The organism is Gilliamella sp. wkB72, assembly GCF_001693745.1.
Classification (GTDB): Bacteria; Pseudomonadota; Gammaproteobacteria; order Enterobacterales; family Orbaceae; genus Gilliamella; species Gilliamella apicola_E.
The window spans coordinates 1-57,671 of sequence record NZ_LZEI01000001.1; the positions used below are offsets into that span (position 1 = coordinate 1).

Annotated in this window: 51 protein-coding genes, 2 rRNA genes and 1 pseudogene; 39 read left to right on the forward strand and 15 right to left on the reverse strand. The window is 35.7% G+C overall.

The genetic code is table 11. The features are described from left to right. From A9G07_RS00005 to A9G07_RS00045, 9 genes and pseudogenes are all read left to right on the forward strand, one after another. Positions 1–911, forward strand: a 23S ribosomal RNA gene (locus A9G07_RS00005); the annotation flags it as partial. 153 nt (positions 912–1,064) lie between these two features. Continuing rightward, a 5S ribosomal RNA gene (gene rrf / locus A9G07_RS00010) occupies positions 1,065–1,180 on the forward strand. A 79-nt stretch (positions 1,181–1,259) separates the two neighbouring features. Next, positions 1,260–1,826, forward strand: a complete 567-nt coding sequence (locus A9G07_RS00015) for a pseudouridine synthase (protein ID WP_065733537.1) — start codon at positions 1,260–1,262, stop codon at positions 1,824–1,826. A 153-nt stretch (positions 1,827–1,979) separates the two neighbouring features. After that, positions 1,980–2,903 (forward strand): annotated as a pseudogene (gene ftsY, locus A9G07_RS00020) (signal recognition particle-docking protein FtsY); the annotation flags it as partial. A 9-nt stretch (positions 2,904–2,912) separates the two neighbouring features. Continuing rightward, positions 2,913–3,572: a cell division ATP-binding protein FtsE gene (ftsE, locus tag A9G07_RS00025; RefSeq protein WP_065733538.1), complete on the forward strand. Its 660-nt coding sequence runs from the start codon at positions 2,913–2,915 to the stop codon at positions 3,570–3,572. After that, the gene (ftsX, locus tag A9G07_RS00030; protein WP_065733539.1) at positions 3,572–4,540 is read left to right on the forward strand and encodes a permease-like cell division protein FtsX; all 969 of its coding nucleotides are present in this window, start codon (positions 3,572–3,574) and stop codon (positions 4,538–4,540) included. Before ftsE ends, ftsX begins: the two co-directional genes overlap by 1 nt. A 162-nt stretch (positions 4,541–4,702) precedes the next feature. Then, positions 4,703–5,563: an RNA polymerase sigma factor RpoH gene (rpoH, locus tag A9G07_RS00035; RefSeq protein WP_065733540.1), complete on the forward strand. Its 861-nt coding sequence runs from the start codon at positions 4,703–4,705 to the stop codon at positions 5,561–5,563. Positions 5,564–5,732: 169 nt separating this feature from the next. After that, positions 5,733–6,314 (forward strand): DUF2975 domain-containing protein, encoded by a 582-nt coding sequence (locus tag A9G07_RS00040; RefSeq protein WP_065733541.1) that lies wholly within the window; start codon positions 5,733–5,735, stop codon positions 6,312–6,314. A gap of 75 nt (positions 6,315–6,389) precedes the next feature. Beyond that, a complete protein-coding gene (locus A9G07_RS00045) occupies positions 6,390–6,599 on the forward strand; it encodes a helix-turn-helix domain-containing protein (RefSeq protein WP_065733542.1) in 210 nt (69 codons plus the stop codon). Positions 6,600–6,603: 4 nt separating this feature from the next. On the opposite strand, the gene A9G07_RS00050 is transcribed toward A9G07_RS00045, so the two are convergent. Continuing rightward, positions 6,604–7,293, reverse strand: coding sequence for an aspartate/glutamate racemase family protein (locus A9G07_RS00050; protein ID WP_065733543.1), 690 nt, complete (start codon positions 7,291–7,293; stop codon positions 6,604–6,606). Between the two features lie 204 nt (positions 7,294–7,497). Here A9G07_RS00050 and A9G07_RS00055 point away from each other — a divergent pair, with 204 nt between their 5' ends. Genes A9G07_RS00055 through cobB form a run of 3 tightly spaced genes read left to right on the forward strand, consistent with a single transcriptional unit; the run spans position 7,498 to position 9,871 of the window. After that, positions 7,498–8,337, forward strand: a complete 840-nt coding sequence (locus A9G07_RS00055) for a VanW family protein (protein ID WP_065733544.1) — start codon at positions 7,498–7,500, stop codon at positions 8,335–8,337. Next, positions 8,321–9,133, forward strand: a complete 813-nt coding sequence (locus A9G07_RS00060; RefSeq protein ID WP_065563838.1) for a hypothetical protein — start codon at positions 8,321–8,323, stop codon at positions 9,131–9,133. Before A9G07_RS00055 ends, A9G07_RS00060 begins: the two co-directional genes overlap by 17 nt. Positions 9,134–9,178: 45 nt before the next feature. Further along, entirely contained in the window at positions 9,179–9,871 is a 693-nt protein-coding gene (gene cobB / locus A9G07_RS00065; protein WP_065733545.1) for a Sir2 family NAD+-dependent deacetylase, read from the forward strand. On the opposite strand, the gene mtgA is transcribed toward cobB, so the two are convergent. Further along, entirely contained in the window at positions 9,868–10,560 is a 693-nt protein-coding gene (mtgA, locus tag A9G07_RS00070) for a monofunctional biosynthetic peptidoglycan transglycosylase (protein WP_065733591.1), read from the reverse strand. The two genes, cobB and mtgA, sit on opposite strands and share 4 nt — an antisense overlap. A 44-nt stretch (positions 10,561–10,604) precedes the next feature. Next, positions 10,605–11,099, reverse strand: coding sequence for a molybdopterin-guanine dinucleotide biosynthesis protein B (mobB, locus tag A9G07_RS00075; RefSeq protein ID WP_065733546.1), 495 nt, complete (start codon positions 11,097–11,099; stop codon positions 10,605–10,607). Between the two features lie 62 nt (positions 11,100–11,161). Here mobB and A9G07_RS00080 point away from each other — a divergent pair, with 62 nt between their 5' ends. Then, on the forward strand, positions 11,162–12,193 hold the full coding sequence (locus tag A9G07_RS00080) for a threonine aldolase family protein (protein WP_065733547.1): 1,032 nt from the start codon (positions 11,162–11,164) through the stop codon (positions 12,191–12,193). A 115-nt stretch (positions 12,194–12,308) separates the two neighbouring features. Here the strand turns inward: A9G07_RS00080 and mobA are convergent, their stop codons facing one another. Then, positions 12,309–12,902 carry a molybdenum cofactor guanylyltransferase MobA gene (gene mobA / locus A9G07_RS00085; RefSeq protein ID WP_065733548.1) on the reverse strand — a complete coding sequence of 198 codons (594 nt, stop codon included), beginning with the start codon at positions 12,900–12,902 and terminating at the stop codon, positions 12,309–12,311. Positions 12,903–13,131: 229 nt separating this feature from the next. Between mobA and A9G07_RS00090 the strand changes: the two genes are divergently transcribed. Then, positions 13,132–13,401: a YihD family protein gene (locus tag A9G07_RS00090; RefSeq protein ID WP_065563832.1), complete on the forward strand. Its 270-nt coding sequence runs from the start codon at positions 13,132–13,134 to the stop codon at positions 13,399–13,401. Between the two features lie 14 nt (positions 13,402–13,415). Next, positions 13,416–14,159 (forward strand): DsbA family protein, encoded by a 744-nt coding sequence (locus A9G07_RS00095; RefSeq protein WP_065563831.1) that lies wholly within the window; start codon positions 13,416–13,418, stop codon positions 14,157–14,159. A 76-nt stretch (positions 14,160–14,235) separates the two neighbouring features. On the opposite strand, the gene A9G07_RS00100 is transcribed toward A9G07_RS00095, so the two are convergent. Next, entirely contained in the window at positions 14,236–16,203 is a 1,968-nt protein-coding gene (locus tag A9G07_RS00100; RefSeq protein ID WP_065563830.1) for a MacB family efflux pump subunit, read from the reverse strand. 1 nt (position 16,204) lies between these two features. Further along, entirely contained in the window at positions 16,205–17,395 is a 1,191-nt protein-coding gene (locus tag A9G07_RS00105) for an efflux RND transporter periplasmic adaptor subunit (protein ID WP_081303302.1), read from the reverse strand. A 578-nt stretch (positions 17,396–17,973) separates the two neighbouring features. Here A9G07_RS00105 and A9G07_RS00110 point away from each other — a divergent pair. Continuing rightward, positions 17,974–18,228 carry a YfhL family 4Fe-4S dicluster ferredoxin gene (locus A9G07_RS00110; RefSeq protein WP_065733593.1) on the forward strand — a complete coding sequence of 85 codons (255 nt, stop codon included), beginning with the start codon at positions 17,974–17,976 and terminating at the stop codon, positions 18,226–18,228. On the opposite strand, the gene ispH is transcribed toward A9G07_RS00110, so the two are convergent. The 6 genes from ispH to folE all read right to left on the reverse strand — a co-directional run bounded on the left by ispH (position 18,225) and on the right by folE (position 24,865). Then, complete coding sequence (gene ispH / locus A9G07_RS00115; protein WP_065563829.1) at positions 18,225–19,175, reverse strand: 4-hydroxy-3-methylbut-2-enyl diphosphate reductase; 951 nt, start codon at positions 19,173–19,175, stop codon at positions 18,225–18,227. The two genes, A9G07_RS00110 and ispH, sit on opposite strands and share 4 nt — an antisense overlap. A 1-nt stretch (position 19,176) precedes the next feature. After that, a complete protein-coding gene (lspA, locus tag A9G07_RS00120; RefSeq protein WP_065733549.1) occupies positions 19,177–19,641 on the reverse strand; it encodes a signal peptidase II in 465 nt (154 codons plus the stop codon). 102 nt (positions 19,642–19,743) lie between these two features. Further along, a complete protein-coding gene (gene ileS, locus A9G07_RS00125; protein WP_065733550.1) occupies positions 19,744–22,551 on the reverse strand; it encodes an isoleucine--tRNA ligase in 2,808 nt (935 codons plus the stop codon). A 38-nt stretch (positions 22,552–22,589) separates the two neighbouring features. Continuing rightward, positions 22,590–23,528, reverse strand: coding sequence for a bifunctional riboflavin kinase/FAD synthetase (ribF, locus tag A9G07_RS00130; RefSeq protein WP_065733551.1), 939 nt, complete (start codon positions 23,526–23,528; stop codon positions 22,590–22,592). 165 nt (positions 23,529–23,693) lie between these two features. After that, on the reverse strand, positions 23,694–24,191 hold the full coding sequence (locus A9G07_RS00135) for a hypothetical protein (protein WP_065563825.1): 498 nt from the start codon (positions 24,189–24,191) through the stop codon (positions 23,694–23,696). A 17-nt stretch (positions 24,192–24,208) separates the two neighbouring features. Further along, positions 24,209–24,865 carry a GTP cyclohydrolase I FolE gene (gene folE, locus A9G07_RS00140; protein ID WP_065733552.1) on the reverse strand — a complete coding sequence of 219 codons (657 nt, stop codon included), beginning with the start codon at positions 24,863–24,865 and terminating at the stop codon, positions 24,209–24,211. A 205-nt stretch (positions 24,866–25,070) separates the two neighbouring features. Here folE and polA point away from each other — a divergent pair, with 205 nt between their 5' ends. From polA to A9G07_RS00200, 12 genes are all read left to right on the forward strand, one after another. After that, positions 25,071–27,845, forward strand: a complete 2,775-nt coding sequence (gene polA / locus A9G07_RS00145; protein WP_065733553.1) for a DNA polymerase I — start codon at positions 25,071–25,073, stop codon at positions 27,843–27,845. A gap of 231 nt (positions 27,846–28,076) precedes the next feature. Next, entirely contained in the window at positions 28,077–29,501 is a 1,425-nt protein-coding gene (gltX, locus tag A9G07_RS00150) for a glutamate--tRNA ligase (protein ID WP_065733554.1), read from the forward strand. A 44-nt stretch (positions 29,502–29,545) separates the two neighbouring features. Next, a complete protein-coding gene (locus A9G07_RS00155; RefSeq protein ID WP_065733555.1) occupies positions 29,546–31,132 on the forward strand; it encodes an intermembrane phospholipid transport protein YdbH family protein in 1,587 nt (528 codons plus the stop codon). An 18-nt stretch (positions 31,133–31,150) separates the two neighbouring features. Further along, the gene (locus A9G07_RS00160; RefSeq protein WP_065733556.1) at positions 31,151–31,336 is read left to right on the forward strand and encodes a YnbE family lipoprotein; all 186 of its coding nucleotides are present in this window, start codon (positions 31,151–31,153) and stop codon (positions 31,334–31,336) included. 120 nt (positions 31,337–31,456) lie between these two features. Then, complete coding sequence (locus A9G07_RS00165) at positions 31,457–31,795, forward strand: YdbL family protein (RefSeq protein ID WP_065733557.1); 339 nt, start codon at positions 31,457–31,459, stop codon at positions 31,793–31,795. 158 nt (positions 31,796–31,953) lie between these two features. Continuing rightward, positions 31,954–33,627: an asparagine synthase B gene (gene asnB, locus A9G07_RS00170; RefSeq protein ID WP_065563818.1), complete on the forward strand. Its 1,674-nt coding sequence runs from the start codon at positions 31,954–31,956 to the stop codon at positions 33,625–33,627. A gap of 312 nt (positions 33,628–33,939) precedes the next feature. Continuing rightward, complete coding sequence (locus A9G07_RS00175) at positions 33,940–34,920, forward strand: D-isomer specific 2-hydroxyacid dehydrogenase family protein (RefSeq protein ID WP_065733558.1); 981 nt, start codon at positions 33,940–33,942, stop codon at positions 34,918–34,920. Positions 34,921–34,968: 48 nt separating this feature from the next. Beyond that, complete coding sequence (locus tag A9G07_RS00180; RefSeq protein WP_081303305.1) at positions 34,969–35,787, forward strand: PTS mannose/fructose/sorbose/N-acetylgalactosamine transporter subunit IIC; 819 nt, start codon at positions 34,969–34,971, stop codon at positions 35,785–35,787. 38 nt (positions 35,788–35,825) lie between these two features. Further along, positions 35,826–36,686, forward strand: coding sequence for a PTS system mannose/fructose/sorbose family transporter subunit IID (locus A9G07_RS00185; RefSeq protein ID WP_065563815.1), 861 nt, complete (start codon positions 35,826–35,828; stop codon positions 36,684–36,686). Positions 36,687–36,712: 26 nt separating this feature from the next. Continuing rightward, positions 36,713–37,210 carry a PTS system mannose/fructose/N-acetylgalactosamine-transporter subunit IIB gene (locus A9G07_RS00190; RefSeq protein ID WP_065563814.1) on the forward strand — a complete coding sequence of 166 codons (498 nt, stop codon included), beginning with the start codon at positions 36,713–36,715 and terminating at the stop codon, positions 37,208–37,210. Positions 37,211–37,226: 16 nt separating this feature from the next. Further along, positions 37,227–37,670, forward strand: coding sequence for a PTS sugar transporter subunit IIA (locus tag A9G07_RS00195; protein WP_065733560.1), 444 nt, complete (start codon positions 37,227–37,229; stop codon positions 37,668–37,670). A 126-nt stretch (positions 37,671–37,796) separates the two neighbouring features. Next, positions 37,797–38,738: a hypothetical protein gene (locus tag A9G07_RS00200; protein WP_141677432.1), complete on the forward strand. Its 942-nt coding sequence runs from the start codon at positions 37,797–37,799 to the stop codon at positions 38,736–38,738. A 72-nt stretch (positions 38,739–38,810) separates the two neighbouring features. On the opposite strand, the gene satP is transcribed toward A9G07_RS00200, so the two are convergent. Then, entirely contained in the window at positions 38,811–39,383 is a 573-nt protein-coding gene (gene satP / locus A9G07_RS00205) for an acetate uptake transporter (RefSeq protein ID WP_065733562.1), read from the reverse strand. 228 nt (positions 39,384–39,611) lie between these two features. On the opposite strand from satP, the gene dnaK reads away from it, so the two are divergent. Together dnaK and dnaJ are read left to right on the forward strand one after the other, a co-directional pair. After that, the gene (dnaK, locus tag A9G07_RS00210) at positions 39,612–41,525 is read left to right on the forward strand and encodes a molecular chaperone DnaK (protein WP_065733563.1); all 1,914 of its coding nucleotides are present in this window, start codon (positions 39,612–39,614) and stop codon (positions 41,523–41,525) included. 126 nt (positions 41,526–41,651) lie between these two features. Further along, the gene (gene dnaJ, locus A9G07_RS00215) at positions 41,652–42,788 is read left to right on the forward strand and encodes a molecular chaperone DnaJ (RefSeq protein ID WP_065563809.1); all 1,137 of its coding nucleotides are present in this window, start codon (positions 41,652–41,654) and stop codon (positions 42,786–42,788) included. A gap of 199 nt (positions 42,789–42,987) precedes the next feature. Here dnaJ and grcA read toward each other — a convergent pair whose 3' ends face one another. Further along, positions 42,988–43,371: an autonomous glycyl radical cofactor GrcA gene (gene grcA, locus A9G07_RS00220; RefSeq protein WP_065563808.1), complete on the reverse strand. Its 384-nt coding sequence runs from the start codon at positions 43,369–43,371 to the stop codon at positions 42,988–42,990. 167 nt (positions 43,372–43,538) lie between these two features. After that, positions 43,539–44,105, reverse strand: coding sequence for a DJ-1/PfpI family protein (locus A9G07_RS00225; protein ID WP_065733564.1), 567 nt, complete (start codon positions 44,103–44,105; stop codon positions 43,539–43,541). Positions 44,106–44,348: 243 nt separating this feature from the next. On the opposite strand from A9G07_RS00225, the gene A9G07_RS00230 reads away from it, so the two are divergent. From A9G07_RS00230 to A9G07_RS00270, 9 genes are all read left to right on the forward strand, one after another. Then, entirely contained in the window at positions 44,349–45,869 is a 1,521-nt protein-coding gene (locus A9G07_RS00230) for an MFS transporter (RefSeq protein WP_065733594.1), read from the forward strand. 38 nt (positions 45,870–45,907) lie between these two features. After that, positions 45,908–47,047, forward strand: a complete 1,140-nt coding sequence (gene bglB / locus A9G07_RS00235) for a beta-galactosidase BglB (RefSeq protein WP_065563806.1) — start codon at positions 45,908–45,910, stop codon at positions 47,045–47,047. 95 nt (positions 47,048–47,142) lie between these two features. Then, on the forward strand, positions 47,143–47,832 hold the full coding sequence (gene ung / locus A9G07_RS00240; RefSeq protein ID WP_065733565.1) for a uracil-DNA glycosylase: 690 nt from the start codon (positions 47,143–47,145) through the stop codon (positions 47,830–47,832). Then, positions 47,829–48,827, forward strand: a complete 999-nt coding sequence (gene gntR, locus A9G07_RS00245) for a gluconate operon transcriptional repressor GntR (RefSeq protein ID WP_065733566.1) — start codon at positions 47,829–47,831, stop codon at positions 48,825–48,827. Before ung ends, gntR begins: the two co-directional genes overlap by 4 nt. Positions 48,828–48,975: 148 nt before the next feature. After that, positions 48,976–49,602: a uracil phosphoribosyltransferase gene (gene upp / locus A9G07_RS00250; protein WP_065563803.1), complete on the forward strand. Its 627-nt coding sequence runs from the start codon at positions 48,976–48,978 to the stop codon at positions 49,600–49,602. A 98-nt stretch (positions 49,603–49,700) separates the two neighbouring features. Then, complete coding sequence (locus A9G07_RS00255) at positions 49,701–50,939, forward strand: uracil-xanthine permease family protein (RefSeq protein ID WP_065733567.1); 1,239 nt, start codon at positions 49,701–49,703, stop codon at positions 50,937–50,939. A 536-nt stretch (positions 50,940–51,475) separates the two neighbouring features. After that, positions 51,476–52,888 (forward strand): hypothetical protein, encoded by a 1,413-nt coding sequence (locus tag A9G07_RS00260; RefSeq protein ID WP_065733568.1) that lies wholly within the window; start codon positions 51,476–51,478, stop codon positions 52,886–52,888. A gap of 821 nt (positions 52,889–53,709) precedes the next feature. Further along, on the forward strand, positions 53,710–55,209 hold the full coding sequence (locus tag A9G07_RS00265; RefSeq protein WP_065733569.1) for a hypothetical protein: 1,500 nt from the start codon (positions 53,710–53,712) through the stop codon (positions 55,207–55,209). Positions 55,210–56,189: 980 nt separating this feature from the next. Beyond that, the gene (locus A9G07_RS00270; RefSeq protein ID WP_065733570.1) at positions 56,190–57,521 is read left to right on the forward strand and encodes a hypothetical protein; all 1,332 of its coding nucleotides are present in this window, start codon (positions 56,190–56,192) and stop codon (positions 57,519–57,521) included. Positions 57,522–57,671: the final 150 nt, after the last annotated feature.

A 57,671-nucleotide genomic window follows, 5' to 3' on the forward strand; every position in this document is an offset into this window, starting at 1 on the left:
CTGTCTCCACCCGAGACTCAGTGAAATTGAACTTGCCGTGAAGATGCGGTGTACCCGTGGCAAGACGGAAAGACCCCGTGAACCTTTACTATAGCTTGACAGTGAACATTGAGCCTTAATGTGTAGGATAGGTGGGAGACTAAGAAGTGTGTACGCCAGTATGCATGGAGTCGACCTTGAAATACCACCCTTTAATGTTTGATGTTCTAACCTATACTTCTGAATCGAGGTAAGGGACACTGTCTGGTGGGTAGTTTGACTGGGGCGGTCTCCTCCCAAAGAGTAACGGAGGAGCACGAAGGTTAGCTAATCCTGGTCGGACATCAGGAGGTTAGTGCAATGGCAAAAGCTAGCTTGACTGCGAGAGTGACGGCTCGAGCAGGTACGAAAGTAGGTCATAGTGATCCGGTGGTTCTGAATGGAAGGGCCATCGCTCAACGGATAAAAGGTACTCCGGGGATAACAGGCTGATACCGCCCAAGAGTTCATATCGACGGCGGTGTTTGGCACCTCGATGTCGGCTCATCACATCCTGGGGCTGAAGTAGGTCCCAAGGGTACGGCTGTTCGCCGTTTAAAGTGGTACGCGAGCTGGGTTTAGAACGTCGTGAGACAGTTCGGTCCCTATCTGCCATGGGCGTAGGAAAATTGAGAGGGTTTGCTTCTAGTACGAGAGGACCGAAGTGAACGCACCGCTGGTGTTCGGGTTGTGATGCCAATTGCATTGCCCGGTAGCTACGTGCGGAATAGATAAGTGCTGAAAGCATCTAAGCACGAAACTAGCCTCGAGATGAGTTTTCCCTGAAGAGATTCAGTAAGGTCCGTTTGAGACTAAGACGTAGATAGGTCAGGTGTGTAAGTGTAGTGATACATTGAGCTAACTGATACTAATGAACCGAGAGTCTTAACCTTACAACTCGGAGTTGTTTTGGGATACGCGAAGTTGAGAGATTAAGAAATCATCGAAAGATGGTGAAAGATTAATAAAACAGTTTGTTCCGGATTGAGCGATTGGTGAAGATATGTGATAATCATCATCAGTTGAAAAAGAGAAGACAGAATATGTCTGGCGGTAATAGCGCGGTGGTCCCACCTGACCCCATGCCGAACTCAGAAGTGAAACGCCGTAGTGCCGATGGTAGTGTGGGTATTACCCATGTGAGAGTAGGGTGCCGCCAGACTTTTAAATTAGAGCGAAAGCCCAGCAGCAATGCTGGGCTTTTTTGCATTCTAAGGTTATTTAATTCTTCTGAGGATAGAATGAGTTCATTAATCGCTTTTAATAAACCATTTAATGTCGTGACACAGTTTTCTGCTCATGAAAAATATCAGACATTAAAAGATTATATATCCATGCCTAGATTTTATCCTGCTGGTCGTTTAGATACTGACAGTGAAGGATTATTATTACTGACCAATGATGGTAAATTGCAGTCTAAAATTAGTTCTCCAAAATTTAAATTACCTAAAACCTATTGGGTACAAGTTGAAGGGTTAATTGATAAGCAAGCGATTGATAAATTAATCAGTGGTGTACAATTAAAGGAATTTCACACCGCACCTGCAATCGTGGATTTTTTAGAAGAGCCTATTAATTTGTGGCAACGAGTCCCACCTATTCGAGAACGCAAAACAATTCCCACTTCATGGATAAGTATTACTATAACAGAAGGAAAAAATCGACAAGTTAGAAGAATGTGTGCCGCCGTTGGATTTCCTTGCTTACGTTTAATTCGAGTTCAGATTGGCAAGTATAATTTATTTACTCACAACCTACCCCAAGGCGAATGGCGATCTATTACTCTCAACGATCTTTATATTAAATAATTAAATTTAATTCACGATCCTTAAAAGATTCAAGGATCAAATAGATCAATAATATGATTCTCTTTGATCGAATACGTTGGGCTTTATAATAAAATAAGATAAAATGATCATTGATATTGATCATGGGATAAGTTATTTATGATTGAACAAAAAAAAGAAGGTTTTTTTTCTCGTTTAAAAAAAGGTCTTTTTAAAACTAAACAAAATATAGGATCTGGTTTTCTTAGCTTATTTAAAGGAAAAAAGATCGATGATCAACTGTTTGAAGAATTAGAAGAGCAATTGATCATTGCTGATGTCGGTTTCGATACCACACAAAAATTAATAAGCACATTAACACAACAAGCTTCAAGAAAAGAATTAAAAGATGCTGATGCATTACATGATCTATTAAAAAATGAAATGAAATCTATTTTAGATGGTGCTCAACAACCTCTAAATATAGAAAGTCATAAACCTTTTGTTATATTGATGGTTGGTGTAAACGGTGTTGGAAAAACGACGACAATTGGCAAATTAGCTCGTCAATTTCAACAACAAGGTAAATCAGTTATGCTTGCAGCTGGCGATACTTTTCGCGCTGCTGCTGTTGAACAATTACAGGTTTGGGGTGAACGTAATAATATCCCAGTAATCGCACAACACATTAATGCTGATTCTGCATCGGTAATTTTTGATGCCATTCAAGCTGCAAAAGCGAAAAATATTGATGTATTAATTGCTGATACTGCAGGACGTTTGCAAAATAAATCACATCTGATGGATGAATTAAAGAAGATTGTACGAGTAATTAAAAAACAAGATGAAACTGCTCCTCACGAAATCATGTTAACAATAGATGCAGGAACAGGCCAAAATGCTATTAGCCAAACTAAATTATTTAATGAAGCTGTTGGTGTAACAGGGATGACATTGACTAAATTAGATGGTACTGCAAAAGGTGGTATTATATTCAGCATTGCTGATCAGTTTAATATTCCAATCCGTTATATCGGTGTCGGTGAAAAAATAGAAGACCTAAGACCATTTGTAGCTGATGATTTTATTAACGCACTGTTTGATGAAGCAGAAGAATAGAGATAAATCATGATTCGATTTGAACGTGTTAGTAAAGTTTATTCTGGTGGAAAGCCAGCTTTGCAAAATATAACATTTACTTTATCGCAAGGGGAAATGGCTTTCTTAACAGGCCATTCAGGTGCAGGTAAAAGCACATTAATGCGTTTGATTTGTGGTTTAGAAAAAGCGAATGATGGTAAAGTATTACTTAATGGTGTTGATGTTTCTCGTTTAAAAAAACATCAAGTGCCGTTTTTGCGTCGTACAATAGGTATGATATTTCAAGATCACCAATTATTATTAGATCATACTGTTTATGAGAATGTGGCTTTTCCATTAATCATTTTAGGAAAGCCAGCCGAAGAAATTAAAAAACGAGTTTCAGCAGCATTAGATAAAGTTGGATTGATTGATAAAATGAAATTTTATCCAATACAGTTATCTGGCGGGGAGCAGCAGCGCGTAGGAATAGCTCGAGCTATTGTTAATCGCCCAACCGTATTACTTGCTGATGAACCTACTGGTAATTTAGATGATAGACTTTCAAAAGATATATTGAAATTATTTGAAGAGTTTAACCAGACTGGTGTAACTGTACTGATGGCAACGCATAACATGGGGCTTATTCGTCGAAAACACCATCGAATACTCAATTTAAATCAAGGACGTTTAGAGGTTAAAAGTTGATGATAAAGGCCAAAATTAAACCATCTAAACAAAAAAAGAATAATAGCTTTTTAGGGCGGTGGAAAAGGCAGATTGGCTATGCATGGCATAATGTATTTAACTATTTTTATCAAAATATATTTGCCTCCTTGCTGACTATTTTTGTTATTGCTATTTCAATTACTTTACCGACAATAGGCTATTTACTATTAAAAAATGCAAATCAAGCAGCAGAGCAATGGTATCCAACTCCTAACGTAACAGTTTATATAAACAAAACACTTACGCCAGAGCAAACTAATAATTTAATTGACCAATTTAAAACGATTCCTGAAGTTCAAAATGTGACTTATCTTTCTCGAGATGAAACACGCGATGAATTCAAAACTTGGTCAGGATTTGATGATGCACTTGATTTACTTGCTGACAATCCATTGCCTGCAGTTGCTATCATTTTTCCAGTTGAAGAAGCTAAGCAAACTAATAAATTACACGATCTACAAGCACAATTACGAAAAATAGATGGTGTCGATGATGTACAGCTTGATGACAGTTGGTTTACGCGATTAACGGCATTAACCAATATGGTTAAATCAATAGTATGGACGATTTCAATCTTTATGATCATTGCTGTGTCACTGGTTATTGGGAATAGCATTCGGTTAAATATATTTGCTCGCAGGCAAACGATTACGGTTATGCAATTGATTGGGGCAACGGAAGGCTTTATTTTACGACCATTTTTATATAATGGTATTTTTACTGGATTAATTAGTGCTATTTTGGCTTTGGTTCTATCGAAAGTATTTATCCTTCAAATAGATTCAACCATGTTGCATGTATCGGATGTTTTTGGAACAATAGTTAATATAAATGGTCTTTCATGGGATGAAAGCTTATTAATTATTTTATTCTCAATGATTATAGGTTGGTTTTCAGCATTTATTGCTACTAAAAAGTATTTGAATAAAATGGTTATAGCTTCATAATGGTGGATTAAATATTTGCCATTTTTACCAGATCCTACATAATAAAAATTATGATAAAAATGTGAACTAAATCACATTTTAGTGGTCTAAATTAAAAGAAAGAATTAAATTGTTACACAAGTAAGATGTAACAAAATTAGTCTAATTTAAGGGGGGAATTAAATGAGTACTGATTTAAAAATGCAAGCAGGTGCTTTAATCCCACAAGGAAATATTGAATCATATCTTCGTATGATAAATACTTATCCGATGCTAACAGCTGAGGAAGAAAAGTCTCTAGGTGAAAGACTTTATTATCATGATGATGTTGATGCAGCAAGACAATTAATTTTGTCTCATTTACGCTTTGTTGCGCATATTGCGCGTGGATATTCTGGTTATGGTTTACCACAAGCTGATTTGATTCAAGAAGGTAACATTGGTTTAATGAAAGCGGTACGTCGTTTTAATCCAGGAATGGGAGTACGTTTAGTCTCTTTTGCGGTACACTGGATAAAAGCTGAAATTCACGAATACGTACTAAAAAACTGGCGTATTGTAAAAGTCGCAACCACTAAAGCGCAAAGAAAATTATTTTTTAATTTGAGAAAAAATAAACAACGTTTAGGTTGGTTTAATAGTGCTGAAGTTGATATGGTTGCTGATGAGCTTGGCGTAAGTCGTAAAGATGTACTAGAGATGGAATCACGAATGTCAGCGCAAGATATGTCATTTGATATTGATAGTGATGACGATGATAATTCAATAGTTGCTCCTGCGCTTTATTTAGAAGATGTTAATTCTGATTTTTCTAAATCAATTGAAAATGACAATTGGGAAAATGATGCAACTGATAAATTACATGATGCATTATCTCAATTAGACGAGCGTAGCCAAGATATTATTAAAGCGCGTTGGTTAGATGCTGATGATAGCAAATCAACATTGCAGGTTTTGGCTGATAAATATAGTGTTTCGGCTGAGCGTATACGCCAACTCGAAAAAAATGCAATGAAAAAACTACGTGTTGCTATTGAAGCATAAATAATTAGTTAATTTTTTCGAAGCCTTGCCGTTAAACAGTAAGGCTTTTTTATTATCACAAATAAGTTAATAACGATAAATTATTATCGTTTTATTTTAATAAATTGTTGTTTTTTTATTTCCCTCAGCTTATACTCTATTTGGTAAATTTAACCAAAAGGAAATAAAAATGAACACAGATATAGCTAAAAATCAGACTCGCTTAAATCAATATTGTAAATTGATGTCAGTATTAATTTTGATCCCTATCTTATGTATGCTGATTGGAACGATATCGCCTTTGTTATATTACTTTTTTGATAAGAACAATATTGGGTTTGGATCGGATGGATATTCTTTTTTCATTTCCACGACAATGGATGATAGTATCGACATTTCCACAGGCCTAAACTTTTGGCAAGCTGCCTTAGCAACACTTATTGATACCGGCAGAATTGTTATTTTAATTTATGCTTTTAATCAACTACGATTAATGCTGGTTAATTTTGCGCAAGCGGACTATTTTTCCGTTAAATCAACAAAATACTGTTATAACTTTGGTAAATTTTTGGTAATTTGGGCGATAATGGGCATACTTTCAGAACCGGCTATAACGGCAATATTAAGTTACAATCAACCTGAGCGTTATTTTACGGTATCGTTTACTAGCGAAGATTTTATGACATTGCTTTTAGCAATCAGTATTATGCTAATTGGTCAGATCTTAAAAAAAGCCAGTCAGATCGCTGAAGAAAATAGACAGTTTATCTAAATATGGCATATAAATAATAACGTTGAGTGCGATACAATGATGTTAACCTAGAAACCGATTTAATAGGATCTTAATGTGGCAATTATTATAAATTTAGATGTAATGCTGGCTAAACGCAAAGTTAAATCCAAAGACTTAGCAGCCGCAATCGGCATTACTGAACAAAATTTATCATTACTAAAGCAAGGTAAAGTAAAAGGATTCAGACTGGCAACCCTCGAGGCAATCTGTAAACACTTAGATTGCCAACCGGGCGATATACTGGAATATACTGATAAAGAGTAAATGATTAACTTATTGCAAGTAAGGCCGCTTGCTCGGCATGCAATAAAGCGGTATCAAAAAATGGCGTCAGGCAATCTGTCTGTTGGATTAACAAGCCAATTTCAGTGCAACCCAGTATAACGCCTTGTGCACCTTGGTTAACAAGTTTTTCAATAATATCAAGATAAGCTTGCTTAGCGCTTGGCTTAATTATGCCATGGCAGAGTTCATCATAAATAACCCGATTGATGATTATTCTATCTTGCTCATCGGGAATCAGTACTTTTAAACCTTTATTAATCAGTTTTGATTTATAAAAGTCTTGTTCCATCGTATATTTTGTTCCTAGCAAAGCAACCGTTTGAATATTGCCTTTGATTAAGTGCTGTGCCGTAACATCAGCAATATGGAGAATGGGAATATCAATGGCAGCTTGAACCTGATCAGCGACTTTATGCATCGTATTGGTACAAATCACGATAAAATCTGCCCCAGCTAATGCTAGTCTTTTCGCTGCATCAATTAAAATGAGCGCACTTTTATCCCACTCACCATTGGACTGACAATGTTCAATTTCTTGAAAGTCGACACTATATAAAAGTGTCTTGGCGGAATGTAATCCTCCTAATGATTTTCCTACCATTTGATTGATCACTTGATAATAAGTCACTGTGCTTTCCCAGCTCATCCCGCCGATTAAACCTATTGTTTTCATTTTATCCATTTCCTAAAAGTATTAAGCGAACTGTATGATTAAAATTATGTCGAAAAGATTAAATTTGTTTAATGTTAAGGTATTTTGGTAAATAAACCAAAGCGTCTTGTAACAATCTTTTAAACTTAAAAAACTTATATAACATAGTATATAAATCTTTTGATGCTATAATCGATATTAGTAGAATATAAGGAAAAAGCAATAATGCGAAAGCCGTTATCCAGTTATCATCCCTTACTTTATTGGTTAAGGATAAATCAGCGTCGTTTGTTTCGTCATTTGTACTGGTATTGTTCTTCGCGTCAATATAGCTTAAAACGTAGTCATGATTTACGTTTACCTTTTCGCTATAAAAAACATACCTCTAAGTTAATACGTCGATTGGGTAACAGCGATATTCAGCTTCAATACAATAAAGTCACAAACCTAAAAATTGCCGTTGATTCGTTAAATGGAATCTTAATTAAGCCTGGTGAATATTTCTCGTTTTGCCGATTAGTCGGAAAACCAACTAAAAAGCGAGGATTTGTGAATGGAATGGAACTTTCATTTGGCGTAGCTCGTTCAGGTATTGGCGGTGGTATATGTCAGATCAGTAATTTAATTCATTGGTTAGCTCTCCATTCAGAACTCCAAATAGTTGAGCGAGCAAATCATAGCTTTGATCCTTTTCCTGATGATGGTCGAGTGTTACCTTTTGGTTCGGGTGCCGCTATTTTTTATAATTATATTGATCTTATTATTCATAATCCTACCGATAAAACGTTTCAAATTATGCTTCATGTTGGCGATCACCAACTAGAGGGTGAGCTATTATGTGATGCAGAAAGACTATACAGCTATCATGTTTATGAAAAGCAGCATGCCTTTATTAAAAGGCAAGGTGTTATCTATAGAAAAAATGAAATCTGGAGAGACACCATGACCAAAAACAATGTCGGTGGCGCCCCGGCATGTATTTGCTCTGAAATGATGTATAAAAATAATGTAATTGTAAAATACGAAGTGAATGGAGAATTGATAACAAATGAAGAAAGCCAGTAAATATCTATTATTAATGCTAATTATGTGTTTTTCCGTTTCATGTTTTGCTGATCCCAAAGTAATTCATGTTGTTGTTGCATTATGTGATAATAAGTATCAAGGAATTGTACCCGTTCCAGCAGCAATCGGTAATGGTCAAGATCCAAAAAATAATCTTTATTGGGGCGCCGCCTATGGCTTTAAAACATTTTTTAGTAAACAAAAAGAATGGCAAGTAGTCCAAGTCAATAAACCTCAAGAGGGTAAAATATTAGAAGAGATTATCTATAAACATAAAAGCAAAGATGTTTATATTATTGCGCAAGCTTATGATGGTAAATATATTGATAATACGATTGATGATTTTATTAATTACTCAGCAGGCAAAAAACAATCAACATTTACCCTAGATAACAAAAAAATAATCGCTGGCGGTGGTAAAGCTAATTTAGTTGTTTACATTGGTCACAATGGTTTAATGGAATGGTCTTGGAGTAAATTCTTTGGTTATGAAACGAGTTGGGCGTCAAACTCAAAAGAAGAGAAAGAAAAGCAAAAATCGCGCTATGCGGCCGTTTTTGCTTGTAAAAGTCAAAAATATTTTTCCAAACCGTTATTAGCTACCGGAATTTCACCATTGATATTAACCATGCAGTATATGGCTCCGGAAGCGTATAGTGTGCACGCTATGATTGATAGTTGGTTAAATGGTGAAAGCAAAGCAAATGTAAGATCAAAAGTAGCTAGTGCTTATAGTAAGTATCAAAACTTAAAAAAACCTGCTATGAGCATGTTTACAACCGAATATAGCCAATAGCAAATCAATTAAACCTACCTAATTAGAAAGATAAGAAGTTAAGGTATGATGAAAGAAACGAAAATTGTTATTTTAACGGGTGCGGGTATTTCTGCAGAATCTGGACTATCGACATTCCGTGCACAAAATGGATTGTGGGAAGGATATGATGTTAATGATGTTGCAACCTATGAAGGTTATAGTCGCGATCCCATTGAGGTCCATTCTTTCTATAATATGCTACGAAAAAAATCACAAAGCCCTGAGGTAAAACCAAACTTAGCGCATTTTGCTTTAGCTGAGCTTGAACATAAGCTCGGCAGTGAAAATGTATTAATTGTGACACAAAATGTTGATAATCTTCATGAGCGGGCGGGTTCTAAAAATATTATTCACATGCATGGCGAATTATTGAAAGTTCGTAATGAGCAAACCGGGCAAATTATTGATTGTCATCAAGATGTGGATTATGTAAAAAATAAGCTTATTCGTCCACACATAGTATGGTTTGGTGAAATCCCATTAGAGATGAATAAAATTTACCATGCGCTTTCACAAGCTGACTATTTTATTTCGATTGGTACATCGGGCAATGTTTACCCGGCAGCGGGTTTTGTCGAGGTTGCTAATCAATCGGGGGCAAAAACTGTTGAGCTCAATTTAGAGCCGAGTTTGGGGGAAAGTTTATTTCAAACCAAAATTTACGGCCCTGCAAGTAAAATTGTGCCTGAATTTGTTAAAACATTAAGCGTTAATTAATTAAGTTTCTTCAAATATTTTTTCGTATCTAAATTTTCCATTTGGCCTAGAATCCATTTTGCTTTTTTTTGTGTAAGGATATTAGGATTAACTGGACTCCATTTTCTAGGATTAGGTAAAATTGCAGCCAGTAAACTAGCTTGCTCTTTGGTTAATTGCTTTGCACTGACACCAAAGTAGTGGCGTGAGGCGGCCTCAATACCAAAAATCCCTTCACCCCATTCAACGCTATTTAAATAAATCTCAAGTGTCCGTTGCTTTGACCAAATAAGCTCAATCCAAACTGTGAACCATGATTCAACACCTTTGCGGATCCAATTTCGCGATGACCATAAAAAAATATTTTTCGCAACTTGCTGAGTTATGGTACTGGCGCCACGGATTTTTCTATTATTTTTATTATAATTTAACGCACGGTTTATAGCCTTAAAATCAAATCCCCAATGATTGGCAAATTGCTGATCTTCAGCAGCTATAACGGCAATCTTAATATTATCTGAAATTTGATCCCAATCTTTCCAAATTCGTTGTTGATTAATATTCCAGTTAGCGATCTTTCTTTCGACCATCAACATGGAACCCCAAGGATTAACCCAACGCATAAGCAGAATAAGAAAAACAGAGAAAAGCATTAATCCAATGAGGACTTTCTTGGCAATGCTTATAGTTTTTCTTAGTTGAAATTTCATAGTGATAATATTAGTAAAAAAACAGTTAAGTAAAATACGATATATTAACGGCAAAATAAATAATTATTTATAAAATTCACAATTTGCTCTGGTTGATTAATATCTAATACAGGTAAAGATGTTATTAACGGCTCATCGCTAGCAACAGCAATGGTAAAATCATCAATAAATAATGGTTTTTGACATTGTTTTAGATGACACATAATTTTAGGAATTTTTTCATCTTTAAATCCCTCAATTAATATCACATCAACATCGGTAAACCGATTAATAAGCGTTTTTAGATCTGCTGGGGTATCGGGTGTTTCCTCAATCAATGCGTAACGTTTATCGCAGGCAACAATAGTTTGTAATGCTCCCGATTTGCGTAGCTCATAACTATCTTTGCCAGGGATATCTAACTCAATATCATGATGGGCATGTTTTAATGAACCTACTTTAATATTTCGCAAAACCATTAACTGAATAATCTTTTTTAGCAAAGTAGTTTTACCACATCCACTATATCCAGTGATACCAATAATTTTTTTATTATTCATAGATTCTCAACAATAACGTGCTATATTTAAACGTAAATATTATTTTATACAAGATTAATGATATGTACGATTTTTTAAATGATTATAATCAAACAGTACACCCTAAATTGTTAGAAGAATTTATCAATATCAATAATAAAAAGTTGATTGGATATGGCTTAGATGATTGTTGTAATGAAGCAATCGATCAGATTAGGAAAAGATTAAAATCCCCGAATGCAGACATACATTTTATGGCTGGTGGGACAATTACCAATTTAACAACCATTTCACATATACTAAAACCATATCAGGCTGTGATTGCAGCGGAAACCGGACACATCAATGTGCATGAAACGGGTGCAATTGAAGCCACAGGGCATAAGGTTGTAACGGTGAAAACTGAAGATGGAAAATTAACACCAGAATCCATAAAACCTGTTTTAGATTATCATTGTGACGAGCACATGGTCCAACCAAAGCTGATATACATTTCCAACACTACCGAATTAGGTACCCTATATACCAAACAAGAGCTAAAAAAACTGTATCAATTTTGTCAAAAAAATCATTTATATCTTTATTTAGATGGTGCGCGTTTAGCTATGGCATTAGGCGCTAAAGATAATGACATTACTTTCCCTGATTTAGCCAAATATACCGATGTATTTTATATTGGTGGCACTAAAGTTGGTGGTTTTGCTGGTGAAGCGTTGGTATTTAACAATCATACTATTAATCGCGACTTCCGTTTTAATATGAAACAAAAAGGAGCAATATTAGCTAAAAGTTGGATTATAGCTGTACAATTTAAAGCGTTAATGCAAAATAACCTTTATCTTTCATTAGGCAAACATAGCAATATGATGGCTGAAAAACTTACAAACTTATTTGAAAATGAGGGATTCACCTTTGCAGCCAAACCACAAACCAACCAGCTGTTTGTCAATTTACCGAATCAATTAGCCAAAAAAATTACTTCACGTTATGCTGTGGATAATTTAGGGCAAAGTGATCCAAACCATATTTGTTTACGTTTTTGCACTTCGTGGTCAACACAAGAAGTTGAAATAGAAAACTTTGCTCAAGAATTAAAAAAATTGCTTAAAAAATGACAGTAAGTTTTTATCTATCAAACTGTTAATAATTAAAATATAAAAAAAGTTGAGGAACGGGGTTTTTAAACAAAAAAATCAATAAGCTAACGTATAAAAAGGCTCGATTTGTGATTTATTTATTCGCCTCAATTACCAAATTGGCACTTTCTAGCATATCAACTGTATTAATATTGATAAAACTTGTAGGCGTATCGCTAAAATCAACAGCAGTTGCATGAATCTTCTTTAAAAACAACATCAGTTTGCGATCACCGTTTTCCAAATATTTTTTTAGTTGAGTAATGACAGATTTATTGATTAATAAAATGGTTGGATGATTATCCTTACCATCAAAAGGGAAAATAGCTTGATGAGTAGCTGAAAATTTTGCTAAACGAGCGAGCAAATCATCTGGTAAAAAAGGGGTATCACAACTAACAAATAAGTTCCAATCTGTATTGCTTCGTAATAAGCCACTATAGATTCCGGCAAGCGGCCCTAAAAATCCTGTTAAATCATCACCAAAAATAGGGTAGTTTAGCGAGCCATACTGATCATCATGCCGATTACAATTAATCATTATAAAATCGACTTGAGGTTTGATGCGATCAATTACATGTTGAAAAAGTGGTTTCCCAGCTAATAACATCAAGCCTTTATCCACACCATTCATGCGGTTACTCTGACCACCAGCTAAAATAATAGCAGTAATAGGCAGTTTTTCCATAAATTCTTTCTCTTTTACATTGCCAAAAAGCAAAATAACATTACTATATAGCAAAGTTATTTTTTAGACATAAAATATATTTGTTTATGAATCTTTTAAATGGACAATTTAAATTTAAAGCCGAGTATATACTAGAAGCTTATTAATATATAGATTGTAAAGTAAAGATTAACATAAAGGTTTATGTCATCACCTATCAACTTAGTTGAATAATTAAAAGGTAGTTATTATGAAATGTCATCGTATTGATGAGTTAATTGAGTTATTACAACCAGCTTGGGAAAATGATTCAGATCTCAATTTATTACAGCTTTTAGATAAATTGGGTAAAGAAGCTGGTTTTGATGGTAATTTAAAAGATCTTAGTGATGAAGTTTTAATTTATCATTTAAAAATGCGTAATTCAGATAAAAACGAAGCTATACCTGGATTAAAAAAAGATTATGAAGATGATTTTAAATCAGCAATATTAAAAGCTCGCGGAATTATTAAAGAATAAGGAGAATAAATTAAATGAAAAAAACGCTTATTGCTATTGGAGTATTATTAACTTCTATAACCTGTTTTGCGCAAGAAGCGCCAGCAGATAATAAAAATGATACTCAACCAGCTACAGCAAATGTTGCTGAGCAGTTAAAACCGATTGAACAAGGTGAACAATATGGTGTTTTACCATTTGAACCCTCTCCAGATAAAGAGGTTGTAGAGTTTTTCTCATTCAACTGCCCTAGCTGTTTTAAATTTGAAAGCGAATATCATGCAACAGACGCGATTGCTAAAGCTTTACCAAATGGTACTAAATTTAAACGTTATCATTTAGACAATTTTGGTCCGTTAGCTAAAGAGCTAGCTGAAGCATGGGCGGTGGCTAATGTATTAGGTATTGAAGATAAAGTGTCAGATGCACTTTATAAAGCTGTACAAACCGAGCGTAAATTAAAAACTGCTGATGATATTAAAGCTGTCTTTGCAGACTTAGGTGTTGATGCTGAACAGTTTGATAAAACCAAACAAAGTTTTTTAGTTAAAGCGTTTATGACACAACAAACTGAGGCCTATAACCAATTAAGACCTGAGTCAATTCCAACTGTTGTGGTTAATCGTAAGTTTTTTGTGAACTCACGTGGTCTTAATACTAAAAATACCACTGATTATGTCAAAGATTATGCGAGAGTTACTGCCTACTTAGTGGATTTAGATCCGCATGTTAAGGTAGAAATTGATAAAAAAACTGAAAGTGAAGAACAAAATAATTAATTTTTAAACGGTTATTAACAAATTGTCATCCCTTTGCAGTTTATCGTGCAAAGGGATTTTATTTTAATAGCGCTTTTTATTCTCTTTCTAATGCATAAATTGGATCAAGTTTTGCGGCTCGTTTTGCTGGAAAATACCCAAAAATTATGCCAATTATACTTGAACAGCTAAAGGCAGCGATAATTGAAATGATTGAAAAACGCATTGCAAATGATGTGACAAAATAATTAAAAATCCCACCGACCACAAATGATAATAAAATACCTAATGTTCCGCCGATCAAACACACTAATACCGCTTCGATTAAAAACTGTTGCAATATATCACTTGAGCGTGCTCCAACAGCCATGCGCACACCAATTTCTCGAGTTCTTTCGGTAACCGATACTAGCATGATATTCATTACCCCAATACCACCGACTAACAGTGATATAAATGCAATGGTTGAGATTAATAATGTTAACACCCAAGCCGAGGAATTAACCGTTTCACGGATACTATCTGAATTAAAGATAAAAAAGTCTTTAACACCATGCCGTTGTATCATGATTTTATTAATCGCTTGTTCAGCAACTGATAAATCAACATTATCATTAATCCGAACCGTAATACTTCTTAACGATGTTTGTCCAACCATGCGATTAATGACAGTGGTATAAGGTAACCAGATATTAAGACTCTCATTATTACCAAATCCCTGTTGTTGTTTGGTGGCAACACCAATTACTCTTACCGGCAATTGACCCACCATAAGAATTTTTCCAATTGGATTTTCATTCTTAAATAACTGTTTAACGGTATTTTCATCGATAACGGCATCTTGTGCTGATGATGCAACGCTAGCTTGGTCAAAAGCAATGCCTTGGGTGATGTTATAACCACGAACGGCAAAAAATTGCTCTCCCACACCATTTACTGTACCAGTCATCGCCAAATTTTTGACTCGAAAATAGACTGATGTTGCCAGATTTGGGGTCGTGCTATGAACAAAATTCTGTTTCGCTAAAAAGTCAGCATCGGATGAGCGAAGGGTGGTAATTTTATCTGCATTACGATCCCCAAATCCGCTACCGGGATAAATCTCTAGCGTGCTTGTTCCTAATGAGTTTATATTCGAGAGTATTTTTTGTTTTGTGCCTTCTCCTAATGCAACCATGGAAACGACAGAGGCTATGCCAATGATGATACCAAGCATGGTTAGAAAAGTGCGTAATCGTTGAGAACGCATCGACAATATCGCCATATTAAAGGCATCTCGAAAGCGATTGTATTTAGCTTGAAAGTTGTCTTGGGTTTTAGTGGTTTCGATCTGTTTAACTTGGCGATTATCTTTTTTTTCTTCTACCTGATAATTAGGATTGATTGAATCTGAGATAATATTTCCGTCACTGATTTCAATAATTCGCTCTGCACTTTGGGCAATATTGCTATCATGCGTTACAATAATCACAGTATGCCCTTGTTTATGAAGTTCTCGCAAGATAGCCATAACTTCTAATCCGCTTTTACGGTCAAGTGCGCCTGTTGGTTCATCTGCTAAAATAACTTGTCCGCCATTTATTAAGGCTCGAGCAATACTGACACGCTGTTGTTGACCTCCCGATAATTGACTGGGTTTATTATTAATTTTATCTTCAAGCCCTAAACGCGTTAATATTTCAATAGCTCGTTTTTTTCGTTGTTCATTAGTGATTCCTGCATAAATGGCGGGAATTTCAACGTTACCTTGTGCAGTTAAGGCGCTTAATAAATGATAGCGTTGAAAGATAAATCCAAAATGTTCTCGACGTAATTCAGCTAATTCATCGGGTGATAATTTATTGGTGGTTCGACCTCCAATTGTATAGACTCCCGAGCTTGGTTTATCTAAACAACCTAAAATATTCATTAACGTCGATTTGCCTGAGCCAGATGCACCAATAATGGCAACCATTTCACCGGCATTAATCGTTAAATTGATATTTTTAAGCACTTGTATGGTTGAATCACCGGCTGGAAATTCACGAACAATATTTTCAAGTTTGATAAGTGGATTATTTGTCATATCAAAATCTTATCCTCGGCGTGCGTCCATTAGGATTAAATAATGCGCCATTGTTACTACCAATAATGACGATTTCACCTTCTTTAAGTCCCGATTTGATTTCCACATTGATATTATTATTGATACCTAGACTGACTTCTCGTTCTTCAACATTATTATGTTGATCAAGTAGATAAATAATCGCTTTATTATCTGCTAAATTTTTTTGAACAGCTTGGGATGGAATAGTCAGTACATTTTTCGCTTCAGCTAACACAATATATACTTGAGCTGTCATTGAAATACGTAAAAGATGATCAGGGTTATCAACATCAAATAAACCATTGTAGTAAATTGCACTTTTGGTGGTAGATGATGCGCTTAACGTAGAGTTTTCAGTATTAATTGAGTCAGGTGCAGGCTCAATCGATCTTAATGTTAATCCCTCAAACCGCTTGTTTGGTTGTCCTAATATAGTGAAATAAACGGGCATACCTTTTTTAACACCAATAACATCGGCTTCCGAAATTTGTGCTTCAATGGTCATTTTATCCAATTGAGCGACTTTAACGATAGTCGGAGCACTTTGTACCGAGTTTACCGTTTGCCCTTGGTCGACAGGAATGGCAACAATAACACCATCAATTGGTGAGCGTATTTTGGTATAACCTAAATTAACTTTTGCAGTATCAACTGCCACTTGAGCGCTAACAATATCTGCATCAAGCGCTGCAATATCAGCTTTGATTGCATCAAGATCGGCTTTTGCTGAATCTAAATCTGATTGGACACCAACCCCTTTTTTAACCAGTTTTAATTGGCGTTCATAAGTTAGTTGATAGTTAACTAATTTTGCTTGCTTAGATGTACGCTGAGCTTCCAAGCTGTTTAATTTTGCTTCAGATTGTTTGAGATCGTTACTTTGTTTAAGATCATCAATCTCAGCAATCATATCTCCCTGCTTAACTTCATCGCCAAGTTCAACATACAATTTTTTGATTTGTCCAGAAACTTGTGCACCAACACTAACTTGTTTAAAAGCGCTTATAGTGCCATCAGCAAGAACCGTTTTCTCAACATTTCCTTTCGTTACTGGCGACGTAATATAATTAACGGCAGGCTCTGAAGGAAAAAAAATTAATTTTCCTAAATAAAGCACAACTAAAGTGGCAATAAAGATAACGATATATTTGAATCTAAAGAATTTTGCCAATTTTTCATCCTTTCGTTTTTGTTATTTTTTGAGCATTGTATCGTATTAATTTCATTTGCAATGATAACTAAAGATAATAAATTGTAATTTTTATGAAAATTTTTAACTGTATTAAAGATATTTCTGAATTGATAGAAAAATCACCTTTCTTTCAATATGTACTTAAAAATTTAATTATAAATATCATTAGATAATCATACATAGGAATACCTGTTTATTGCACAGAAAAAGTAGGCAATTCCTTATTAACTTACTAATGGAAATTAGTGAAGCTTTGAGACATTCCTTCGTTCAATTTACTAATAAAACTATTTGCGCGTCAAGCTGATAAGTTTCTAAAATAATTTAAAATTTTAATAACTTTTTAAGTGGATAATCTGATTAGGAACACTTATTTTGATATGCATTAGGCTTTAATTTCCAAATTTATGCAATTTTAGACCTTCAAAAACCCCGTTCCTCAAAATTTTTTGCAAAAGTTTTGTCAATACTTAATGTAAATGTAGATCCGTATTAGGATTTATTTAGTATTGCGTTATAATGGCGCAAATTTTTTATTCGTTAAAGATATTGTAGCAATGGCGTTAAAAATAACTGATAAGTGTATTAATTGTGATATGTGTGAACCTGAATGTCCAAATGAGGCCATTTCAATGGGGTTCGATACTTATGAGATTGATCCAAATAAATGCACTGAGTGTGTCGGTTATTATGATCATTCTACCTGTCAACGCGTCTGTCCAATTCAAAATGCGATTATTGCTGATCCAGAGCATGTCGAAACCCAAGAAGAGTTATTAGAAAAATTTAAGCAACTAACACATGCTTCTTAATCAGTTGTTTTAACTTCTATACGTAACTCTTTGGGAATTTCAAAAGTAATATTTTCTGAAATACCTTCGGTTTCAATCATTGATGTGCAACCTAAACTTTTTAGATGCTCAATAACTTGTTTAACTAAAATTTCTGGGGCAGAAGCGCCAGCGGTGACACCAATAGTTTGAGCATTTTCTAACCATTTAAGATTGATGTCTGAGGCGTAGTCGATTAAGTAGGCATTTTTGCTGTTTCGTCTTGCAAGCTCTGCTAATCGACTGGAGTTTGATGAATTTTTAGATCCAACCACTAAGACAATATCGGCTTGAGATGATAACTGCTTAACTGCTTGTTGGCGGTTAGTGGTGGCGTAACAAATATCGTTTTTACGAGGGCTACGAATATTGGGAAATCGATTTTTTAACGCTTCAATGATTTCTGCGGTATCATCAACCGATAAGGTTGTTTGTGTTGTAAAACAGAGATGATTGTCATTTTTTACTTGCAAGTTTTGTACATCTTTAATTGATTCGACTAAATAGATTCCACCTGCTGGATTACTATATTGTCCCATCGTGCCATCTACTTCAATATGGCCAGCATGACCAATAAGAATAACCTCTTCACCTCGATAGCTTGCTCTGGCGACTTCCATATGAACTTTAGTTACTAAAGGGCATGTTGCATCGAATATTCGTAGCTGGCGACGTTTGGCCTCATCACGAACTGTTTTAGATACCCCATGGGCAGAAAAAATAAGGATACTGTCGTCTGGGACATCATTGAGATCTTCGATAAATATTGCGCCAAGTTCTTTAAGACGGTTAACTACGTAGCGATTATGTACAACTTCATGGCGAACATAAACAGGAGCACCAAATAGCTCAAGCGCGCGTTCAACGATAGTAATAGCTCGATCTACTCCAGCACAAAAGCCACGAGGATTAGCGAGTATAATCTGCATATTAGTCAGTCTTTTTAGCATAATTGCTTAGGATGTAAAATCCAATACCTAAACAAATCGCACAATCAGCAATATTAAAAGTTGGGTAGTGCCAATCACCAAAATTGACATCTAGAAAGTCGACAACAAATCCATGGTAAAGACGGTCAAATAGGTTTCCTAATGCACCACCTAAAATTAATGCTAATGAAAAATTTTCTAATTTTTGCTTATGGTTACTGCGATATAACATATAAACAATTACGACACTAACAGCAAAAGCTACGGCAGCAAGTATCCATCGTTGACCTTCAAAAATACTGAAAGCTGCGCCAATATTATGTACATAGGTGATAGAGAAGAAGGGTAAAAGATTTACAGATTCAAATAAGTAAAAATTATTTATAATCCAGAATTTACTTGCGATATCGATAATAAAAACTACAACCGCAAATAATAACCAGTGAAGTCCGTTATCTTTTTTCATATAATTTATGCTCATTATTATAATACCGCCGACAATCGTCGGCGGTAAGTGTTCTTAATTGCTATAAAATTATTTTTATAGCCCTATTTATTTTTATATCACTTAGGCAAAATGTCTAACTTCACCATTACCATGAATGTTTTGTTCACAACGTTTACATAAGTGAGTGGTTGGGTTGTTATCAACTGTAAAATGCCAGCAACGAGGACATTTATCGCCTTGTGCTTTAGCAAGCTCAATTTTAAGACCTTGAATATCACTTTGTACCGCATGTTGTGGTGCATTTTCTAAAGGTTTCACCGTCGCTTGTGAAGTCAGTAATACAAAGCGTAATTCGTTTTCTAATTTAGCGAGAGCCGTTGCTATTTCGCTATTAGCATAAAGGGTTACCGCTGCTTCAAGTGATCCCCCGATAACTTTATCATTACGGCCTTGTTCTAAAACTTTATTGACTTCACTTCGAATAGCTAAGATTTGAGCCCAATAAGCACTGTTTAATGTTTCACTATCTGATAAGGTAAATAGCAAGGTATACCATTCATCTTCAAATACAAATTCAGATTTTTCAGAAGCAGGTAGATATTGCCAAATTTCATCAGCAGTGAATGATAAAACTGGTGCAATCCAACGAACCATTGCTTGAGCGATATGATATAACGCAGTTTGACAACTATGGCGCGCAACACTATCGCTTTTTGCTGTATATTGACGATCTTTGATAATATCTAAATAGAATGAGCCCATTTCGATTGAGCAAAATTGCATAATACGTTGTACGACTCTATGGAAATCGTAGTTTTCATAAGCTTGAATGATTTGCTCTTGAGCTTCTTTAGCTATACTGACAGCCCAACGATCAAGTACTACCATATCTTCTGGTTTAACCATATCTTTAGCTGGATCGAAACCATTTAAGTTAGCCAGTAAGAAGCGTGCGGTATTACGAATACGACGGTAGCTATCGGCTGCACGTTTAATGATTTCATCTGAATAACTCATTTCGCCTGAATAATCAGTCGATGCAATCCACAAACGTAAAATATCTGCCCCAAGTTTATTCATCACTTCTTGTGGGGTCACAATGTTACCAAGTGATTTAGACATCTTACGTCCTTGTCCATCGACCACAAAACCGTGAGTTAATACTTGTTTATACGGTGCTTTGTTATCAATTGCCGTTGATAGCATTAATGAAGACATAAACCAACCACGATGCTGATCTGAACCTTCTAAGTACATATCGGCTTCGTGCCCTGCAAATTCAGGACGCACGCCAACCACTGAGTAGAATGTTGAGCCTGAATCAAACCATACATCTAGTGTATCGGGCACTTTACGATAATCATCAGCATCAGGACCTAATAAATCTTTAATATCGGCATCCCACCATGCTTGAATACCGTTTTGTTCAACCAATTTAGCCACTTTCTCAACTAGTTGTAGTGTGTCTGGATGTAACTCTTCAGTTTCTTTATGCACAAATAGCGTCATAGGCACGCCCCATGTGCGTTGACGTGAAATACACCAATCAGGACGGTTCGCTACCATAGTTTCAATTCGAGCTTGTCCCCAATCTGGAATCCAACGAACTTGTTTGATCTCTTTTAGTGATCGAGCTCGTAAACCTTGTTTATCCATACTGATAAACCATTGTGGTGTTGCACGGTAGATAACAGGCGTTTTATGTCGCCAGCAACAAGGATAGCTATGTTCAATATTTTCAAAGTGTAGTAAAGCATTGCGTTCTTTTAATAGTTCAACTACCACTTTATTGGCTTTGAAAACAAACAAACCATCTAAACCAACGCCTGTTCCAGGTAAATAACAGCCATTGCCACCAACAGGGTTAGCAACTTCAAGCCCATATTTTTGACCAACTAAAAAGTCTTCAACACCGTGACCAGGCGCAGTGTGCACTGCACCTGTACCTGCGTCAACTGTCACATGTTCACCAAGTACAATTGGTTCATCAAACTCAAGGAAAGGATGTTTAAAGCGTAATAGCTCAAGCGCATCACCTTTACAGCTGCCAAGTACTTTCCATTCTGAAATTTCGGCACGTTTCATGACTGATTCGACCAGATCAGCGGCTAAAATTAAGCATTCTTTATCGTTTATTTGTACTAGTTGATACTCAAATTCAGCATTTAAGGCAATACCTCGGCTGGCAGGTAATGTCCAAGGTGTTGTCGTCCAAATCACGGCATAAATAGTTAGGTCGGTATTAACACCAAATTTACTTGCAACAGCTTGGTTATCTACGGCTTTGAATTTTACATCTATTGCGGGCGATGATTTATCATAATATTCGACTTCAGCTTCCGCTAAAGCTGACATACAATCTGTACACCAATAAACTGGTTTAGCACCTTTGACTAAATGCCCATTTTGAATCACTCTACCTAAAGCACGAATAATATTCGCTTCAGTATCATAGTCCATTGTACGGTATGGATTTTGCCAATCCCCAAGCACACCCATGCGAATAAAATCAGCTTTTTGTAATTCAACTTGTGAAGCAGCATAATCACGACAAATTTGGCGAAACTCAGCTGGTGTTACTTTTACACCTGGTTTACCGACTTGCTCCTCGACTTTTTGCTCAATCGGCAAACCATGACAATCCCATCCTGGAATATATGGGGAGTCATAACCACTTAAGCCTTTTGATTTGATAATAATGTCTTTAATAATTTTATTAACGGCATGACCAATATGAAGTTTTCCGTTTGCATAAGGAGGGCCATCATGCAGAATAAAAGCTTTTTTGCCTTTTTTGCCTTGACGGATTTTGCGATAAAGTTCTTTATCGTACCAATTTTGCAACATCGCCGGTTCACGTTTAGCAAGATCACCTCGCATAGGGAATCCGGTTTCCGGTAAATTCAATGTGTTTTTATAGTCTGTCATGCTGATTTATTCCAGTTAATTTTTGTTGAAACTACTTTTTAATTGGTTAATTTTGCACTGATCTGTTTCGCAGTGCAAACATCTTGTGCAATTTGTTGTTTTAAATCGGTTAGCGAATCAAATTTTTTCTCGTCGCGTAACTTATGAACGAATATAACGTCTAAATATTGTCCATAAATATCACCTGAAAAGTCAAATAGATTAACCTCTAAAATAGCCTTTTTGCCTTCAATGGTTGGTCTTATACCGATATTGGCAATGCCATGATAATGCTGATTACTACAACAGTTTTTGACTTTTACAAAATAGACGCCTTGTAAAGCGGGTTTTTTTCGATTTAAATGAATATTGGCTGTCGGAAATCCTAATTGTCTGGCTAACGCATAGCCATGAACCACTTTCCCTTCAATGGCGTAATTACGGCCTAAAAGGCAATGAGCCAATTTAAAATCACTATTAAATAATGCCTCACGAACAGCCGTACTGCTGATCCTTAAATCATTCCAAACAAACGTAGGCATACTCTCAACTACAAATTGATTGTTATGAGTATATTGTTGTAAAAGATTAATATCACCTTTACGCTCACGACCAAATCGGAAATCATCACCAATAACAATATATTTAGCTTGTAATTTGTTTATCAACCAATCTTGAATAAAATCTGGGGCTAACATATTGGCAAAGGTTTGGGTAAATGGCACCGCAATAATATAGTCGATACCCAATTTTTTAATTAATTCCACTTTTTCTTTAAAAGACGTTAACCTAGCGGGAGCATTTTGTTTGCAAAAAAACTCTAAAGGTTGAGGCTCAAATAACATAACCACTGTTGGTAAGTTTAATTTCTTACTTTGTTTTATTAAATGGTTAATTAATTGTTGGTGTCCTAAATGCACGCCATCAAAGTTGCCCAATGTAAGTACACATTGAGTAAATTGATTGTTTAAATTATCAATACCGCGAATGATCTTCATGAAAGCGTGCTATTAATTGTGATGTTTTAACTAAAATAGCTGTGAATTATACCAATCTTTCTTAAAGATGCACGTAATATAAAGTTGATTTGTATTTGATTTTGGGATTTTGATGAATAATCAATTCCCATACGACTGTCACAAAAATCCACTGAATTTAGATTGTTACCAAAAAATCCGACAATAAGCCAGTTCTTTTGCCCGTTTTTTATATTCAGCTTGTTGCTCATTAGGAATAAAAAATCGGTTTTTTTCTATCTCTTCGCACTCTTTTACATCGCGTTTAATGTGCTCTGCTTCTTCTTTTGAAATTCGAAAGAAATGGGTATTAAATATACCGATTTTTGTATCATCATCCATAGTTACTTTGTTTTCTAAACCAAAATTTCTTTCTGATGGATAAGCCAGTCCGTCGAAATAGTCTTGTGATTTTGTGAGTTTTCGCATTGCAATGGTTTGGCCATTACCATAAACGTAGTTTTCATTGATAAAGTAATTGTCTCCTTGTTTACTTATTTCAACAAGATTGGCGATCGACGCCGTATGTTTATAATCCGGACCACCTTCAACCCAAAAACCAATAAATTTATCATTATGATTAGATTCCTGTTCAGAACAGGCTGTAATAAACAGTATCATAAACATGAGTGATAAATATTTCATTCAATATCCTTATATTATTAGTGATTTAATGCGCGTAAAAACTCTTGTCGGGTACTTGGATTAGTTTTAAATCCTCCCCCTAATGCGGTCGTGGTTGTTAAACTATTGGAATCTTTAATACCACGTGCTTTAACACAATAGTGAGTTGCATCAATTGAAACAGCAACATTAACTGTTCCTAATAGCGTCTGTAGTGCCACCAAAATTTGTTGAGTTAATCTTTCTTGCACTTGCGGGCGCTGTGAAAAGAATTCAACAATTCGATTGATTTTCGATAAACCAATCACTTTATCTTTAGGGATATAAGAAACGGTGGCTTTACCGTCAATGGTCACAAAATGGTGCTCACAAACACTGGTTAAAGTAATATCACGAACGGTAATCATTTCATCAACCTGCATTTTGTTTTCAATCAGGGTGATTTTGGGAAAGTTATGATAGTTAAGTCCGGAAAAAATCTCATCAACATACATTTTTGCAACGCGATGTGGAGTTTCAGCAAGGCTATCATCACTCAAATCAAGTTCCATAAGTTTCATGATTTCTCGGAAATGTGCTTCTATTTTTGCTTTCCGTTCGCTATTGTCCATAGGTAAACGACATGATGGGGTTTCAAGATTTTTAGCTGCTAGTGCTTTTTTGACCTCTTGTGCTGCAGGACTTAATTCTGTCATTTATTTGATACTCAGACGAAAATAGATATCAGTATTATATAATAGTGATATAGGGATATACAGTATTTTTAATTAATCAATTTGACTTAAAGATCGATGCGATCTCGAATATTTTTACACTATATTATCGGTGTTCACAAGAATATTGTTACTAATTAGGTTATACTACTAATAACAGTATTAAATAACATTTGGGTAACTATTAATGCCAAATAATACGCCAATTATTTTGATTGATGGCTCTTCTTATCTTTATCGTGCTTTTTTTGCATGTCCTCCATTAACTAATTCCAAAGGTGAGCCAACAGGGGCTATTTTTGGTGTAGTCAATATGATACGCAGTCTAATGAATCAATATGATCCCACTCATATTGCTGTCGTTTTTGATGCGAGTGGCGGATCTTTCCGTAATGAACTTTATAGCGAGTATAAAGCAACTCGAGCAGAAATGCCCGAAAATTTACGACCTCAAATTGAACCAATTCATACTATTTTAAAAGCGATGGGATTACCACTGCTTTGCGTAGATGGTGTTGAGGCTGATGATGTGATAGGCACATTGGCTAGACAAGCAGAAAAAGAAAACCTTGAGGTACTAATCAGTACTGGTGACAAAGATATGGCACAATTAGTCAGTGATAAAATCACACTAATAAATACCATGAATAACACAATTCTTGATCCAGAAGGTGTTATGAAAAAATTTGGTGTGCCGCCAGAAAAAATGATTGATTATTTAGCACTAAGAGGTGATACGTCTGATAATATTCCTGGTGTTCCGGGAATTGGAGAAAAAACGGCACTAAATTTATTAACGCATTTTGAAAGTTTAAATGATATTTATAGCCATTTGGATGAAATTCAAAAATTGCCTATTCGTGGTGCTAAATCATTGAAAAGTAAATTGACTGATCATAAAAAAGAAGCTGACCTTTGTTATTTATTGGCAACAATTAAAACGGATGTTCCATTAGATTTTACGACGGAACAATTGCTTATAGGTGATATTGATGCAACTAAATTAGTTGAATTGTTTGCTTATTATGATTTCCATCGTTGGCAAAAAGAATTAATCGCTGGTAACTTTTTAAATCAGCAAAGTCAAATTCCTGTTGAAATTGCAGGGGAATCGCCCTCAATTGACCAAGAAGAGCTAGAGACTGAAGTACACGAAAAGGATTATCAATGTATTTTAACCAATACACAATTAGATGAATGGATTGCAACATTAACTAGTTGCGAAGCCTTTGCATTTGATACGGAAACGGATAATGTCGATCATTTCCATGCTAAGCTTGTTGGGATATCGCTAAGTGTTACTCCAAATCAAGCTGCTTATATTCCTCTAGCTCATCAGTACCTAGATGTTCCAGAACAGCTACCGCTTAATGATGTATTGGCAAAATTAAAACCAATATTAGAGAATCCTCAAATCAAAAAAATCGTCCAAAATGCCAAATTTGACTACAGTGTATTAGCCAATTATGGCATTCAAGTGCAAGGTATCGCTTATGACACCATGTTAGAGTCCTATGTATTAAATAGCACTCAACGACATGACATGGATAGTATGGCAAAACGCTATTTGAAATATAAAACGATTACTTATGATGAATTAACTAAAGTCGGTAGAAAGCAATCAAGTATTGATACTATTGATGTTGAAAAAACAACTCAATATGCAGCAGAAGATGCCGATATTACTCTTCAATTACATCAAATATTATGGCCACAGCTAGAAAAAAATGAAAAACTGACTAAGTTATATTCAGACATTGAAATGCCACTAGCAATTATTTTAGCTGACATGGAAAGAACAGGGGTTCTTGTTGATGCTGAACAGTTAAAAGCGTATTCAAAAGAACTTAGCAAAATATTAAAGGATACTGAAGAAGAGTTACAATTCCTTGCGGGTGAAAAATTTAATCCGGGTTCACCAAAACAAATTCAAGCAATTTTATTTGATAAACACCAATTACCCGTGCTCAAAAAAACACCTAAAGGTGATCCTTCAACCAGTGAAGAAGTATTAAATGAATTAGCAAATACATATGTATTACCTCGTAAAATTTTATATTACCGTGGTTTAGCCAAATTAAAAAATACTTATACAGATAAACTACCGTTGATGATTAGCCCAATCGATCACCGAATTCATACCAATTACAACCAAATTGGTACTGTAACAGGACGATTATCATCAAACGACCCTAATTTACAAAATATTCCTGTTCGAACCGAGGAAGGTCGCCGTATTCGCCAAGCATTTATCGCCCCAAAAGGTTATAAAATTATTTCGGCTGATTATTCACAAATTGAGCTACGTATTATGGCGCATTTATCGCAGGATAAAAGTTTGTTAAATGCTTTTGCCCATGATAAAGACATTCATCGGGTAACCGCGAGTGAAATTCTAAGTAAACCCGAGCCAGAAGTTACCGCTGAAGAGCGAAGAAGAGCTAAAGCTGTAAATTTTGGATTAATTTATGGCATGAGTGCTTTTGGGTTATCTAAACAAATTAATATTCCTCGTAAAGAAGCAAAATTCTACATTGACCGTTATTTTGAGCGTTATCCTGGTGTACAAGTGTATATGGACAGAATTCGTCAACAAGCATCCGAGCAAGGCTACGTTGAAACCTTATCAGGAAGACGATTATATTTACCCAAAATAACCTCATCTAGAGTTAATGAAAAACGAGGTGCAGAGCGTGCTGCAATTAACGGACCAATGCAAGGTACAGCCGCTGATATTATTAAAATAGCTATGATCAAAATGAGTGAATGGATTAAAACCCAGTCTAACGGTAATATCAGAATGTTAATGCAAGTACACGATGAACTTGTATTTGAGGTTAAAGAAGAGCTTGTTAATGAATATAGTAAATCAATTAAATCTATCATGGAAAATTGTTATCAACTTTCAGTACCATTAAAAGTGGATGTTGGTATTGGTAATAATTGGGATGAAGCGCATTAATCGCTTTGATAATTTATATTTTTATACTCGATTATATATTGAGTAACTACTTAAATTAGTTGCTAATTTTGTCTATTACTGACGGCTTGCTGAAACCTTTTGACGTGTTAAAATAAGCAACTAAATTGAACTTATTGCAATTGCCTTTCCTATTTTATGGAAAGCGGTTAAATAAAAAGAGCATGAGTGACAAATTGACATTTTAGGGCTCTTTATTAATAGGATTATTTCATGAAAATTAAAACCCGTTTTGCGCCAAGCCCAACAGGTTACTTACATGTTGGTGGTGCACGTACTGCGCTTTATTCTTGGCTTTATACCCGCCATGCGCATGGCGCCTTTGTATTGCGTATTGAAGATACCGACCTTGAACGTTCAACACCTGAAGCGATTGACGCGATTATGGAAGGTATGAATTGGTTAAAATTATCATGGGATGAAGGCCCATATTTTCAAACTAAACGTTTTGATCGTTATAATCAAGTTATTGACGAAATGTTAGCCAATAAAACGGCTTATCGTTGTTATTGCTCAAAAGAGCGCTTAGAAAAATTGCGCGAAGAGCAAATGGCAAAAGGCGAAAAAGCGCGTTATGACGGTCATTGTCGTTGTGATGAAGTGCAAAAACAGCATTCACACACCGAACCACATGTTGTTCGTTTTGCTAATCCGATTGATGGCGTTGTTATTTTTAACGATTTAATTCGTGGTCCGATTGAAATTGCCAATAAAGAGCTTGATGACTTAATCATTCGTCGCACTGATGGTTCTCCAACTTATAACTTTTGCGTCGTTGTTGATGATTGGGATATGGAAATTACCCATGTTATTCGTGGTGAAGATCATATTAATAATACGCCTCGCCAAATTAATATTTTAAAAGCACTAGGCGCACCATTACCTGAATATGGTCATGTATCAATGATTTTAGGTGACGATGGACAAAAACTCTCTAAACGTCATGGCGCAGTGAGTGTGATGCAATACCGTGATGATGGTTATCTGCCAGAAGCCTTGCTTAACTATTTAGTTCGTCTAGGCTGGTCTCATGGCGATCAAGAGATATTTTCAGTACCAGAAATGATTGATTTCTTTTCATTAGATGCAGTAAGTAAATCTGCCAGTGCATTTAATACTGAAAAATTACTTTGGTTAAATCATCATTATATTAACCATTTAGATGCTGATTATGTTGCACAGCATTTAGTTTGGCATATAAATCAGCAAGGTTATGATTTAACACAAGGTCCTGATTTAATTACTATAGTGAAACTATTTGGTGAACGTTGTAAAACATTGAAAGAAATGGCTGAGTCATGTACTTATTGCTATCAAGATTTTGATGAGTTTGATGCTGATGCAGCTAAAAAACATTTACGACCTGTTGCAAAAGAACCTTTAGAGCTAATCAAAGCTAAAATTGCAGCAATTTCAGATTTTGATTGGCAAATTGATAAAATTCATCATGCTATTGAGGCAACAGCCACCGAGCTTGAAGTCGGGATGGGTAAAGTAGGTATGCCACTTCGTGTTGCAGTGACGGGAATTGGGCAATCGCCTTCTGTTGACGCAACTGTTTATGCTGTTGGCAAAAAACGTACATTAGCAAGAATTGACAAGGCATTGGCTTATATTGCTAACAGAGAACAAGCATAATAATCGCCGATACTATTCGGCGATCCACTTGTTGAGAGTTTATTATGGCTCGCTTAAAAAAACGTTATTGGATTCCATCTCTTATATTACTCATAATAGTGATATTAAGCTTATATGGTTGGCGATATTGGTTATCATTCAAGGATGAACATAATCTTTCTATAGATTGGCAAGGTATTGATATCGGCCTCGGCGGATTATCTTTTGATGAACTAACTATTTCACAACAGCCACAATTATCGTTAAAAGCGAGCAATGTCAAACTATCGTTGTCAACCTTTACGGCAAAAAGTATTGATATTTACTGGTCCGATTCAACTGAAAAATCAGGCTTGCCAAAGGTGACCGATACACCAGAGCTCAATCAATCTTCTCCTAATTCTTCCACTGTATCGACTATCATTTATTGGCTTCCAAACAACATCAATGTCGACTCTTTAACATTTTATCAACAAAAAAAAGAGTTAGTTAACCTGAAGGTTCAGGCCACTAAAGATCAAAATACAATACAACTTAATCTATCAAGTAATAATCAACACACATTAACTGCAAACCTTTCGTTTGATCAGTTAAATTCTTGCTTCGAAATCAAAGAGGGTGTCTTGACGACTTCCTTGAATCAATTTGGAATAGAAAAAGGTAATCTGACTTTACCATTTACTGGGGTTTTAACTAGCGATAAAGTTATTTTAAAGAGTTCAGACAACGCTTTTTTTAATATTGAAAAAGCGAAATTTTCAGATGACTTAATTGTTAAACCATTAGCAGGAAAGCTAATCTTTGAAGTAACCATACCTATTTCGCTTGAATCGAAACAAATTAATGCAAAATCAACATTAACAATTACTAAATTTGATGGGATATTTAAAGCAAGTGAATTTAAATCCGCAGTTGGCAACATCGATATTTCGTTTAATAACAATCAATTTACTATTTCAACGCCAGCATTAACTATTCAACAAGTTAATATTGGTGTTAATTTCGAGAAAATTAGATTAGCAGGGAGTTATTCAGCATCGCTAAATGCACTGAATAAAGGGCTAGTGAAATGGACGAAAGCGCAAGCCGCTATTTTTTCTGGTTTAGTTTTTCTTGATCAAGGGCAATTGAATTTAGCTAAATTACCCCAACAATTTAATTTAAGGCTAAAAAAGATACAATTGAAAGATATCTTGGCTAAATATCCTGCTGACGGTTTAGCAGGAAATGGCGCAATTGATGGCACATTGCCAATAACATTATTGCCGTCCAGTAAAAAAGGAACAGCTTTTAATGAAGTCGTCATAAAAAACGGTCAGTTAGTTACTGTTAATGAGGGATATTTACAGTTTGAAAATACGGCACTTAAAAATTATGCCCAAGCTAATCCGAATATGAAAATTCTCACTGATATAATCAAAAATTTTCATTATACTAAGTTGTCGGGTATGGTGAGTTATCAAAATGAAATTGCTAAATTGGGACTAAATATTCAAGGTAATAACCGTGATGTTGAAAACGGTAAAGCGGTGAATTTGAATATAAATCTTGAAGAAAATATTGCAAAACTATTAATAAGTTTGCAACTTTCCGATCAAATTAACGAACCTATTCGCAAACGTATTGAAGCGTATTTAAAAAGGAAATCTTGATAGATAAGAGGTTATTCTATGATTAAAACTATTATTACAATTATAGCGTGTAGTGCTGTACTAATGGGTTGTACGCCAACGGTGAAAGTGCAAGCACCAAATGAACCAATTAATATCAATTTGAATGTTAAGATTGATCACGAAATTAATATCAAAGTGGACAAAGCACTAGATAATATTATTAATAAATCAGGTTTATATTAAATTGCTAATATTATCCGTAATGAGTGCATAAAAACGACTTTTATAGCAAAACATTTAAATCTCAACCGTTTTTACATATTCAATTCATCTTAAAATGATGTATTTAATAAGGAGTCTGTTATGAATAAAAAAGCGATAGTAGCATTATTATCAATCTTATTAGCTTTGCCGGTTTTTGCTTTAAATTTAGATCAAGCCATTAATTCATTAGCTCAAGCAAAAGCAAATGGTTTAGTTGGAGAACAAACCGATGGTTATTTAGGCGTTGTAAAAAATGAAGGTAATGCAAGCGAAATTGCCCAATTAATTAACCAAGCTCGTAAGCAAGAGTACCAAAAAGTATCAGCTGAAAGTAACGTGCCTCTAGTTGAAGTTCAAAACAAAGCAGGAAGTAAAGCTCAAGAAAAAACACCTGCTGGTCAATATATCAAACAGCAAGGGCAATGGATAAAAAAATAAAAGCAATCTTTATTATAGGAAAAGTATAACGATATTGTACTTTAATTGTTAATCAATAATGTGTATCCTGTTATTTTTGTGATTTGCTTGCAATAATATTTAAAATAAATTTTATTAGTAAATAGTATCGCTATAGCGATTTTAAATGGAGAAATTCAATGTGTTCGATTTTAGGTATTCTTGATATTAAATCAGATCCGGAACAGCTACGAACAAAAGCATTAGAGCTATCAAGCCTGCAACGTCATCGTGGCCCTGATTGGTCTGGTATTTTTGCTTCTGATAAAGCGATTTTAGCTCATGAACGTCTATCAATTGTAGATGTTAATACTGGATCTCAACCGCTTTATAATAAAGATAAAACATTAGTTTTAGCGGTTAATGGCGAAATTTATAATCATCAAGAACTCCGAAATCAGTACAAAGATCGTTATGAATTCCAAACCGGATCTGACTGTGAAGTGATCTTAGCTCTATATCAAGAAAAAGGTATACACTGCCTTGATGACTTACAAGGCATGTTTGCGTTTATTCTTTATGATATTAATAAAGGCACCTATTTTATTGGTCGTGATCATATCGGTATCATTCCGATGTACATGGGACATGATGAAAACGGCACGTTTTACGTTGCATCTGAAATGAAAGCGTTGGTTCCGGTTTGTAAAACTATTGAGGCATTTCCTCCTGGAAGTTACTTATCAAGTACTGAAGGTGAAATTAAAACCTATTACAAACGTGATTGGATGGAATATGATAACGTCAAAGATAATAAGACAGATATCAATGAACTTCGTGTTGCACTAGAAGAGTCTGTTAAAAGCCATCTTATGTCAGATGTACCTTATGGTGTTTTATTATCAGGTGGACTAGATTCTTCTGTTATTTCAGCAATTACTAAAAAGTTTTCTGCTCGTCGCGTTGAAGATCATGAAAAATCAGAAGCATGGTGGCCACAATTGCACTCATTCGCGGTTGGTTTAAAAGGTGCCCCAGATCTTAAGGCTGCACAAGCAGTTGCTGATCATCTAGGTACTGTTCACCACGAAATTAACTTCACCATTCAAGAAGGTATTGATGCAATCCGTGATGTTATTTATTTTATCGAAACGTATGATGTAACAACGATTCGAGCCTCAACCCCAATGTATTTAATGGCAAGAAAAATTAAAGCAATGGGTATCAAAATGGTCCTATCAGGTGAAGGTGCTGATGAAGTATTTGGTGGATATTTGTATTTCCACAAAGCGCCAAATGCCAAAGAGTTCCATGAAGAAACTGTTCGAAAATTAGCTGCGTTACATATGTATGATTGTGCACGTGCTAATAAAGCAATGGCTGCATGGGGCGTTGAAGCGCGTGTACCTTTCTTGGATAAAAAATTCTTAGATGTGGCAATGCGTATTAATCCGAAAGATAAAATGTGTGGTAGTAACGGTAAAATGGAAAAACACATTGTTCGTGAAGCATTTGAATCTTACTTACCAGCATCAGTGGTATGGCGTCAAAAAGAACAATTCTCTGACGGTGTAGGCTACAGTTGGATCGATACCTTAAAAGAAATTGCTGAAAGCAAAATTACGGATCAACAGCTAGAAAATGCAAAATTCCGTTTCCCATACAATACGCCAACATCAAAAGAAGCGTATATGTATCGTGAGATTTTTGACGAATTATTCCCTGTTGAAAGTGCAGCACACTGTGTACCAGGTGGCCCAACCGTTGCTTGTTCAACTGCAAAAGCGATTGAATGGGATGAATCATTTAAAAATCTAAATGATCCCTCAGGCCGTGCAGCAGTTGGTGTACATAATGATGCTTATAAAAAATAGCAATCTTAAATTTTATAAAGGGCATGATTGCCCTTTTTTTATGTCTTGAACTCGTTAATGCTACATTCCTAAAGCTATATTCTTAAAGTCCTCCAGCATTATTAGTATATTTTCTGATAGAAAATAAATATCCCCTTATCAAAGCCGATTTTTATAATATTTCTTAAATATGTGATCTAAATTCATTTTTTTTTAAATCATTTTAATTATAATCAATGTTACCTGTCACATTTAAGTTAAAAAGAGGTTTATGAGCGTTAATTTTTTATAAAAAAGCAATAACGTTTATCTTTTATAAATTAGGAGTATGGAGTGGATAATTATAAAATTGCGATAATTAACTCAAGTAGTTTTGGAAAGTATTTTCCAGATCATTTAAAACGATTAGAAAAAATTGGTGAAGTAAAGCATTTTACTTTTGATAATGATATACCAGGGAAGGAATTAGCAAAGGCTTTAGAAGGTTTCAATATTTTTATTGCTAGTGTTAGACCTTTTTTTAACAAAGATTTTTTTGATAATAAAAAAGACCCTTTGTTTTTAATTTCTCGTCATGGAATAGGTTTTAATAATGTTGATGTTGTTGCTGCAAGGGAACATGGAACGATTGTAACAATTGTACCGCCTCTAGTGGAGCGAGATGCTGTAGCCGAAAATGCAGTGACTAATTTACTTGCATTAATTAGGCAAACAGTTCAGTCACAAGCTGCAGTGAAATCAAATGATTGGAAAAAAAGAGCCTCTTTTTTGGGTATCAATGTTACGGGTAAAGTTGTTGGCGTTATTGGCTGTGGGAATATTGGAAGCCGTGTGGCAGAAATTTTTAAACACGGATTTAATGCGCGCTTACTTGTTGTAGATCCAAACGTAAATAAACAATGGGCTAATCAACATAATATTGAAATTGTTGATTTAGAGTATTTGCTAAAACATGCGGATATCATTTCTCTAAATGCTTCATTAAATGAAACTAGTTATCATATCTTAAAAGATCACCAATTTTCTTTAATGAAAAAAGGCGTTTACATCACCAATACAGCTCGAGCTGAACTAATTGATGAAAATGCACTATTACACGCATTAAATGAAGGTATTGTCGCTGGTCATGCAACTGACGTAATGTATGTCGAGCCTTCATATAACGATAATCCTTTAGTTCAACACCCAAAAGTTCTTGTTACTCCACATACATCCGCTTATGCCATTGAGTGTTTGCAAGGTATGGGGGAGAAATGTGTCGAAGATGTAGAGAAATTTGTCAATAAGCAAGAATTACAATCAATTGTTTCTTAAAATTTTTTAAACATTATAAAAAAATCGAGGAGTTTATATATGCAAGAAATGCATGTAACGTTTCTTCAAGCAACCATTATTTCAATATGGGTTGCAATGGTAATGTCTCGGGGGCTGGGTGGAGCAACATTAACACTCAGATTCTCACCGATGATGACGGGGTTAATTGTTGGAATAGTCTTTAATGATATTTCAAACGCGATGATAATAACCGCAGCAATACAGTTAATTTATATGGGGGTATTTTCTCCTGGCGGACAAATGCCATCAGAACCCGCAATTGCAACTGCTGTCGCTGTACCTGTCGCATTACTCGGCGATATGCAACCAGCAGCTGCGGTGGCGGTAGCCGTACCTGTTGGTTTGTTAGGATCGTATTTATACCAATTAAGATTTTTCCTCAATACAATGATTATGAAATTAACTGAACGATATGCTGACGAAGCTAACAGTTCGGGATTAACTTTATCAATTATTATCTTACCAATCATTTGTAGTGTCGCACTCTTTTTACCATTTATGTTTGTCGCACTCTATTTTGGTGCGCCAATAATTGCAGATATCATTAAATCCAATGCTGGTGGACTTGTTTTCCATATTCTTAATGTAATTGGTGGTGGTCTTGCAGCAGTAGGTATTGCTCTGACTATTTATGTTATCGGTAAGAAAAATTACATCATTTTCTTCTTATTAGCTTACTTCATGGCCGTAATTGCAAAACCACTGAATATCACAATGGTTACCTACGCAATTGTCGGCGCTATTGTTGCGTTTATCTTTGTCCTTGCAAAGAATGAAGCGGTTAATTCTGCGGCTGAGCAACCTAGAAGTAATTCAAATAACCAAGTAGATGATGACGATTATTAATCTTTAATTGATTAATAAATTAAAAAGAGGAATTTATAATGACTGAAATCGTACAAGAAAGTATTGATCTCAAACCGGAAGCAATAACTAAAAAAGATATCACTATTGCATGGTTACGTTGGTATTATGCAAATGAAATCCCACACTCATTTGACCGCTATCTAGCCGCTTCTTTAATGTGGGGATTGATGCCAATTCTCAAAAAATTATATAAATCAAAAAGTGAGCTTTCTGCCGCTTATCAAAGACACTTATTGTTCTTTAACACTCAATTAACCTGGGGTGGCGGAACAATTTCAGGAATTATGGCGTCACTAGAAGCTGTAAGAGCAGATGAAGTTTATCAAAAGAAACCGATCAGCATTGATAACGACGTTCTCTATAATACAAAAGCTGGTTTAATGGGGGCTTTAGCCGGAATAGGTGACGCAATCGACTCTGGAACAGTGCAATATATCTTTATTGCAATTGCGCTTCCTTGGGCTCAAGAAGGCCTAGCAATTGGTGCTTTATTTCCTTTCATTGCATTTGTTATCTATCAACTTTTTGTTGGGTACTATTTTGCTCAGTTAGGATTCAAATTGGGTAGAAATGCAGCTACCGAAGTGGTTGGTAATAAAATGCAAATGGTCATTGAAGGCTTATCCATTCTAGGCCTATTCATGATGGGTATTTTAGCTGCTAACTACATAAAAGTATCATCAAGTTTGAAATTCAATTTATCCGGTAAAGAATTTGTCATCCAAGATACGTTGGATAAAATCCTACCGGGTGTATTGCCTCTTATGGTCGTGATGGGATTATATTTCTATTTTTCTAAGAAAGGGTTAAAAGTAACTCAAGCATTAGTTGGATTAACCATAATACTTGGTGTATTAGCAGCCATTGGAATTTTATAAAATTAAAAAAATATAGAGGTAAAATTATGGGAAAAGTAGTGTTAGCGCGTGTAGATAGCCGCCTTATTCATGGTCAAGTTGCAACTAATGTCTCTAAAGCAGCTGGAGCAAATGCGTTATTTGTAGCCGATGATTACTCAGCAAATGATGAATTTACTAAAAATATTATATTAGGTGCTGGGGCAAGTACAGGACACAAAATAAGAGTATTAAAAGAAGATGGCGCGGTAAGATATTGGAATGATCGCCAGTATGATGATTTTAATGTTATTTTGATAACAAAAAATATAGAAGTTATGTATAAAATCATTAAAGCGGGTGTGCCAATAACTAATCTTAATATTGGGGGTTTACCGCTAGTACCTGGAGCAACTTCAATAATTAAAGAAGTATCGATTAATAAAGAACAACTTGATTTACTAATCGATTTACAAAACAGCTTCCCTAATATGGATATCTATTTTCAAGCGACGCCTTCGTTGAAAAAAGTCACATTAAACGAAGCGATTAAGATGTTTGAATAATATAGGTATCGAAAATATGATAGGTGTTTTATTAGTTAGTCATGGCAAAATGGCTGAAGGGATTAAAGATAGTGTATCAATGATTGTTGGAGAACAAGATAAATTTGAATCACTATCACTCAATCCAGGACAAGATATTGAACAATTAAAAGATAATTTATTTGATTGTTCAAAATCTCTAGACTCAGGGCAAGGTGTCTTAATTTTTGTTGATTTATTGGGTGCCTCGCCTTATAACGCATCAATGCGATGTTTGCCAGAATGGGAAAAATTAGGTATGAATGTCCGCGTCATTACCGGTATGAACTTGCCAATGGTAATTAATGCTGTATGTAATAGAGATTCATTATCACTACTTGATTTGGCAAAAGAGTGTGTTGAAACTGGACATGAGAATATCCAAGAAGCGATTAGCAATATGGCTAATTTCTCCCAATCTCAAAATGAAGATGATTATTGATTAAACTAACATCTTCTATAGATAATATTATTTGATAATCATTATTTTAATATTATCTATTTGTTTCGCTGTTAGTGTGACTAATATCGCACTAACAGTTTTTCTAAATTAAAATAATTATTAAAAATGGATAAATTTAAAGACCTTGTACTAAGATACTGTGTCATTTTTGGCAAAAGATTTACGTCTAAAGAAAAAATCACTTTTTTAAGAGTGATATCTAAAGAACTTACTCAATTGGGCTATATAGTTGATGCTAAATTAGCAAAATTAAAGTTAGCAACAAGACGGTATGAAAATTATTACAACGCTTATATTGGTAATTTAGATCAAGCTGAATTAATCATTTGTACCTATTATGATACTGGTATTAAAAATTTTAATTTTAATAAAAAATATGCATTCACGCCTCACTTTAGTAAATTAGGCTATTTTATAAGTATTTCGCCAATTATTTTCTTATTCATCACCTCATTGGTATTAAATTACTGGGTGTTCATACCCAAAATTCAGTCGCAGGGTTTTTTTAGTATTCCCGGCGTATCGTCTATTGTTTCGACTATTTTATTATTTTTTATTATTTTGAAATACAAAAGTGGCATTCCGAATCAAAAGAATTTTGTTTGTAACTCTTCAAGTATTATTACAATTATCAATTTAATTAATAAATTAGATAAAAAAGAAAAGAAGAAAATTGCTTTTGTTTTATATGATGATGGTAATAATGGACAATATGGCCTAAAGATGCTGGAAAGCCATGCAAAACAATTGAAAAATAAAAAATTCATATTTATTGATAGCATTGGAAATGGTGATGAATTGATTTATTTAAAACCTGAAGAGTCAAATATTCATTTAGAAAATATTGTTTTTAAACAAGGAACAATGGACATCCAATTTCCAAATTACATTATGATGACATCGGGAACAATGGATAACAGTGGTAAAATTATGATAAATAACGCTTTTAGCTCAAAAGATAATAATTTATCTGAAGAAACAATAAATAAACATACCCAGTCTCTTTTAAATGTATGTAAATCATTGATAAATTCAAATAAAAATTAAAAGCTAGATTTTTTATTTTCCTTTTCAAAAAAATCACATCTACCAATTTTGTTAGTAGATGTGATGTTCTTATCAATGCTGAGATTTTGCACCAACTGGTAAAATTGTACGTCCATATTGTTCATTAAGCACTTCAGCCATCGCTAAATAAATAGCACTGGCACCGCAAATAATCCCCTCAAAACCGGCAATATGAATGATGTCATGGTTACCACAAATGTTACCAATTGCTAATAAAGCAAATAAAACAGTTAAACTTGCAAAAACAAATTGTAATACTCGATTACCTTTTAAAGTACCGATAAACATAAATGCGGTGAAAATTCCCCATAATGCCAGGAAGATACCCACAAAAGTTGCATCAGTTGGAGCGGTTGCTGGTGATGTCGGTAAATACCAAATACCAACAAGAGCGATCCAAAAGAAACCATATGAAGTAAACGCTGTAGTACCAAAAGTATTACCTTTACGAAATTCTAAAATTCCAGCGATCACCTGTGCCAACCCACCATAAAAAATACCCATTGACACAATGGCCGTCATGACAGGAAAAAAACCTGCGTTATGAATATTTAATAAAATTGTAGTCATACCAAAACCCATTAAGCCGAGAGGACCAGGGTTTGCTAATTTAGTTTGTTCCATAAAGATCCTATAAATTAATTCTCATAATAAAAAAGGCGGCAATAATAAGTGTAGAGAGGTCTATAATCAAGATTTAAGAAAAAATAATTTATTTTGCCCCTTGATATTAAAAATATTGTTCCCATTTATGTGAAAACAATTACATATCTTTGTCAAAATAAGGACTTGAAATTAAATATTTAAGACTTATATACAAAGAATAAAATACAGGTTTGAGGAGAAACGATTATGGGTAAAATTATTGGTATCGACTTAGGTACAACAAATTCATGTGTTGCAGTAATGGATAACGGCCAAGCAAAAGTATTAGAAAATGCCGAGGGTGATCGCACAACCCCATCGATTATTGCTTACACACAAGATGGCGAAATTCTAGTTGGTCAACCAGCTAAACGCCAAGCAGTAACCAATCCACAAAATACATTATTTGCAATTAAACGTTTAATCGGTCGTCGTTATGAAGACGCTGAAGTACAACGTGATGTTGGCATCATGCCATATAAAATTGTTAAAGCAGACAATGGCGATGCATGGGTTGATGTTAAAGGCCAAAAAATTGCTCCACCACAAATTTCTGCTGAAGTATTGAAGAAAATGAAAAAAACAGCAGAAGATTATCTTGGTGAGCCAGTAACAGAAGCAGTAATTACTGTTCCTGCTTATTTTAATGACGCACAACGTCAAGCAACTAAAGATGCTGGTCGTATTGCTGGTTTAGATGTTAAACGTATTATCAACGAACCAACAGCAGCAGCATTAGCGTATGGTTTAGATAAAGATGTCGGTAACCGCACCATTGCAGTTTATGACCTTGGTGGTGGTACATTTGATATCTCAATTATCGAAATTGATGATGTTGATGGTGAAAAAACATTCGAAGTATTAGCAACTAATGGTGATACTCACTTAGGTGGTGAAGACTTTGACTCTCGTTTAATTAACTATTTAGTTGATGAATTTAAACGTGAACAAGGATTCGATCTTAAAAATGATCCACTTGCAATGCAACGTTTAAAAGAAGCAGCTGAAAAAGCGAAAATTGAATTATCATCAGCACAACAAACTGATATCAACTTACCATATATCACTGCTGATGCAACTGGACCAAAACACTTAAATATCAAAGTGACTCGCGCTAAACTTGAATCATTAGTTGAAGATTTAGTTAAACGCTCAATGGAACCAGTTAAAACAGCATTAAAAGATGCAGGTCTTACTGTTTCTGATATTAAAGATGTGATTTTAGTTGGTGGTCAAACACGTATGCCAATGGTACAAAAAGCTGTTGCAGACTTCTTTGGCAAAGAACCACGTAAAGACGTTAACCCTGACGAAGCAGTAGCAGTAGGGGCTGCGGTACAAGGTGGTGTATTAGGTGGTGATGTTAAAGATGTATTATTACTTGACGTAACACCATTATCATTAGGTATTGAAACAATGGGTGGTGTAATGACTACCTTGATTGAGAAAAACACAACTATTCCAACTAAACATAGTCAAGTGTTCTCAACTGCTGAAGATAATCAATCTGCGGTAACCATTCATGTGTTACAAGGTGAACGTAAACGTGCAAGTGATAACAAATCATTAGGTCAATTTAACCTTGATGGAATTCAAGCTGCACCACGCGGTATGCCACAAATTGAAGTAACATTTGATATCGATGCTGATGGTATATTGCATGTATCAGCAAAAGATAAAAATACTGGTCGTGAACAAAACATTACCATTAAAGCTTCTTCAGGATTAAGTGAAGAAGAGATCCAAAAAATGGTAAATGATGCAGAAGCAAATGCTGATGCTGACCGTAAATTTGAAGAATTAGCTCAAATTCGTAACCAAGCTGATCATCTTGTTCACTCAACTCGTAAACAAGTGACTGAAGCTGGCGATCAATTATCAGCTGATGACAAAACCGCTATCGAAAGCGCCGTGAGTGATTTAGAAAATGCTGCACGCGGTGAAGATAAAGCAGAAATCGAAGCTAAAATTAATGCATTAATGGAAGCTTCAAAAAAATTACTTGAGTTAGCTCAACAACAAGCTCAAGCTGATCAATCTGCAAGCCAAGCAAATAGCGCAAACTCTGCTGATGATGTAGTTGATGCGGACTTCAAAGAAGTTGATGATGATAAAAAATAAGCATTAACTAATATGTTTTTTAATGAGTTATTTCAACGAGTTTTAAACATGTAAAACATTAAACGGGCGCGAGGTAACTCAAGCCCGTTTAGTTGTTTATATAATGATTAAAGTTAAAGGTTAATTATGGCGAAGAAAGATTATTATGAAACATTAGGCGTAAGTAAAAGTGCTACTGAAGCTGAGATAAAAAAAGCCTACAAACGCCTAGCCATGAAATATCATCCGGATAAAAATCAGGATAATAAAGCAGAAGCTGAAGCGAAATTCAAAGAAGTCAAAGAAGCTTATGAAATCTTAACCGATCCACAAAAGAAAGCCGCTTATGATCAGTATGGACATGCTGCTTTTGAACAAGGTCAAGGTGGTGCTGGAGGCGGTGGCTTCGGTGGATTTGGTGGTTTTGGTGGAGGTTCTGCATTTGATGATATCTTCAGTGATTTCTTCGGTGGTGGGCGCGGACGTGGTCAAACCGCGTCACGAGGCGATGATTTACAATACAACATCTCATTAACGCTAGAAGAAGCAGCAAGTGGCGTAAGTAAAGAGATAAAAGTACCAACATGGGTAACTTGTGATGTATGTCATGGACAAGGAACAGAAAAATCATCTGATGTCGTAACGTGTGATACATGTCATGGCGCTGGTGTAGTACAAATGCGACAAGGCTTCTTTGCTGTACAGCAAGAGTGTCCAACCTGTCACGGTCGTGGAAAAATCGTTAAAAATCCATGTAAAAAATGTCATGGTGAAGGACGTATTCAGAAAACGAAAACACTATCTGTTACCATCCCTGCTGGCGTGGATACCGGAAACCGTATTCGACTTTCAGGCGAAGGTGAAGCGGGACTTAATGGCGCCCCAGCCGGAGATTTATACGTTCAGGTACAAGTAAAACCACATGCAATCTTTGAACGTGATGGTACAAACTTACATTGTGAAATTCCAATTAACATTGTTTTAGCATCACTTGGTGGTGAAGTAGAAGTACCAACACTAAATGGTAAAGTCAGCTTAACCATACCAGCTGAAACTCAAACAGGTAAAATGTTCAGATTGCGTGGAAAAGGAATTAAATCATTACGCGGTAGCGCAGTAGGTGATCTATACTGCCACGTAGTGGTTGAAACCCCAGTAAACTTAACTGGCAAACAAAAAGAGCTACTAAAAGAATTGGGTGAAAGTTTCAAAGCGGACAAAAACTCAAAACACAGCCCAAAAGAAAAAAGCTTTTTTGATAAAGTGAAAAAGTTTTTTGGATAAAATCAATTATCACTTAATAGCGAAGCAGGGTTTCCTACTTCGCTATTTTTTTGACACTCAAATAAGACTAAACGTATCTGTAAATATTGAATGTAAATTTGACCCGGCGCAGTAGTTAACTTGGGTGAATAAAACCTAAATTAAAAGTAAAAAAAAACCCAGCATAAAGCTGGGCGAAACTTATTGTCAAATAAGAAACTTAGATTTTAGTTGTAAAAGTACGAGCAATAACATCGCGTTGTTGTTCAGCTGTTAACGAGTTAAAACGAACAGCATAACCAGAAACACGAATAGTTAATTGTGGATATTTTTCTGGATGTTGAACAGCGTCTTCTAAAGTCTCACGACGAAGAACGTTCACATTTAAGTGTTGACCACCTTCAACTTTAATTGTTGGTGCTACATCTAATGGAATTTCACGATATTCGATTTGACCAAGTTCAGCAGTTGGGACAACTTGATCTTCTTTATAAACTGATTTTGCAGCAACACAACGAGCTTCTTTTGTTGAATCATCTAATAACCAGAATGAGTTAAGTAGTGCTTTATTATCAGCTTTAGTAATTTGGATACCTGTAATCATTTTAAATCCTCCTAATGGATCTGGACGTTATTGTCCTAAACTATTGAGACTAATATAGCACTTTCAAAATTTGATTAAAATCAAAAAAAGCTATTAATCTGATAAGTTTTACCGTTGATTAGCTTTTTAGCAATTAATAAGGTATAAACTTCAATTATATTGGGGGGTTAATAATTGATATAAATATGTTCAGCTTGAAAGTGAACTTCATCTTTATCTATTTTTAACGATTCTGCTAGTGTAAAAGCGAATTTAAATGCCATACCCAGCCCTTTACCACTCAAAAGATTTCCGTCACAGACAACATCTTGATCAACAAAGATCCCATCTTGAACATTTTTATATAAATCACCAGAACAGACATATTTCCGACCATTTAATAGCTTATTCTTACTCAAAACTTTTGCTGCTGCCGAGCAAATCGGGCAAATCCACTTATTTTCCTTATCGTGGCGTTTAATAAAATTAATCACATTGGGATTATTGCCTAAATTAACTGTGCCATCTGGTCCACCCGGTAAAATCACTGCATCGTATAGTGTTGTTTGTTTATCCTTAAGCAATGCATGAGCTCTCATCTCAATACCATGGTAACTTTTAACCTCAATATCATCTTGGCAGGCTAATAGATGAACGGCTATTTTTACTCGGCAAAGTGCGTTATAGATAATAATGGCTTCAGCTTCTTCAAAACCTTCAGCTAATAAAATGGCTACTTTTGGGATCTTCATCATAAATTACTCATAACAATGATTGAAATTTGAATCGTTGTTTCATAAATTTTTTTACCAAATAAAAATTATTTTATAAAAATAAGATATATGTGAACAAAATCACATCGACTTTCAAAATTTTGCCATTTTTATAAAAAGTTGGCATATATATTAAAGTTTAAGAAAAGCACCCACCATAGACTAGCTAAAGAATGTGAAAAGGATATTTATTTTTTGAAATAAGGAAAAATGAGTGGGGCAAATATGAAAAAGAGAGTGATAGGTTTAAAAAATTACTTAGCTTATGGCGCTGGTGATTTTTTAGGTGCGGGAACAACAGCATTGACTGCTGTGTGGTTATTATATTTTTATACAAATTTTTGTGGACTAACGCCTATCGAAGCCACATTTATTTTTGCGGCAGCAAGGGTTCTTGATGCAGTGATTAGCCCATTGATGGGTTATTTAACGGATAACTTTGGCCGAACTCGATTAGGTAAACGTTTTGGTCGTCGTAAATTCTTTATCTTACTTGGTATTCCACTCATATTTAGCTATAGCGTAATGTGGGCACCTGGTATGAATTATCTCTACTACTTAATCACCTACCTCTTCTTTGACATGGTCTACACCATGGTGCTGGTTCCATACGAAACATTAGTTCCTGAAATGACCGATGATTTTAAACAAAAAACCAAATTTTCCGGTGCACGAATTTCAATGGCACAATTATCGGCAATATTAGCCGGGTTCTTACCGGGGATTCTACTCAACTATTTTGGTAAAGATAATGCAATATCATTCTTCTATGCAAGTTTAGTCTTCTCAATCCTATGTTCTTTTGCCCTTTGCATGGTATACCTATTTACATGGGAAAGACCAAATGAACTAAAATCGAAAGAGGCTTTACAAGCAGAACAACTAGCTGCTTCATTATCCTTTAAAGGAAGTATCCGCCATTTGGTTATCGAATTATTATCCACCTTCAAAATAAAAATCTTCAGACAGCATTTAGGCATGTATCTTGGTGGATATATTGCTCAGGATGTATTTAACGCCGTCTTTACCTATTATGTAATTTTCGTTCTATTACAAGAGCCAACCGTTGCTTCAATGCTAATTGGAACCATGTCTATCACCCAATTTGTTGCTGTACTTTGTATGATGCCATTATGCATAAAATATGGTCCAGCGCCGGCATACCGAGCTGTTGTAACTATCTTTGGCTTAAGTTGCCTCTCTTATGGCATCATTTGGTATTACAACTTAAGTCACATTCACACTTTACTTGTTACCATCTCAGCAATAGCTGGATTAGGTCGAGGTGGTATCAACTACGTTCCTTGGAATATCTACACTTATATTTCAGATGTTGATGAAATTATTACCGGCAAACGCCGAGAAGGTATTTTTGCTGGCGTAATGACATTTACCCGAAAAGCTTCACAAGCGGGAGCAGTAATGTTGATTGGTGTCTGTTTACAATGGTCGGGCTTTGTGAGTGGCCAAAATCAGCAACCTGAACAAGTCTCGCTAACTATCTTATTCTTATTAGTGATTGGAACAATATTCGTTCTCTCATTAGGATTTTTCATTTCGTTGAAATTCAAATTAAATCTAACCACTCACAAAATTTTAATCAATGAAATTAATAACATAAAAGGTATTGGAACGAGTTCTGAAAGACGAATTAGTGATGAAGGCAAACCGGTTGTAGAAATGTTAACTGGTATGCCGGTTTCCCAGCTCTGGGGAAATAACAATATAGGTTATAAAAATAAATAAAAAAAGAATTCAAATTTAATGATTAGTAGAGGTACAAAATGCAGATATTTCCTGTAAAACATAGCAAATTACTTTGTAAACCTGAATATATAATTTCACGTTCTGAATTAAAACAACTGATACATAAAATTATTAATAATCTAATTAATATCAAAGATGAAACCGGTGAATTTCTATTACGCTTAGATGATGGACGTGTAATAGACACTAAAGGTTGGAATGGCTGGGAATGGACTCATGGCATTGGACTTTATGGTATGTATCAATTTTATCAACAAACAGGCGACAAACCGACGCTCGACATTATTGACGACTGGTTTACACAGCGCTTATCAGAAGGAACACCAACCAAAAATGTGAATACGGTTTGTCCATTTCTAACGTTAGCCTATCGATATGAAGAAACCAAAAACCCTGTTTTTCTACCATATTTAGAGCGTTGGGCTGACTGGGTAATGTATGAAATGCCAAGAACGAAATTTGGCGGTTTACAACATATTGTCTACAACAATGAAAATCATCAACAACTTTGGGATGACACGCTCATGATGAGTGTATTACCTATCGCCAAAATCGGTAAATTACTCAATAGACCAGAATATATACAAGAAGCCATTTACCAAATACTGATTCACATCCAATATCTAATGGATCGCCAAACTGGGCTTTGGTTTCATGGATGGACTTTTGACGGCAACCATAACTTTGCCAAAGCCAGATGGGCAAGGGGAAACAGCTGGTTAACCATCGTCATTCCCGAATTTATTGAACTACTTGATCTTGATCAAAACGATCCATTTAGAAAACTACTAATTGAAGTGCTCAATGCGCAAATTCAGGCACTGGCTAAATACCAAAATGAAAATGGGTTATGGCACACAATCATCGATGATCCAGATTCCTACTTAGAAGCATCGGCAACCGCGGGATTTGCCTATGGTATTTTAAAATCGATAAGAAAACGTTATATCTCTGATGAATATACCGTAATGGCAGAAAAAGCAATTAAAGGAATATTAACAAACATAGATGACAACGGAACACTACTCAATGTTTCATTTGGCACTGCAATGGGCAGTGACTTAGCATATTACAAACAAATCCCATTAACATCGATGCCATATGGTCAATCCATGGCAATTTTGTGTTTAACTGAATATTTAAGAGTGTTTATTTAATATCATCCAGCATTGATTAGCATTAGGTTTATTATTATTTTTAGGTATAATTATTATTAATGCAGTACCGTATAAAATTTTAGTAAAGGCAAAATATGAGTAATCAATTAACCTGGAACGATGTTATTGGCTCTGAAAAAGAGAAGCCCTATTTTCAACATATAATGCAATTTGTTGCCACACAACGCGCTGAAGGTAAAACCATTTATCCTCCTCAGCGCGATGTGTTTAATGCATTTCGTTTCACTGAATTTAATAACATCAAAGTAGTAATTCTAGGGCAGGACCCTTATCATGGCCCAAACCAAGCTCATGGTTTATCCTTTTCTGTATTACCGGGAATCAAACCACCGCCATCACTACTCAACATCTATAAAGAACTCTCAACGGATATTGACGGATTTACTATTCCAAATCATGGTTACTTAGGTTATTGGGCAACTCAAGGCGTACTACTACTTAACAACGTATTAACAGTTGAAGCTGGTCAGGCCCACTCTCATGCCAAAATAGGTTGGGAAACCTTTACCGATCATGTTATTGCTGCGATCGATAAACATTTGGAAGGCGTGGTATTTTTACTTTGGGGCTCGCCGGCTCAGAAAAAAGGTCAATTTATTGATCGGCAAAAACATCATGTATTAACCGCGGTACATCCATCGCCATTATCTGCACATCGTGGCTTTTTTGGATGTAAACACTTCTCAAAAGCAAATGCGATCATTACACAGCATGGTAAAACACCAATCGATTGGCAACCAAGATTACCGGAAAATAAACAATGAGTAAAAAACGTCGCCCTGGCTTACAAGAAATCGCCAACTTAATCGGCATCAGCAAAATGACAGTCAGTCGCTTTTTGCGAGATCCCAACCTAGTATCAGAATCACTTCGGTTAAAAATCTCATCGGCTATTGATAAATTAGGCTATATTCCAAACAAAGCGCCTGACATGCTATCTAATGCCAAAAGTTATGCTATTGGCGTGGTATTACCCTCATTAACTAACCAAGTCTTTGCTGATATTTTAAAAGGTATCGAAATGGTTACTGATGTAAAAGGGTACCAAACCATGATCACCCACACTGGATACAGTGCGGATAAAGAAGAGCTACGGGTTCGTTCATTACTCTCTTACAACATCGATGGACTCATATTAACAGAAAGAATACACAATCCGGCTACGCTCAAAATGATCGAAATATCTGGCGTACCTGTAGTTGAAATAATGGACAGTATCTCACCTTGCATAGATATGGCTGTTGGTTTTGATAACTTTACTGCCACCAAAAATATGATTCATCACATGATAGAGAAAGGGCGACGCAACATCGTCTACTTTAGTGCAAGGCAAGATCAGCGAAGCATCATACGTCAGCAAGGTTATGAAAAAGCCATGCAAGAGGCAGGATTAACGCCTAAAACATTAGCAACCAAAGAAGCCTCATCCTATGAACTAGGCGCAAGATTTTTACACCAAATACTAAAAGAGTACCCAAGTGTCGATGGTATATTTAGTACTAATGATGATTTGGCGCTAGGCGTACTACTTGAATGTCAACGTATTGGTATTAAAATACCGAAACAAATAGCCATCGTTGGATTCCATGGTCATAAAATTGGTCAATATATGAATCCCAAGCTAGCCTCAATCCAAACCCCAAGAATCGAAATGGGCAAAATTGCTGCCGAATTACTACTAAAACGTATCAATGGTGAAAAGGTCGAGCAAAAGGTTATTGATTTACCTGTTGAATATCTCGAAGGTGAAAGCTTATAAAAAATGAAAAGCGAGTATTCACATCATCATTAATAATGCCTTTATTGGGATTTCGGGTTTTCATGATTTGATAACTCTGCTATAATTACCTCTCAGTGGTTATTTATACCTACTAATTAGATCATCGAAAAATAACACTGAGGCCCCCATGAAAATTGTTGAAGTAAAACACCCTCTAGTTCGCCATAAAATCGGCTTAATGCGTGAACACGATATTAGCACAAAAGATTTCCGAGACCTTGCTAGTGAAGTTGGTAGCTTATTAACTTATGAAGCGACAGCCAATCTACCGACTGAAAAAGTCACAATTCAAGGTTGGTGTGGACCTGTTGAAGTAGAACAAATCAAAGGTAAAAAAATCACCGTTGTGCCTATTTTACGTGCTGGTTTAGGAATGATGGATGGTGTCTTAGAACATATACCTAGTGCAAGAATTAGTGTTGTTGGTTTTTATCGTAACGAAGAAACGCTTGAACCAGTCCCTTATTTCCAAAAACTAACTTCTGATATTGAAGAACGAATGGCATTAGTCGTTGATCCAATGCTTGCTACCGGTGGTTCAATGGTTGCAACTATTGATCTGCTTAAAAAAGCTGGATGTAAAAATATCAAAGTACTTGTATTAGTTGCTGCGCCAGAAGGAATCAAAGTATTAGAACAAGCTCACCCAGATGTAGAACTTTATACCGCATCAATCGATGAACGGTTGAATGAAAAGGGCTACATTTTACCAGGACTTGGTGACGCCGGAGACAAAATATTCGGCACTAAATAAAATCTCAAATTTTAGACCGGTTTTAACCGGTTTTTTTATGCCTACTATTTGATTATAAATAGATATGATTAACATTAAGTGGAATAAGAGAGGACAATGTGTCTAAAAATATCGATAATGAAGCATCACAACACTCTTGGCAAGACATTTTTACCGGCGCCCAAATGCTATTTGTTGCATTTGGTGCATTAGTACTTGTGCCATTATTAACCGGCTTAAATACCAATGTTGCTTTATTCACAGCCGGATTGGGCACACTATTATTTCAACTCACCACCAAAGGAAAAGTCCCGGTATTTTTAGCATCATCCTTTGCTTTTATTGCACCGATCTCTTTTGGCGTTGCACAGTGGGGAATTCCTGCAACATTGGGTGGACTTGTTGCAGCCGGTTTTGTGTTTATGTTTTTTGCCTTTTTGGTCAAAATTAACGGAAAGCACGTAATTGATCGCATTTTACCGCCAGTGGTTACTGGACCGATCATAATGGTTATCGGTCTATCACTTGCACCGGTAGCCGTCAAAATGGCAATGGGAACCGACAGTGGAATACCCGCCGAAAACTATCAATTAATTTTGATCTCAATGGCGTCACTATTAACCACCTTAATTGTAGCAATTTGGGCCAAAGGCTTTTTTAGATTAGTCCCAATCATTGCAGGTATTGTTGTGGGATACGCATTGTCTTGCATAATGGGCATAGTCAATTTTCAACCCATTATTGATGCGCCATGGTTTAAAGTACCAGATTTCACCTTTCCAGAGTTTCACTGGCAAGCTATCTTATATATGATCCCAATTGTAATTGCACCGACGATCGAGCATGTTGGTGATATTATGGCGATCAGCGCAGTAACCGGAAAAGATTATACCCGAGATCCGGGCTTACAAAGAACATTGCTTGGTGATGGATTAGCAACCTCAAGTGCAGGCTTCTTTGGTGGTCCACCTTGTATCACTTATGCCGAAGTTATTGGCGCGGTCACATTAACCCGTAACTTCAAAACACGAGTAATGACTTGGGCGGCAATTTGGGCGATTTTCATGTCATTTGTCGGAAAGATCGGCGCTTTTTTAAGTACGATCCCAACAGTTGTTATGGGTGGAATTATGGTGCTTTTATTCGGATCGATTGCATCAGTTGGTATTAATATATTGATCAAACATAAAGTCGATCTTTCTATATCGCGCAATATGTGTATTGTCTCATTAGTATTAGTTTTTGGGATCGGCGGAATGATCTTTGATTTTGGATCTTATGCACTACAAGGCATTAGCTTATGTGGAATTTTAGCGATTTTATTAAATTTAATCTTACCTAAAAAATCAACTGACTAATAAATAGCTGTTAATCATCAAATTGATTAACGGCTAAAAAAATTACTGATTTTTACAAAAAAAAGTGAGGAGTGGGGTTTTTAGCGTTTAAAACTCCACTTAAAAATCAATAAATTATTCCAATAAAATAAAATTTTCCTAGAATTAAAGATTATAGTTTTTAAGGATTTGTAAAGTTGATATTTATCAATTAAAACATAATTTCACAAAAAAATTTTTAGATCTTTTTCTGAAGATCTTTACAAAGATTAACGATCTAAAATGAAAAAATTATTGCGTCATATTTTTTCAGTCACTATACTTCCGGATCATTATTAGTTAGACAGATAAAATTTAACTAAAAAATATAAAAAAGTAAATAAATCATAAATATACTTGACAGGATTGTCGCATATGTTCTATAATTTTCAACAGGCAACAGGCAACAGGCAACTTGGCCAACCTATAATTTAAATTCGCCAAATTCAAACTCTCAGCCTATTTTTTTTCATTCCAGTTTATTAATCGACGAAAATTTAAGATCGCGTAGTCGATCGTTGCGCCGATCGTTATTTCGATCATCATTTGGATCATCATTCCGATCATCTCGTCGATCATCTCTCGGATCTAAATTACGCCGACAGATCTTTTTATCGCTCGGCTTTTTGCTAATACCTTTTTATTCCAGCCATGCATTAACCGTTAAAACCTCGAATATAATTCAGGGTAATGCGCCTTATTTAACTTTCGATGGTGGTAGAACACGAGCGCTTAATATTGAAGTTTTGCTCGGTATTACACTCTCTAACGGAGAACAGTACACGGCTAAAACCAATACTTCATCATCTTCAAACCCCATTGAGTTACCGGTTGCAGGTCAAAGTTTTGCTGATATAGATATGATCTTTCCAACGAATGTCGATTTAATCACTTTAAAAAAACTTATTGGTCCGCCCAATAATTATTGGTGGGATGATGACGGTGATGGTGAGATTAATGTTAATGGTTTTTTAGAGTTATCTCTCGTTGATGAAAGAAGTAGAACAGTATCACGTAATACAGTGTTAAGGCCTTGTAAAGCGCCTTATGAGGTTATATTAACTAGTACAAATGGTACATTAACAACGCGTTATGGTATTCCAAATAGTAGTGATTTCAATCCTAGTCGGGTCACTTATTTTGTCAAACCTAAGGGGCAGGAAATTTGTTTTGCCAGTCCAAATCTATCTTTCGAAGGTAATGGAGGTGTAAAAGCGGGTCCACCTGAAATTTTTGATCCATCTCTTGGTTTTTTGCCTCAGTCAACTGACTCATATGATAAGAACTTTCCGACTACAGCTGCTAACAACATGTACTTTGATTTAAGCATTGCAGGTAATAAACAAGCATTGTCTTGGTCTCCGGTCTCGCGTGGTGGTATCACGGCGACTATGACCAATTCTACAGCGACAGGCGTACGGGTTACCTTAACTGGCCCTGTTGCAACCGAATCTCAATGGAATTCCAGCAATCCTGATCCTATTACTATGCCTACTTTGCCCCAGACCTTCGAGTTAGTTGGTCGAGATAGTAGTGGTAACGCTATCGTTAAATATGGATTTACGTTAAAACAATGGTTTGTCAATCGAGGTAAAACTTATTACAGCTATCCTAGCATGGAATCCTGGTGTAACAGTATTGGTTATCGCCTGCCTAAAGTTAAGGATTTAACTAATGCAAAACGTTATGAAATTACTGGAGGTACACCTTCATCATCAGGTGATTATTATATGCGTACAATTGGTGCAGGCTTGCTTGCGGAGTGGGGTAATATAGGCAAATATAATCGAGCCAACTTTGACGCCGTCCAATGGTACTGGACCAGTGATATAAAAGGTTTAAGCCGGTTCGTTGTTTTTCCTAAAGATGGTCATGTACATTGGGCTGAGCCCTCGTATGATAAATCGGTAGGGCTTTGCACTTATCCTTAGTATTTATTTCTTCTCCCTTAAGCTTTAAAGCTTGGGGGGAAAGGTGGCGTTAAATCATCAAGGAATGGTTGACCTTAAGAGTCAAGATAGTTGTCAAATAAAACGCGGTTTTGTAGTTTAGCCTCCCCCGGACATCATCATCCCTCAATCGGGGGGGGATTTTTTGAGCAGTAGTCGTTTCAGCGTTTAAAATTCCACCTTGCAATGTTGCCTTAAATAAATAATTCCGCTCTAACTATGGCGCTTTAGCTGTGTTTTTCCATCAAAAAAAGTTGAGGAGCGGGGTTTTTGGGGTTCTAAATTCTGCTTTGCAATGTTGTCTCAAATAAGTAATTCCGCTCTAACTATAGCGCTTTAGCTGTGTTTTTCCATCAAAAAAAGTTGAGGAGCGGGGTTTTTGGGGTTCTAAATTCTGCTTTGCAATGTTGCCTCAAATAAGTAATTCCGCTTTAAACTGTGGCGCTTTAGCTGTGTTTTTCCTACCAAAAAAAGTTGAGGAACGGGGTTTTTGGCATTTACTCCCTAAAATCAATAAATTGAAAAAAATTCCAAAAAAATAAAATTTTTCTAGAATTAAAAATTATGGTTTTTAAGGGTTTGTAAATTTGATATATATCAATTAAAGCATAATTTAATTAATAATTATTTAGTTCTTTTTCTGAAAAACTTTACAAAGATTAACGATATAAAATGAAAAATTTATTGTGCCATATTTTTCCAGTCATTATACTCTCAAATCATTTTAGCTGAGTAGCTAAAATTCAACCAATAAATATAAATTAGTAAATAAATCAAATATTTACTTGACAGGATGGTCGAATATGTATTACAATTTGCAAAAGCCTAGGGCAACCTATAATTTAAATTTGCCTAATTTAAACTCTCAGTTTTTTTTTCACTCTAGCTTATTAATCGACGAAAATTTAAGATCACGCATTAGATCGTCACGCCGATCATCATTCCGATCATCTCTCGGATCTAAATTACGCCGAAAGATCTTTTTACCGCTTGGACTGTTACTAATACCTTTTTATTCCAGCCATGCATTAACCGTTAAAACCTCGAATACAATTCAGGGAAATGAGCCTTATTTAACTTTCGATGGTGGTAGAACACGCGCGCTTAATATTGAAGCTTTGCTCGGTATTACACTCTCTAACGGAGAACAGTACACGACTAAAACGAATACTTCATCACCTTCAAACCCCATTGAGTTACCGGTTGCAGGTCAAAGTTTTGCTGATATAGATATGATCTTTCCAACGAATGTCGATTTAATCGCTTTAAAAAAACTTATTGGTCCGCCCAATAATTATTGGTGGGATGATGACGGTGATGGTGAGATTAATGTTAATGGTTTTTTAGAGTTATCTCTCGTTGATGAAAGAAGTAGAACAGTATCACGTAATACAGTGTTAAGGCCTTGTAAAGCGCCTTATGAGGTTATATTAACTAGTACAAATGGTACATTAACAACCCGTTATGGTATTCCAAATAGTAGTGATTTCAATCCTAGTCGGGTCACTTATTTTGTCAAACCTAAGGGGCAGGAAATTTGTTTTGCCATTCCAAGTCTATCTTTCGAAGGCAATGGAGGTGTAAAAGCAGGTCCACCTGAAATTTTTGATCCATCTCGTGGTTTTTTGCCTCAGTCAACTGACTCATATGATAAGAACTTTCCGACTACAGCTGCTAACAACATTTACTTTGATTTAAGCATTGCAGGTAATAAACAAGCATTGTCTTGGTCTCCGGTCTCGCGTGGTGGTATCACGGCGACTATGACCAATTCTACAGCGACAGGCGTACGGGTTACCTTAACTGGCCCTGTTGCAACCGAATCTCAATGGAATTCCAGCAATCCTGATCCTATTACTATGCCTACTTTGCCCCAGACCTTCGAGTTAGTTGGTCGAGATAGTAGTGGTAACGCTATCGTTAAATATGGATTTACGTTAAAACAATGGTTTGTCAACCGAGGTAAAACTTATTACAGCTATCCTAGCATGGAATCCTGGTGTAACAGTATTGGTTATCGCCTGCCTAAAGTTAAGGATTTAACTAATGCAAAACGTTATGAAATTACTGGAGGTACACCTTCATCATCAGGTGATTATTATATGCGTACAATTGGTGCAGGCTTGCTTGCGGAGTGGGGTAATATAGGCAAATATGATCGAACCAACTTTGACTCCGTCCAATGGTACTGGACCAGTGATGCAAAAGGTTTGAGCCGGTTCGTCGTTTTTCCTAAAGATGGTCATGTACATTGGGCTGAACCCTCGTATGATGAATCGGTAGGACTTTGCACTTATCCTTAACGCTTATTTTTTCGTTCTTAATTACATTAAGGTTTAGGGAGGGATTAGGAACGGAAACGATTTTATGGCTTCACGATACATAAGCACCCGCCTCGGCGGGTTTATTTTTGAGGTTTTTTATTGCAAAAAAAGTTGAGGAGTGGGGTTTTTGGGGGTTTAAATTCTGTTTTGAAATATTGTCTTAAATAAATAATTCCGCTCTAACTGTGGTGCTTTTTAGTAGCTGTTTTTTGCATCAAAAAAAGTTGAGGAGCGGGGTTTTTGGGGGGGTAAATTTCGCTTTGAATTATTATCTTAAATAAATAATTCCCCCTTAAACTGTGTCGTTTTTTAGTAGCCGTTTTTACATCAAAAAAAGTTGAGGAACGCGGTTTTTTGGGGTTTTAAATTTCACTTAAAAAGTTTTAAATGATCAAACTTACTAAATTTCGAATTCAAAGCCTTAAAATAAAATTTTCGAAGATCTTTAATTATCTTTTTAAAGATTTGTAATTGCAATATTTTCAGTTTAAACAAAAGTTAATCAATTATAAATTAGATCCTTTTTAGATCCGATTTACAAAAGTTAACGTAAATGAGCGAAAAAAAGTGTTGCATCGTGTTTTTCCAATCACTATACTTTTTACACGGTTTTAGCTACAAGGCTAAAATTTGACAGAAAAGTATAAAATTGTAAATAAATCAAAAAATTACTTGACAGGGTAGTCTAAAATGCATTATAATTTTCAACAGGCAACAGGCAACAGGCAACCTGGCCAACCTATCTTTTAAATTCGTCTAAGTACAGCACCCAGTTTAAATTTTTCACTGAAACTTATTTTTCCGCGCAATCAAGTGAAATTCTGCGAATTTTCGCGCGATCGCTTCCGCGATCCTCTTCTCGATCTTTTTTCCGATCCTTTTTCCGATCGTTTTCCGGATCCTGTTTCAGATCCGGTTTTCGATCCTTTTCCCAATTATCCCGGCAGATTGTTTTTTCCGTGGCTCTTTTCCTTCCTTTTTCGGGTCACGCATTGACATCACAGACAACTAGGAATGCGATACAGGGTAGTGCACCTTATCTGACTTTCGACGGTGGTCGTACTCGTGCAGTTGATACTAATGGTCTGCTTGGGATTACACTATCTAACGGAACTAAATATACACCTTCAACTAATACTTCATCATCTGCAACTCCAATCGTCTTGCCGGTTGAGGGTCAGAGTTTTGCTGATATAAGTATGTTCGTTCCTACTGATACAAATTCAGTCGATTTAAGTACACTTATCGGTCCTCCTAATAATTATTGGGGGGATGATGATGGAGATTCTGGTGTTACTGCTACAGGTTCTTTAAGTTTATCTATCGTCGATAAAAACGGTCAATCGGTATCACGTAATTCCGTGTTAACGACTTGTAATTCTCCTTATAAGGTTACCTTATCCAGTACTGACGGTACATTATCAACTCGTTACGGATTTCCTAATCGTAGTACTTTCAGTGCTCGTAGTGAGACTTATTACGTCAATCCTAAGGCTGGGCCGGTTGTTTGTTTTGCTAGACCAGATGTGGTGTACTTTAGTTCAGGTGAATATGCTGGCCCCTCTTGGATGTGGGACCCTGCTAAGGGTTTTCTCACTCAAGAAACAGACCCGTCACGTTACGGTCAAAACTTTCCTACTACTGGTGCTAATGGATTGTACTTTGATTTACTCATTAGTGGTAGTAGTCAGCCATTGTTTTGGTCTTCTGTTTCTCGGGGTGGTATCACCGTTACAATGTCTAATCCTACTGCTACAAGCGTACGTGTTACTTTAACTGGTCCTTACGCTACCATATCCCAGCATAATTCAGACAGTCCTAATCCTATTTCTAAACCTACTTTGCCTCAGACCTTCGAGTTGGTCGGTCGTGATAGTAATGGTACTCCAGTCGTCAGATATGGTTTTACTTTGAAGCAGTGGTTCGTCAATCGTGGTTCTGCGTCGAGAAATTATTATCCTACCTTATATTGGTGTAATAGTCTTGGTTATCGAATGCCTAGCGTAAAGGATTTAACCAATGCATCTTGTCGTGGTCTTAATTCAGGCGATTGGTGTCGTGGTTCAGTCGGCGCCACCCCTTCCTCTCCTGGTAATCATCATATGCGTCATATAGGTTCAGGTTTTTTCACGGAGTGGGGCAAAATGGACGCTTACTTAGGCAATGGCTTCCACAACCTTTGGTACTGGACTAGTGACCCGATTAATAGTGGCCAGTTTATCGTGGACGCAAGCCGCTCTGACGTGAGTTGGAGATTCGCCGACGGCTACGGCCTTTGCTCCCATCCTTAGTTTTTATTCCTTTGCCCTTAATCCTTAGGCCGGGGGTGGGGGTGATAAAAAATAGTATTAGGTGATTAAAAGCAAGCTGACTCAAGGAGTCAACATCGTTTAGCCATAAAAAAAGCGATTTTGCGGCTAAGCGGCGCTTCAATTACCCGC

Coding starts and splice junctions, on each gene's coding strand:
- A9G07_RS00015 (WP_065733537.1), top strand. CDS start 1,260: ATGAGTTCATTAATCGCTTTTAATAAACCATTTAATGTCGTGACACAG.
- ftsE (WP_065733538.1), top strand. CDS start 2,913: ATGATTCGATTTGAACGTGTTAGTAAAGTTTATTCTGGTGGAAAGCCA.
- ftsX (WP_065733539.1), top strand. CDS start 3,572: ATGATAAAGGCCAAAATTAAACCATCTAAACAAAAAAAGAATAATAGC.
- rpoH (WP_065733540.1), top strand. CDS start 4,703: ATGAGTACTGATTTAAAAATGCAAGCAGGTGCTTTAATCCCACAAGGA.
- A9G07_RS00040 (WP_065733541.1), top strand. CDS start 5,733: ATGAACACAGATATAGCTAAAAATCAGACTCGCTTAAATCAATATTGT.
- A9G07_RS00050 (WP_065733543.1), bottom strand. CDS start 7,293: ATGAAAACAATAGGTTTAATCGGCGGGATGAGCTGGGAAAGCACAGTG.
- A9G07_RS00055 (WP_065733544.1), top strand. CDS start 7,498: ATGCGAAAGCCGTTATCCAGTTATCATCCCTTACTTTATTGGTTAAGG.
- A9G07_RS00060 (WP_065563838.1), top strand. CDS start 8,321: ATGAAGAAAGCCAGTAAATATCTATTATTAATGCTAATTATGTGTTTT.
- cobB (WP_065733545.1), top strand. CDS start 9,179: ATGATGAAAGAAACGAAAATTGTTATTTTAACGGGTGCGGGTATTTCT.
- mtgA (WP_065733591.1), bottom strand. CDS start 10,560: ATGAAATTTCAACTAAGAAAAACTATAAGCATTGCCAAGAAAGTCCTC.
- mobB (WP_065733546.1), bottom strand. CDS start 11,099: ATGAATAATAAAAAAATTATTGGTATCACTGGATATAGTGGATGTGGT.
- A9G07_RS00080 (WP_065733547.1), top strand. CDS start 11,162: ATGTACGATTTTTTAAATGATTATAATCAAACAGTACACCCTAAATTG.
- mobA (WP_065733548.1), bottom strand. CDS start 12,902: ATGGAAAAACTGCCTATTACTGCTATTATTTTAGCTGGTGGTCAGAGT.
- A9G07_RS00090 (WP_065563832.1), top strand. CDS start 13,132: ATGAAATGTCATCGTATTGATGAGTTAATTGAGTTATTACAACCAGCT.
- A9G07_RS00095 (WP_065563831.1), top strand. CDS start 13,416: ATGAAAAAAACGCTTATTGCTATTGGAGTATTATTAACTTCTATAACC.
- A9G07_RS00100 (WP_065563830.1), bottom strand. CDS start 16,203: ATGACAAATAATCCACTTATCAAACTTGAAAATATTGTTCGTGAATTT.
- A9G07_RS00110 (WP_065733593.1), top strand. CDS start 17,974: ATGGCGTTAAAAATAACTGATAAGTGTATTAATTGTGATATGTGTGAA.
- ispH (WP_065563829.1), bottom strand. CDS start 19,175: ATGCAGATTATACTCGCTAATCCTCGTGGCTTTTGTGCTGGAGTAGAT.
- lspA (WP_065733549.1), bottom strand. CDS start 19,641: ATGAAAAAAGATAACGGACTTCACTGGTTATTATTTGCGGTTGTAGTT.
- ileS (WP_065733550.1), bottom strand. CDS start 22,551: ATGACAGACTATAAAAACACATTGAATTTACCGGAAACCGGATTCCCT.
- ribF (WP_065733551.1), bottom strand. CDS start 23,528: ATGAAGATCATTCGCGGTATTGATAATTTAAACAATCAATTTACTCAA.
- A9G07_RS00135 (WP_065563825.1), bottom strand. CDS start 24,191: ATGAAATATTTATCACTCATGTTTATGATACTGTTTATTACAGCCTGT.
- folE (WP_065733552.1), bottom strand. CDS start 24,865: ATGACAGAATTAAGTCCTGCAGCACAAGAGGTCAAAAAAGCACTAGCA.
- polA (WP_065733553.1), top strand. CDS start 25,071: ATGCCAAATAATACGCCAATTATTTTGATTGATGGCTCTTCTTATCTT.
- gltX (WP_065733554.1), top strand. CDS start 28,077: ATGAAAATTAAAACCCGTTTTGCGCCAAGCCCAACAGGTTACTTACAT.
- A9G07_RS00155 (WP_065733555.1), top strand. CDS start 29,546: ATGGCTCGCTTAAAAAAACGTTATTGGATTCCATCTCTTATATTACTC.
- A9G07_RS00160 (WP_065733556.1), top strand. CDS start 31,151: ATGATTAAAACTATTATTACAATTATAGCGTGTAGTGCTGTACTAATG.
- A9G07_RS00165 (WP_065733557.1), top strand. CDS start 31,457: ATGAATAAAAAAGCGATAGTAGCATTATTATCAATCTTATTAGCTTTG.
- asnB (WP_065563818.1), top strand. CDS start 31,954: ATGTGTTCGATTTTAGGTATTCTTGATATTAAATCAGATCCGGAACAG.
- A9G07_RS00180 (WP_081303305.1), top strand. CDS start 34,969: ATGCATGTAACGTTTCTTCAAGCAACCATTATTTCAATATGGGTTGCA.
- A9G07_RS00185 (WP_065563815.1), top strand. CDS start 35,826: ATGACTGAAATCGTACAAGAAAGTATTGATCTCAAACCGGAAGCAATA.
- A9G07_RS00190 (WP_065563814.1), top strand. CDS start 36,713: ATGGGAAAAGTAGTGTTAGCGCGTGTAGATAGCCGCCTTATTCATGGT.
- A9G07_RS00195 (WP_065733560.1), top strand. CDS start 37,227: ATGATAGGTGTTTTATTAGTTAGTCATGGCAAAATGGCTGAAGGGATT.
- A9G07_RS00200 (WP_141677432.1), top strand. CDS start 37,797: ATGGATAAATTTAAAGACCTTGTACTAAGATACTGTGTCATTTTTGGC.
- satP (WP_065733562.1), bottom strand. CDS start 39,383: ATGGAACAAACTAAATTAGCAAACCCTGGTCCTCTCGGCTTAATGGGT.
- dnaK (WP_065733563.1), top strand. CDS start 39,612: ATGGGTAAAATTATTGGTATCGACTTAGGTACAACAAATTCATGTGTT.
- dnaJ (WP_065563809.1), top strand. CDS start 41,652: ATGGCGAAGAAAGATTATTATGAAACATTAGGCGTAAGTAAAAGTGCT.
- grcA (WP_065563808.1), bottom strand. CDS start 43,371: ATGATTACAGGTATCCAAATTACTAAAGCTGATAATAAAGCACTACTT.
- A9G07_RS00225 (WP_065733564.1), bottom strand. CDS start 44,105: ATGATGAAGATCCCAAAAGTAGCCATTTTATTAGCTGAAGGTTTTGAA.
- A9G07_RS00230 (WP_065733594.1), top strand. CDS start 44,349: ATGAAAAAGAGAGTGATAGGTTTAAAAAATTACTTAGCTTATGGCGCT.
- bglB (WP_065563806.1), top strand. CDS start 45,908: ATGCAGATATTTCCTGTAAAACATAGCAAATTACTTTGTAAACCTGAA.
- ung (WP_065733565.1), top strand. CDS start 47,143: ATGAGTAATCAATTAACCTGGAACGATGTTATTGGCTCTGAAAAAGAG.
- gntR (WP_065733566.1), top strand. CDS start 47,829: ATGAGTAAAAAACGTCGCCCTGGCTTACAAGAAATCGCCAACTTAATC.
- upp (WP_065563803.1), top strand. CDS start 48,976: ATGAAAATTGTTGAAGTAAAACACCCTCTAGTTCGCCATAAAATCGGC.
- A9G07_RS00265 (WP_065733569.1), top strand. CDS start 53,710: ATGTATTACAATTTGCAAAAGCCTAGGGCAACCTATAATTTAAATTTG.